The following is a 57,144-nucleotide window of genomic DNA, read 5'->3' on the forward strand; positions in this document are numbered from 1 at the left end:
CCCTGCTCAGCCAGCCTCGAACCGAGTCCGCATCACGAATGTCGCGAGACCGCTCCAGTGCGCGCAACATGAACGCCTGGAGTACCTCCTCCGCTTCCGCCTTCGCGCCAAAGCGCCGTTGCAGATAGCTGAGGAGGCGATCGTAGCTGCTGACGAGCGCAGCGCGAACGACGGCTTCCTGCGCTTCCGGGAGGCCGGCCGTCGGGACTGGCGGATCCTCGTTCGGCGATTTCATGACGTATCGTCCTTGGCATGACATTCGGCAAATCACTTCGTTGCAACGGGAACGCGCCGGCACGGCTGCCGTCATGAGGAGCGGCAGCCTCCGAACAGCACGCGCGACGCCGTGGCAGCGGCGCTCGTGTGGCGACGTCTTTTTCAGCAAACCGGTGATCGCAGCTTCGGCGTTTCTGCGCATAGCGCGCGAGCGACAGCTGACGCTGATGCTGTCGCACCAGCGCTAGTGAAGTGCTGGCGCGCGTCGTCGCCAACCGCATGGCAAATGCCCTGCAGATGAGCCGATTCCGCGCTCGCAGCTGGAGCGACGCAGTCCGGTTTTTCGGGAGCTATCTCAAGCGATCGGAGGCCGATAGTGGCGACGGAACGTGCTTTCGTCGCCGATCAATTCGGGTTGCGCCTCGCAACGCGAGCGTGGCACGATGAGCTCCGCAATCGCGGGAACTTGCGGCCACACGGCGCTGAAGCAGAGCACCGAGCCACAACAGATCGCATGCCGGTCGGCAAGCCGGTCAGGGTCGTCATCGCAATCTCCAGCCATCGCAGCGTCATGCGAAGACGCTGCCGATCCTGCAGCGGGATCGTGCTGATGATCATCACCGGGCTGATCGCAAAGCATCGCAGCGTCGAGGGAGATCGAGATCGCGAGAGAGGGCGACATCGACGCGAACAGGTAAGCGATGGCGACTAACCATCCCCACCATCTTCGCCCAGGCTTTCGCAAGCCAATCATCCCTGCACCTGCTGTCCGATCGGGAACATATAGCTCTGGTTGCGGTCCCGGCCAACAGAAAACGGCGCCCCCGCATCGACATTGCAAGAGCAACGACGATCATCTTGCGCCATGCCGGCGCGCCGTGCTCGGCAGGATTTTTTTCGTCGAGGCCCGTAATATATGGCACCCATCTCCGTCGCTCGATCGAGCCCGTCAATGATGCTTCATCCAGCCGACACCCTTGATGTCGTTGAACGAGTCGGTCCTGTGACAAAGCAAGCATTGTTCGACCGATGCGTGCTCCTGCCCCGCTATCGTCCGATCCATCATGATGAAGTGGCCCATGTAGTGGCTGGGCGGGGCCTGATGGCATTGAGCGCAGTCCCGCGACGTCGGTGAGGGATGCAGGAAGCCTGCGACTTTCCACGACGTGAGCCCGTGACAATCGGCGCAGTTTCGTCCGAATAACGCGCGGTGCGGTTCGCGGTTGCTGTGGCAGTTCGCGCAATCGAGCGCCGCCTGCTCCCGCTGCTCCGATTTTGGCAGACCAAGAAACTCCTTCAGGTCAGCTGTCATTTGATCGGCTGCGCTCTGGTCGAACACCATCGTACCGGAAGGAGGCATCGCGAGTTGAAGAAGCGATGCATGGTTCATCCTGATCGGCCGCAGTTCACCCGCGTGCTCACGATGGCAGCCTGAACATTGGCCGCCCGCCGCTGCATGAAACGCCGTCGATGGCTTGCCGAGATCCGCAGCGGCAGTGCCATGGCAGGAGATGCAGGCCGCCGCATCGACACCCCTGGTCGGCGTATGACAGCTCTCGCATGTCTCCGAGAGGAATGCATGCTTTCCGGACAACGGCCCGGGGTTCACGAGCCGCGTCCAGCCCGGAATCGTCCCGGAGCCGCCCTGATACAGAGCGATCGACGCGACGGCCGCACTTGCGACGGCCAGTGTCGCCGCCACGACATAGAGCACGCTCCTGATTGTCACGTGAGCCACCGCAGCCCGTAATAGATCTCGGCCGCCACGTGCACGGCGAGCAGCGCATACATGACGATCGCAGCCAGAACATGCAGCCCGATCCACTGCATGAAGATTTTTTTGACCGCCTCGTTCGATCCGATCGCGACTTCGAGCTCGGAAATGCCATCGACGAGTTGCAGCAGCGGCAACCTCGGCAAGGCCAATCCACGCTGCGCGGCTCCCTCGTGCTCCTCCCGATCGGCCGACGACATGACCGCTGCCGTATGCTCGTAGGCTGATCTCAAGGTCGCCAGCTGCGACTGCTGCTGGCGGAGCCCTGCTGCGGTTTGCGGCAGGTAATAGCGCCCGACAAATCCGGTGACGACAACGATCAGCATGCTGGTGACCAGGGCGATCCCGAGCGGGCTCTGAAATTTGTGCCCGGTATGCAGCAGCGCGAGAAACGCCGCGACAATTCCGGCGTAGGCGTGAAATGCCAGGAGCGCCGGCATCGCCACACGGCGCGTGACCAGGGCTTTCAGGCCCGCGCCGTATTTCCCCATCGGATAGACGAGAAGCAGAACCATCAGCACCGCCGCACCGGTCCCGAGGGCGAAGCCGGCCAGGCTGCCTGCGAACTGGCTGTCGGAATGCAGCAGGAAAGCGGGCACCAGCAGCAACAGGGCCGCCAGAACCATGTCGGCGATCAGGCGTTCTCTTGCGTCCATCATGTCAGGCCTCGACGACGAGATCTCCGACCGATCTCGCCTGGCAGGCCAGAATGAGGCCGTTCGCCTTGTCGTCGTCTGTCAGGGCGTCCTGGACCTCCATCGTGACGTTGCCTTGCAGAAGATGCGTCTTGCAGACGCCGCAGACGCCGACCCGACAGGAATAGTCGATCGACACGCCGGCATCCTCGGCGACCTCCAGGACGCTCTTGTCCGGAGGCAGCGCCGCCACCTTGCCCGATTTCGCAAAGCGGATCGTGGCCGTTGCCGGACCCACCGCCGGGGTCGCGCGAGCGCCCGCTTCGCTTCGCCGCGTTGGCGCTGCTGCAGCGTCCTTCCCCGGAGGCGGAACGGCGCCGCGTGCCGGCCCGAAAGCCTCCGTCTTGATCTGCTCGTCCGGCACGCCGAGACCGGCCAGCGTCTTCCGGAGCGCCGCCATCATTCCGGGCGGACCGCACAGATGGATGCGTCGTTTCGCAAGATCCGGCACGGCCTCGGTGAGGAACTCGGCCGTGATCTGACCTTCGCGTCCCATCCAGGATGTGCCCGCGGCCCGCATCATCGTGGCCGCGACGTGCAAATTGTTCATCCGGCGCTGGAGATATTCCAGCTCGTCCCGGAAGATGAATTGCTCGGTCGTCTGCGCGCCATAGACGAGGTAGATCTGGCCGGGCCAGGCGATGTCCGAGAGATACCGGATCGCCGCCATCAGGGGCGTGCTGCCGACCCCACCACCGATCAGGACGACGCTGTCAGCCTCCGCGCCGGTGAACGTAAAGGCGCCGGAAGGGCCCGCGACCTCGACGAGGTCTCCTTCCTTCAGGTGGCCATGCATGTAATCGGACAGAAGCCCGCCATCCTCGCGCTTGATCGTGGTCTCGACATAGGCGGTCTGGGCGGCCGACGATGCGATCGTGTAGGAACGCCTGACGATCTTCCCGTCGATCTCGATGGCATAGGTCAGGAACTGTCCCGGCAGGAACGCGAACGGAATTGCGCCGCCGCCGGGCGCCTGCAACCGGAAGGTCTTCACGTTTGGCGTTTCCGGATAGATTGCGCAGATCCTCAGCTTGCCTTTCCAAGAGCGCCCCGCCACGACCCGCGCGGTATCAGGACCTGCAGGTTGTGCGGGTGTGATCGCGGCCTTCTCCTCCGGCGAGCGAACGGCCGTCCCGGATGGAACGGGCGCGACGGCGACCGGAGCTGCCGCCACACGCGTCAGCCGGTCGACCAGCGCATTCGCCCGGCGCATGCGCGCGACGTAGATGGCAAGCAGCGCGAGCGAGAACAGCACCAGCAACGCCATTGTCGAGACGTGAAACCAGGAGATTTCCTGCCCGCCGTCATCCGCATTGATCGCGCTTCGCTGAGGCAGGAGGTTCATCTGCGACTTCAACCAGGCTTGCGCGATCTGCTGCGGTGGCTCGCCCGCATGCAGCGAATGCAACGCGACCACGCCGCTTTGGACCTGGTTCAGGGACTCGCGAAGCCGCCGCGAGGCCTGACCCGCCGCGACGATATCGTCAACCGCGAGGGCGTGCCGCAGATCCATTTCGGCACTCGCCAGGCGATCGGCCTCTGCAGAGATCCGCTCGCGCGCCTGGGCCTCGAGCTTGCTCCGCTGCTCGGCCGACAGCGTCGGCATGTCCATCAATGCCGGATAGAACTCCTTGCGGGGCCGGCCCATCATGCCGTCCATTCCGCTCATCATTCCGGGCGCGGGGCGGCCGGACGCCATGCCCGCCGCATCGCCGCTGGAAGCGGCCGCTGCAGGATGATGCGCAGCATGCTCATCCTCGGCCTGCGCCAGCTCCCAACGTTGAGCGAACGGCCCTGTCCGATGCACGCTGCCGGGACCCGAGGCGGGCGCGGCACTGGCCGCGAGCTGGCCCGTCAGGATGACGAGCGCAGCCAGGCCGGACCGATGTCGACAGGGCAGACCTATCATGATCTTGCTCTCGTCCCGGCGATCAGAACGAGGCAATCAGAGGCAGCAGGATCATGTCTGCAGTCTGCTTCTGGCTCTCGTTCAGCGACGCGTAGAGCCGCGTGAAGGCTCGGCGAGCTGATTTGATCGCCTCCAGACGCTCGGACAGGTGTCGCTCGTAGTGCTCCAGACGGTCGGCGCTCGCCAGCCTGTCATCCGTAGCGAGCATCTTGCGCGCTTCCAACAGGTGCTGCCGGCTCGAACGCAGAGCGTCTGCCACACTGTTCCAGTCGGCGGCCTGCTTGTCGCTGATCTGCAGCTCGGCCTTCAGAAAGGCGATCCGCCCCTCGATGCGCTCGGTCACGTCCGCCGGGCCGCTCGTCGCGTCGCTGTTGCCGGACGAGCCCATCTGGCCGCGCATCATCTTCTGCATCATTTGCATCATCTGCATCATGCCGGCATTGTCCTGACTGCCGGTGTCCTGGCGGTCTCGCATCTGGCCCTGCTGCGGCATCTTCATCTTGTCATCGTCCATCCGGCCGCCGCCCATGTTCTGCGGCTGGCCCATGTTCGTCTTGTCACTGGACTCCGGCGGGGTCGGCATCTTCGACATCTTGTCGTCGTCCATCATCGCGGTCCGGGTGAGACCGGCGGCGATTGCGGACGACAGCCCGACGGGCCCCAGCGCGAGGACGGAAAGTGCGGCTGCGCTCACGAGGAATTTTCTCGAACGGTTCATGGTCATTCTCCAGGGTTTGATTGGGATGGATGTCTGCTCATCGAGATTGGCGATGAGAAACGACGTCGGGCGGGTCAGGCCATATAGACGCGAAACGCCGGCAACTCTTACGCATGGACGTGTCAAAGGCTGCTGCGCTCTGCATCGCCCGCCTCCATGTCATGCCTTCGCCACGGCCACCGCCCCTCGATTTCGATCTGCAGCGTGAAGCTCAGGAAGCTGCGGATCACGTCCCCGGTGAAGATCAACTCGGACGTTATCATTCGGCCGCCTCTCCGCTCCGCTCGGACGATCGGTTTCTGTCCACGCCCTTCGACCAGGTCCGGTAATAGGCGACGCCCGTCATGATCCAGAGGCCTGCGGCTCCGACCAGGAGCTGGGCCGGGATGGCCTCCGATCCGAAATCGAGCAGGAAATGCGCGATGAACGACAGAAAGAGACCGACGCAGAACACCGGCAGGGATTGCTGGCCGCACCGGATCAACGGCTGCAGCAAAGGCGATTTCAGTCCCGGCCAGTCGATCGGAATCAGCCAGACGACGATGAGCACCAGGCTCGCCAGATGGATGACCCGATAGGGGCCGAGATTGGTCTTGTCATTCGGCATGAAGACGCCGGCGAGCGCTTCGGGAACGTAGTCCCCGAGCCCGGGAATTCGCTCGGCCAGCGTCATCACCAGCGCGAACAGCAGAAAGCCGCCACTGAGGACGAGGAGCGTGCGGGACGACAACAGCCAGCGGCTTGCCGCCGCCCCACCCAATGCGAGCCAGGCTCCGAACACAAAGAGCAGTTGCCAGGCGACCGGATTGAAGTACCAGACTCCGGCCGGATAAGCGGGCAGATTCCAGCCGTAATGGCGGGCGGCCAGGTAGAGACCGACCGAACCGATCATCACCGCGTTGCGCCAGCGCAGCATGAGCCAGAGCACGACGGGAAACGCCGCCATCAGCACGATGTAGAGCGGCAGGACGTCAAGATTGAGCGGCTTGAACTTGAGGATCAGGCCTTGCGAGAGGGTCTCGACGGGAAAGTCCATCAGCGGCGCGACGTTGAACTGATCCATCAGGTGAGGATCGTCAAACTTGTGCGCGAGGTCATGCACGGCGGTGAGATAGACGAAGAACAGCAGCAGGTGGGCGACATAGAGCTGCCATACCCGTCGCAGCAACCGCGTTGCCCCGATGACGAAGCCGCGCTCCATCATTATGGCGCCGAACACGAACGTCGCGGTGTAGCCGGAGATCAACACGAACAGATCGGCGCCGTCGCTGAAGCCGTAATTGCGCGTGGTGAACCAGGTCAGCACCGAATCCGGAATGTGACCAAGGAAGATCAGCCAGTTCGCCAGGCCGCGAAACAGATCCAACCGGACATCGCGTCGAGGCTCGGCCAGCACCGATCTGATCGTGATCGTCTCCCAGAGCCGGCGACGTAAAAGAAACGCAACGTGCAGGGGCCGACCGGATGGCTGGATCGTCTCGTCAATCAACAGCGTGCTTCCCATTCTTGCGCGACGTTGCGGCCCGTCATCGCTGCGCGACGTTGTTGCCGATCGTTCGCGTGGGCACGCTAGGTTGCGTGGTTGATGCTCTTTTGACGGACATCAAACTCGCGCGACGCACGAGCAAAATCTTTTTGTCACCTGGCGCTGTAATGAATTGCAGCGATCCTCGTCCTCGCATCATTTCGATCGAGGCCGTCATCTGGCGATGACGGCGCTCTGCAACGCAACTGGCCATCGAGAGCGTGACGTGCAGCCATCGAATTCGCGCGATCGATGCAAATTTTTTTCTGTAAGAAGATCGATGTCTTCCGTCGTCTGCGGCAACTCGAAGATCCGCGCATCGACGCACGCAGGCGCGCGCGTCGGCACTTGATTTTGCTCAACCTGGGCATTCGCGCTCCAGGTTTGGTTGCCATTCAGTCAAGCCACCGGACTTGATGGACACCAAACCGACAGACTCAAACAGGAGAAACGAAAATGAATCACCGCAAGCTGATCGCCGCCGCCGCGATCATGTCGTTCATCGCGTTGCCCGCCATGGCGCAGACGAGCACGACGAGCAGCGACGAGAAGAACGGCCACCATTATTCGGGTGGGCCCAAGACCGAGGTCCCGCACCACATGGGCAAGAAGGAGAGCGACGGCGGAATGACCAGCGGGTCTGGTGGCAGCCACCATTACGGCGGTGGACCGAAGACGGAAGTCCCACATCACATGGGTCCGAAGAAGGATCAATGACGACCAGACCGAGGTCTCGCAGCTGAGCTCTCGCTCCGATCAGCCCCGTCGCCTGATACGACGGGCCTCCAGAAACGAATTCGCCCGGGAGCGGACATCCGCTCCCGGGCGATCGACGTCTGGAGGTCACAGGACCGATAGATCTAGTTCGGCACAGCCGCCTTCGGCGCCGGCTTTGCGGCGGCTGCATTCACGGTGACGCCGTGCAGGAAATCATAGGCCGCGTGCAGCGCCTTGTCGTCTTTCTCCTCCGGCGGGACGTAGGATTGCGATCCCGTCTGCTCGGTGCCGTCGGCGGCCTGCAGATGTCCGCGCATCTGCGACTCCGCCATGGTGTCGACGCGGCCCTTCAACTCGGCCGGGCCGTCCTGGAGGATCTCGATGTCGGGCGCAATGCCCTGGGCCTGGATCGAACGGCCCGACGGCGTGTAGTAGCGCGCCGTGGTCAGCGCGAGCGCGCCGTTGCCGGTACCGAGCGGAATGATGGTCTGCACCGAGCCCTTGCCGAACGAGCGCGTGCCGATCAGCGTCGCGCGCTTGGGGTCATGCAGCGCGCCGGACCCGATCTCCGAGGCCGAGGCCGAACCGCCGTTGATCAGAACGACCAGCGGCTTGCCCTTGATGAGGTCGCCGCCATGCGCGGTGAAGCGCTGGGTCTCTTCCGGATTGCGGCCGCGAGTCGAGACGACCTCGCCGCGCTGAAGGAACGCGCTCGACACCGACACCGCCTGGTCCAGCAGGCCGCCCGGATTGTTGCGCAGGTCCACGACATAGCCGACGAGCTTCTCCTGCGGAACGTCCTTGGAGATCGAGGCGATCGCCTTCTTCAGGCCATCGGTGGTCTGCTCGTTGAACGAGGTGATGCGGATATAGCCGATATCGCCGTTCTCGACGTGGAAGCGCACCGGACGCACATGGATGATCTCGCGCTTGATCGCGACATCGAGCGGGGCATCGGCGCCCTTGCGCACGATGGTGAGCTTGGTCTGGGTGTCGACCGGGCCCTTCATCTTGTTGACGGCCTGCTCGAGCGTCATGCCCTGCACGCCCTCGCCGTCGATCTTGCTGATGAGGTCGCCGGACATGATGCCGGCCTTGGAGGCCGGCGTGTCGTCGATCGGCGAGACGACCTTGACCAGGCCCTCCTCCATCGTGACCTCGATGCCGAGACCGCCGAATTCGCCGGAGGTCGTCTCCTGCATCTCGGTCCAGGCCTTGTCGTTCATGTAACGGGAATGCGGATCGAGCGAGGTCACCATCCCCGTGATCGCACCTTCGATCAGCTTGGAATTGTCGGGCTTCTCGACATAGCTCGCCTTCACCCGCTCGAACACCTCCCCGAACAGATTGAGCTGGGAATAGGCATCATCCGCGCCCGCCGCCGCCCGTGCCGCCCAGAGTCCGCCCTGCGGACCAGATACGAGAAGGGTCAGGCATGCTCCTGTGAGCGCGCCCAGGGGGAACAGCAGGGTTTTCCGCATGGAATGGGTGGCCTTTTCGCTTAGCGGTTCTTTGGAGGGCTTGGCAGCCGCCATGCAAATGGCGATCCAGCCCGGTTCTCACAACATCATTCCGGTTTCTTCAAGGCTGGCCCGCCATTTCGGCGAGCATACCGCAGAAACCCCTTCGTCTCGACCTAAACATTTGGCAACGTTCGCAAGACCGGCTCCCGCGGATCAGCGAGAATCGGCCTCCCGGCGACGCCTCGCAGCTATGCGATTTTAGGATGGTTTTGGAGGGCCGAACCGGATAGGCGATGGCACAAGGCTTCAAATTCTCGGGAGGACCACAATGAACGAAGCACTCCGGCCGGAACGGAACGTCGAGCTTGGCGCCAGCAACGAGCCGTTCCAGAACCTGCACGAATTCGTCCGGAAGGCCCGTTCCAACCTCAACCAGAACGCCTGGGACTACATCGTGGGCGCCGCCGAGACCGAGACCACCATGCGCCGCAACCGCATGGCGCTGGACGAAATCGCTTTCCGCCCGCGTGTGCTGCGCGACGTGCGCAAGGTCGACGGCTCCGTCACGCAGTTCGGCCGCAAGATGCGCCTGCCGGTGGTGCTCGCCCCGGTCGGCGCGCTCGAAATCTTCGATCCCCTTGGCGCCGCCAGCGTGGCGCGTGCCGCCGGCACCTTCGGCGCCTCGCACATGCTGAGCTCGGTCTCCGAGCCCGGCCTTGAAAAGACGGCCGAGGCTGCTCCCGATGCGCTGCGCATGTACCAGCTCTATGTCCGCGGCGATGATGCGTTCGTTGCCGACGTCGTCAGCCGCGCTGAGAAGGCCAACTATGCCGCCTTCTGCCTGACCGTCGACACCGCCCATTACAGCCGTCGCGAGCGTGACATCGCCAAGCGTTACGTCCGCGAAAGCCGCCTGCGCGCCACCGGGGGCGATTTCCAGAAGGGCTTGGAGTGGCGGACCGTGAAGATGATCAAGGACAAGTTCAGGATACCGCTGATCCTCAAGGGCATCGCGACGGCCGAGGATGCGCAGATCGCGATCGATCACGGCGTCGAGTGGATCTACGTCTCCAACCATGGCGGCCGCCAGCTCGACCACGGCCGCGGCGCCATGCACGTGCTGCCCGAGATCGTCGAGGCTGTGAAGGGCCGCGCCAAGATCCTGGTCGATGGCGGCTTTTGCCGCGGCACCGACATCGTCAAGGCGGTCGCGGCGGGCGCCGATCTGGTCGGCATCGGCCGCCTGCAATGCTGGGCGCTCGCTGCGGCCGGCGAGACCGGCGTGGCACGGATGCTGGAACTGCTCGAGGACGAGGTGCTGCGCTGCCTCGGCCTGCTGGGCGCCACCTCGTTCGCCGAGGTCAACAAATCATGCCTGCATCCGGCCACCGCAACCAATGCGCCGAGCGTATTCAGTGCGTTCCCGCTGTTCGACCACGAGCCTTATCGGTACTGACGCGAAAGGACGCCATGACATCGCTCTCTCCCGGCAGCGCGGACGCGCTGCTGTTCGATCTTGGGCGCGTCGTGCTCGACATCGATTTCTCCAAGGCGATCGCCTGCTGGGCGGGACATGCCGGCTGCACGCCTGAGACCATCGTTGCACGCTATGTCCGCGACAGCGAGGCCTACCGGCTGCACGAGGTCGGCAAGATCAGCGACGAGGACTATTTCGCCTCGCTGCGCACTTCGCTCGGCATCGGGATTTCCGATGCGCAGTTCCTCGAGGGCTGGAACGCAATCTTCGCCGGCGAGATGCCCGACATCGCGCAGCTGCTGCCGCGCGCGGCCAAGCGGATGCCGCTCTACGCGTTCTCAAATACCAACCGCCCGCATGTAGACCACTTTTCGAAGGAATATGCCGATCTGCTCGGCCATTTCCGCGAGATGTATCTGTCCTCCAGCATCGGCCTGCGCAAACCGGATGCGGAAGCCTTCGACCATGTCGTTGCCGCGATGGGCGTGCCGGCCGGCCGCATCGTGTTCTTCGATGATCTCGCCGAGAACGTCGATGGCGCGCGTGCCCGCGGGCTCACCGCAGTGCATGTGACCTCGCCGGCCGACGTCGGGAACGCGCTGAGGGCGCTCGGAATCTGAGTGGACCGCTGTGGGTAGCCGAACCGGCCGCGTGGCCGATGGTTTTCCGTCGGGACCCAGGAACCAAAACCTTGTGTGTACTTTTATACGAAGTTCCGGGAACGAATGCTCTCTTCCGGACTCTTGAGTCCGTTGGGGGATTTTACATCGGACGTGTCGACGTGTTGGGCAAAACCTACCTCACCAAGCAGGCCTCCCTGCTGATGAAATTCGCCAGATCCACCTCGGATTCTGAACTCTCCGCAAAGCTGATCAGCAAAGCCGCCGATCTGAAGGCGCAGGCCGAGCCGCTGCCCGACAAGGACCAGGGACCACGGGCGCCCGACGTCGCGGCAGATGGCAAGTCGAGGGGCAGTTCCATAACGCGGTCTTAATACCCACCGTAGGCCTCGCAAAGCCGGGCCCCGCGAGCATTTTGGCGGTTTCTGAATACCGCACTATCCCGACCGCCAGTGCCCGCGACCTGCAGCATCGCGGCGGCAGGATGCGAACTGCCGCTTTTCCGTCCTTGTTCGCCTGCCGAAACTGCGTTCAGATGCCGCATTGCAACTGCGGGGGTTGGAATGCGGACCGGCGGGCTTTCGGACGACGCCGTATTGGACCTCGTGGGAGCCATCTACGACGCAGCGCTTGAACAGGGACGCTGGTCGAGCGTGCTGGAGCGCGTCGATGACGCCATCGGTGGCCGTGTGCTGTTTGGCGTCTACGATCCGGCCAACGGCCTATCTAGTCTGCTCTCCCCGCGCATCGACCCGGCCCGTGTGCAGGACCTGCTCGGCTGGGCGCCGCGCAATCCGCTGTTGCCGCTCGGCATCGGCAGGACGCCCGGCGAGGTCTTCACCATCGGCGACTTCATCAGCCGCGAGCAGTTCACCAGCAGCGATTTCTACAATGAATGGTGGCAGCCGGCCGGATTCGACACCGAGCCGCTGACGACCAATCTGCTGGTCGATCACAATGCCACCGGCATCTTGACCAGCCACCGGCCCTCGCATTTGTCACCCTTTGACGACAGGCAGCGGCGACTGTTTGCGACGCTAGCGCAGCATCTCGTCCGCGCGGTTGCGATCCAGCGGCGCACCCACCAGCTCGACATCACCGGCCGCGCCGCCCTGGCGGGCCTGGACGGGCTCGATCAAGGCTTTGTTCTCGTCGACGCACTGGCGCGTCCGGTCTTCACCAATCGCCGCGCCCGCGAGCTTATCGAGATTGGCGAGAGCATCGTTGTCGAAGACGGCGCGCTGAGCGCCGTCGGCGCGGAGGATGGCCGCTGTCTGCAAGCACTGATCGGGTCCTGCAGTCTCAACAATCCGGACCGCATCGGCGGCGAGATGAGCTTGCAACGGCCGTCGGGCCGCTTGCCGCTGCACGTGCAGGTAACACCGGTCGGCAGCGAATGGTCGGAGAATGCAGTGCCGCTCGCCTCCGGCTGGCGATCGAGCGCGATGGTGCTGATCACCGACCCCGAGCCCGCCGCCAGGGCCGAGCTTGACGCCTTGCGCGAACGTTACGGCCTCACCCGCGCCGAAGCCGCGTTTGCGCTGGAGATCGTCAAGGGCGGTGGCCGCAAAGCCACCGCCGAGCGCCTCGGCATCGCCGACGGAACCGCACGCAGCCATCTGTCGAAGATTTTCGACAAGACCGGCGTCAGCCGGCAGGCCGAGCTGGTGCGGCTGTTGCTGCAGAAATAGCGCGGCTGCTGCGACGACTGATCCATTTTGCCTCAGCACGCGCTCTCGGCTAGAACGCTTGCCGCAACCCGATCATGGCGTTGCCCAAGCCGGAGCTTTTACCTGTGGCCCTGATGCCGGTTTCCGATGCGCTTGCTGCCGTGCTCGCGGATGCGGAGCCGTTGGCTGAGGAAACAATCGCCCTCGATCAGGCCTTTCATCGCGTGCTCGCGCGCGACGTCGCGGCGCGGCGGACGCAGCCGCCGCAAGCGATGTCGGCGATGGATGGGTATGCCGTGCGCGCCGTGGATGCGGCGAAGCTCGATGCGCAGCTCACCGTGATCGGCGAAGTCGCAGCCGGGCGGCCCTTTGCAGGAACCGTCGGCGCTGGCGAAGCGGTGCGGATCTTCACCGGCGGCGTCGTTCCTGATGGCGCGGATGCGGTCGTGATCCAGGAGGACACCCTCGCCGATGGCGCGCGCATCACGATCAAGGAAGCCGCCATCACCGGCAGGCACATCCGCCCTGCCGGCATCGACTTCCGCGAGGGTGACGTGCTCCTGCGCAAGGGCGCGCGACTGACCGAGCGCGACCTCGCCCTCGCCGCCGGCATGAACCACCCGCAGCTTGCCGTTCACCGCCGTCCGAAGGTCGCAATTCTTGCCACCGGCGACGAGCTGGTGAGGCCGGGCACCTCGCCCGGCCCTGGCCAGATCGTCTATTCCAACGGCTACGCCCTGCATGCGCTCGCCCGCAGCGAGGGGGCCGACACCATCGACCTCGGCATTGCCGCCGACACGCTGGCGGCCACCACCGCCGGTATCCACCGCGCACGCGAATCCGGCGCCGACATCCTGGTCACGACCGGCGGGGCCTCGGTCGGCGATCACGATCTGGTGCAGCGGGCGCTGAGGGACGAAGGTACCGCGATGGCCTTCTGGAAGATCGCGATGCGGCCGGGCAAGCCGATGATGAACGGGCAGCTCGGGGCGATGCGCGTGATCGGCCTGCCCGGCAATCCCGTATCATCCTATGTCTGCGGCTTCCTGTTCATGGTGCCGTTGATTCGCGCCCTCGCGGGCCGCCGGGCGATTCACCATCGCCGCGAACGCGCCGTGCTCGGCTGCGATATCGGGACCAATGACCAGCGCGAGGACTATCTGCGCGCGCGTCTCGATGTGCGTGACGACGGCACGCTCGTCGCCATTCCCGTCAACCACCAGGATTCCTCGCTGCTTGCGAATCTCGCTGCGGCACAGGCACTTCTCGTGCGCCCGCCGTTCGCGCCCAAGGCTGAGGCGGGCGCGCCTTGCGAGGTGTTGCGACTGCCCGCGTGATCGGTTCGTTCGCGTGCGTTCCGCGAACTTTGTCGCGTTCACGGTAAATTAAGCAGTTGCGGAACATGTATCGAACATATAGTGTCCGTTCATGATTTGTTTCGAGCATGCAGCGGCTTGTCGCTGAATCCATCGTCTCGGAATCGAACGACATCGTCAGGGGGATCTTGGTCGAGATGTTAACGCGCAAACAATACGAGCTCCTGCGGTTCATCAGCGAGCGGCTGAAGGAAAGCGGCGTGCCGCCCTCCTTCGACGAGATGAAGGACGCGCTCGATCTGCGCTCGAAGTCAGGCATCCATCGCCTGATCACGGCGCTCGAGGAGCGTGGCTTCATCCGCCGCCTGCCGAACCGCGCCCGCGCCATCGAAGTGATCAAGCTGCCCGAGCTGCAAGCCGCCGCCGGCAGCCGCCGCGGCTTCACGCCGAGCGTCATCGAGGGCAATCTCGGCAAGGTACGCACGACGTCGAGCCCGCCCGCCGACGAAGGCGAGCGTCCCGTCGCGGTGCCGGTCATGGGCCGGATCGCGGCCGGCACGCCGATCGAGGCCTTGCAGACGCGCAGCCACACCATCAGCGTCCCGCCCGACATGCTTGGCGCAGGTGAGCACTACGCGCTCGAAGTGCGCGGCGATTCCATGGTCGACGCCGGCATTCTCGACGGTGACATGGCGCTGATCCAGCGCAACGAGAGCTGCGACACCGGCGATATCGTGGTCGCCCTGATCGACGACGAGGAAGCGACGCTGAAGCGCTTCCGCCGCCGCGGCGCCTCGATCGCGCTGGAGCCGGCGAATGCCGCCTATGAGGTTCGCATTCTCCCGCCCAACCGGGTCAAGATCCAGGGCAAGCTGATCGGACTGTACCGGAAGTACTGAGTGCGATCGGTGATCGCCATCGCCTGATGGAGCGGACGATTGTCCGCTCCGGCTGGATAGTCTTTCTGGTTTTGCACAGATTATCCGGCCCCTTCTCCAGCGCTACATCCTCGGCACGCCGCAACGAAGCCGTCATCGCTTCGCAAGGCCATCCGAAGACCGAGGAGACAGTCATGCGCAAGATCATCTTGAACACCGTCACGATGATGCTGATCGCAACATCCGCATCACACGCCTTCGCCAAGCAGCCGCAGCATCACGCCCGCAAGGCGCCGCAGGCGACCAGCGAGCAATTCCGCGATGCCCGCAATGCCATGGATCAGCGGACGCAACCGGCTTGGCCTTATGCTGGCTGGTCGGCGCCCGCCGGACACTGACGGAAGTTTGCCGAATGCACCGCAGGAGGCTTTGTTCCTAGCAAAGTCGGGAAAGATATTGTGATTGCGGCGTGCGGATCCGAGCCGCAGATTTGCCTACAACCAAGCGGAGTCTTGCGGGCTTCCACTCTGATAGAGGCCCGCGCCTCCAGGACAGAGACGCGGGTTGCTATCCCCGAAGAGGAGCACCCGATGTGTGACTATAGCCTGCATGCCGTCGCGACGCGTCCCGCAGAAGTTGGCGAGACCATCGTCACGACAACGTTCCGTGGCACCTCGACGCGCGGCTTCGCCTCCGAAGCCGACATGACCGTTGCGGTCTGCCTGCTGCCGGGAACGGAGCTCGCCTTCGCCGACAACGTCCGCTACGACAACAGGTGGATCTGGACGCGCACCGTCAATTCCCGCGTCGGCAAGTTCGGCAAGATCGATCCGCACATTCCCGATCGCCATCACGATGCGATCGAATTCCCGGACGGCAAATACGTGCTGGTAACGCAGCTCGTCGAAGGCCAGCGTGCGACCGTGCTGCAACTGCCCGTGACCCAGCCGCATGGCGAGCGCGAGCAGAAGCCCGAGATCACGGCTGGCAGCCGCCCGCTCCCAACGCGCCGTCTGCCGATCGGCTGAGAAGGATCGACCTCAGTCCTCGGTCGCGAGATCGGCCTCCGACGGCGTTGCGTCCTTGGAGCGCTGAGCTGCCGATCGCGGCATGAGGGCCTGTTCGAAATCTCCCTCGCCGGCCGCCGCCGGCGACCAGGGGCGGTTTGCGCCTCGCGCTCTCACCGATTGAACCGCAAAGCCGTCGCCGTGCCGGGTCAGCGCGAGCGCGCCCTGATGCGCGAGCCGCGGCCGATCGACCACCATGGCGGCGCAATCCGGCGGCGCCGGCCTTGCCGTCACCACCAGCGCGGCGCGGCTGCAATCGTCCGCCAGCGCGTCGACGCGCAGCGCCAGCGCAACCATGCGGCCATCGGCAAGCGGCGTCACGCAGCCGGACTCGTCGCACGAGACGCCGTCGCCGAGCGAGGCAGTGCCGGCATCCCGCGGATCGGCATCCGCCGCGAGCCATTCCTTGAGCTGGAAATTGTCCTTGGCGGTCCTGATCAAGCGAAGCTGCCCGTCGCTGCCCCGGACCGCGACGCTCTGGCCGTCGCCGGCGATGAGAATGTCGGGCTGGCGAACCGACAGCCCCCAGAGGGTCGCCGCGACGAGCACGAACGCGCCCGACCAGCGCAGCGGCGTGCGGAGCAGACCCATCAGGATCAGGCCGAGGCTGGCGGCCATCAGCGGCGCGGTGCCGAAGGCGGCGACATGGCCGATCGCGCCCGGCAGCGCGGCCACCCAGCGCGACACCGCCACCATCCAGTCAATGCCGATCCCCATCAGCCACCAGAATATACCGTCGAGCCCGAAGGGTGCAGCGAGCAGTCCGAGCAGCCCCGCCGGCATCACCAGCGCCGAGACCACCGGCATCGCGCCGAGATTGGCGAGCACGCCGTAGGGCGTGACGCGGTGGAAATGGAACGCGGCATAGGGCGTGGTCGCCAGTCCCGCGATCATCGAGGCCATGAACAGCATCGCGATCTCGCGGCCGCCCCACAGCGCGATCCGCGCGGTCGTCGAATGATCGGGGGATGCGAACAGGTTCGGCATGCCGATCTGCACCAGCGCGACCAGCCCGAGCGTTGCCGCAAACGACATCTGGAAGCTCGGATGCACCAGCGCTTCCGGCGCGACTGCGAGCACGATCAGCGCGGCCACCGCCAGGGTGCGGAAGGTGATGGCGCGGCGATCGACCATCACCGCGATCAGCACGACGGCGGTCATGAAGAACGATCTCTGCGTTGCGCCTTCCGCGCCCGAGAGCAGCGGGTAGAACGCGGAGGCCACCAGCGGGGCGGCGGCCGACCATTTCTGGATGGGAAAGCCGACCGCCAATCCGGGGAGCAGCGCGAGCAGCGCGCGAACCGCGAAGAAGACGACGCCGGCGACGACCGCCATGTGGTAACCCGAGATCGAGAGCACATGGCCGAGGCCGGAAATGAACATCGCGTCGTTGACCGGCGTCGTGATCGCATCGCGCCGGCCGGTCAAAAGCGCGGTCGCGATCGCGCGGTTGTCACCGTCAAGCACGGCGCGGATGCGCCCATCGATGGCATCGCGCAGGCCCTGCATGAAGGCGACATAGCGCAGCTGCAAGCCGCCGGTGTCAGGGGGCGCGGACGCAGTGATCGCTCCCATTGCAAATCCGGAGGCGCCAATGCCCTGGAAGAACATGTCGCGCGAGAAATCGTAGCTGCCCGGCCGCAACGGCGCGAGCGGTGGCATCAGCCGCGCCTTCAGCTGGACGAAGCTGCCGACGTCAGGCGCCGTGCCCTTGCGCACCGAGAGGCGGACGCGCTCGAGCTTCACATCGCTGCGCTGGGCCTCCATCGCGGTGACGCGCAGCACGAAACGGTCGGTGCGTTCGCGGATGTCGCGGGTCTCGACGAAGCCCGACAGCGATACCGAATAGAGCGGCTTGGCGAGCACCGTGTGCGCGATACGCGCCGTCTTCCAGGTCGCCATGGCAAAACCGGCCGCGACCGCCGCGATCATGATCACAGGCGCAAACAGCCGGCTCCGCCGCACCAGGACCGCACCGAGCGCAAGCGCCATCGCCGTGGTCGCAACCACCCACAGCACCGGTTCGTGATCAGCGGCGAAATAGAGCGCGATGCCGCAGCCGAAGGCGATCGGCACCCACGGGAACAACCGCCCGGCGCCCGCCTCGGCCTTGGCCCATTCACGCAGCGTCCCGACGACCGCCGGCCAGACGCCAAAGCCTGCAGGCGCAAGACCGCCGGCCGAGGCGGATCGGCCCGTCGGCCAGGTTCCTGCAATCGGCCCCCCGGCAATGCCTTGCGAGGCGCCTCGTGGCCGGCCCGGCTCCGCCATTCCCTGCACTCTGCGATACGCGACGGGCGCAGAGGCTACCGGAACGTGCAGCGGTGCGAATAGCGGTACGGATCGGGAACGAAGCGGAAGAGCCCTACTTTTCCTCTTCCATCGTCACGGCAACATCCGCCTTGGCCGACAGCCGGACCTTGTTGCCCTCGACATCGGCGACCAGCCCCTTGTCGATGAAATGGTGATGCCCCTTGTGGCTGCCCTCACCGCTGTCCTTCCTGGTCAGCTTGATGCGGTTGCCCTCGACCTTGTCGACGGTACCGACATGGACGCCGTCGGCGCCGATGACTTCCATATGCTCTGCGATGTTCTGCATGGTGGGATCCCTGGTTGAATACACCTCAACGCGGCGGCGGCACCTTCGTTTCCACCGCCGGAATAACGATGCCGTGCGCTCAGATCAGCGGTGCCTTGGCCGAGGCGTGGTGATTGACGATCTTCCAGTCGCCGTCCTCGCGCATGATGACCCAGCTCATCTTGACGACGAGATCGGGCCGCTCGCCGGCAAGATCGAAATGGATGGTCGCGCCCATGTTGATGAGGTCAGGCCCCGCCTGCGCCGCCTGCACCTCGGAGAAAGCCGCGCTCGGCCTGCGCCAGCGCGGCAGGCCGTTGAAATAATCGGCAACGCCGTCCCTGCCCCGATAGAGCCTTGGATTTGAGCCGAAGAAGAACGCGTTCCTGGCATACAGCGATGACAACGCCGCCGCATCCAGCGTTGCGAAGCCGGCGCACCATTTCGCGATGATGGCGGAAACGATGGCGTCGGCTTCGCTGCTCATTGCTGCCCTTCAGCCCTTCGCCTCAGCCCTTGGCGACTTCCTTCGCGAACGTATCGCGCAGGCCGATGGTGCGCGAAAACACCGGCTTGCCCGGCGTCGAGTCCTTGTCGCGCACGAAATAGCCCTGGCGCTCAAACTGCATCGGCTCGGTCGAATTGCTCTCCGCAACCGCAGCCTCGATCCTCGCCTCGGAGAGGATCTCCAGCGAGTTCGGATTAAGATCGGCCGCGAAGTTGGATGCGTCCGGGCTCGGATTGGCAAACAGCTGGTTGTAGATGCGGATCTCAGCGGGCACCGAATTTGCCGCCGGCAGCCAGTGCATGGTCGCCTTGACCTTGCGGCCGTCGGGCGCGTTGCCGCCCTTGGTCGCGGGCTCGTAGGTGCAGCGCAGCTCCACCACCTCTCCCTTGTCATTCTTGATCACGCCGGGGCATTTGACGAAATAGGCATAGCGCAGCCGCACCTCGTTGCCCGGCGACAGGCGGAAGAACTTCTTGGGCGGGTTCTCCATGAAGTCGTCCTGCTCGATATAGAGCTCGCGGCCGAAGGTGATCTTGCGCGTACCGGCGCTGGGATCATCAGGATGGTTGATTGCCTCGAGCTCCTCGCTCTGTCCTTCTGGATAGTTCTCGATCACGACCTTCAGCGGCTTGAGCACCGCCATGCGCCGCTGCGAGGTGCGGTTCAGTTCCTCGCGGATGCAGAATTCGAGCATGCCGACGTCGACGACGCTGTTGGCCTTGGCAACGCCGATGCGCTTGACGAACTCGCGCAAGGCCGCCGGCGGCACGCCGCGGCGGCGCATGCCCGCCATGGTCGGCATGCGCGGATCGTCCCAGCCCGCGACATGGCCGTCGCGGACGAGCTGGGTCAGCACGCGCTTGGACAAGAGCGTGTAAGTCAAATTGAGCCGCGCCATTTCGTACTGATGCGGCTTGGACGGCACCGGCAGCTTCTCGATGAACCAGTCATAGAGCGGCCGGTGGTCCTCGAACTCAAGCGTGCAGATCGAGTGGGTGATGCCTTCGATGGCGTCCGACTGGCCGTGGGCATAGTCGTAGCTCGGATAGATGCTCCACTTGGTGCCGGTGCGCGGGTGGTGCGCGTGCAGGATGCGATACAGCACGGGATCGCGCAGATTGATGTTGCCGGAGGACATGTCGATCTTGGCCCGCAGCACGCGCGCGCCGTTGGGGAATTCGCCCGCCTTCATGCGACGGAACAGGTCGAGGTTCTCCTCCACACTGCGGTCGCGGAACGGCGAGTTCTTGCCGGGCTCGGTCAGCGTGCCGCGCGAGAGCCTGATTTCTTCCTGGGACTGGTCGTCGACATAGGCGAGACCGTCGCGGATCAGCTTCTCCGCCCATTCATACAGACGGTCGAAATAGTCAGAGGCGTAGAACAGGTTCTTGCCCCAGTCGTAGCCGAGCCAATGCACGTCGGCCTGGATGGAATCGATATATTCCTGCTCCTCCTTGACCGGATTGGTGTCGTCGAAGCGCAGGTGGCAGCGGCCCGGAAACTCCTGGGCGATGCCGAAATTGAGCGCGATCGACTTGGCGTGGCCGATATGCAGGTAGCCGTTCGGCTCCGGCGGGAACCGGGTCACGATCTCCTTGTACTTGGCCTGATCGAGGTCGGCCTGGATGATGTCACGAATGAAATCGCGCCCAACCTCAGGTGCCACCGGTTCTGTCATTACGAAAATCCTGTAGGGAAATCAGCGGTCCTTCTGCCAAATTCTCTTGGCTGAGCCAAGGGTTTAAGCAAGGCCTTAAGGCCTCCGCTGCCGGGCTTTAGTTATGCTCCGGTCCTGCTATATACCACCGCCTCCCATGCATAGGCCCTGCCAAGAATGACCGATTCCGTCGTCACCCGCTTCGCTCCCTCCCCGACCGGCTTTCTCCATATCGGCGGCGCCCGCACGGCGCTGTTCAACTGGCTCTATGCGAAGAAGCACGGCGGCAAGATGCTGCTGCGGATCGAGGACACCGACCGCGAGCGCTCCACCGAGGCCGCGATCGGCGCGATCCTGGACGGGCTGAAATGGTTGGAGCTCGGCTGGGATGGCGACGTCATCTACCAGTTCAGCCGCGCCGCCCGCCACCGCGAGGTCGCCGAGCAGCTGCTCGCCGACGGTAAGGCCTACCGCTGCTACGCCACCGCCGAGGAGCTCGCCGCGATGCGCGAGAAGGCGCGCGCGGAAGGGCGTACCCGCCTCTATGACGGCATGTGGCGCGACCGCGATCCGGCGACGGCGCCTTCCGACGTCAAACCGACCATCCGCCTGCGCGCGCCTCAGACCGGCGAGACCGTGATCGAGGACCAGGTCCAGGGCCGCGTGGTCTGGCAGAACGAGAACCTCGACGACCTCGTGCTGCTGCGCGGCGACGGCAACCCGACCTACATGCTCGCGGTGGTCGTGGACGACCACGACATGGGCGTCACCCACGTCATCCGTGGCGACGACCACCTCATCAACGCCGCCCGCCAGAAGCAGATCTACGATGCGATGGGCTGGGCGCTGCCGAGCATGTCCCACATTCCGCTGATCCACGGCCCGGACGGCTCAAAACTGTCCAAGCGCCATGGCGCTCTCGGCGTCGATGCCTACCGCGCCATGGGATACCTCCCGGCCGCACTGCGCAACTACCTCGTCCGTCTCGGCTGGAGCCATGGCGACCAGGAGATCTTCTCGACCGAGGAGATGATCGCCGCATTCGATCTCGCCAATGTCGGCCGCGCCGCCGCCCGCTTCGACTTCGCCAAGCTGGAAAACCTCAACGGCCATTACATCCGCCACGCCGACGATCAATCACTCGTGAAGATGTTCGAGGACGTGCTCGACCACGTCGTTCCCGCCCGCGACGAGATTAAGGCCAAGTTAAACGACACCACGCGCGCGCAGTTGCTCAAGGCCATGCCGGCCCTGAAGGAGCGCGCCAAGACGCTGATCGAGCTGATCGACGGCGCCTATTTCATCTTTGCCGACCGCCCGTTGCAGCTCGATCCCAAGGCCGCGGCCCTGCTGACGCCCGAAAACCGCAAGCTGATCGGTCAGCTTCATTCCGCGCTGGAGAATGTCGAGAGCTGGAGCGGGGCCACCACGGAAGCTGCGCTGCGCGCTTTCGCCGAGGAAAATAGTCTCAAACTCGGCGCGGTCGCCCAGCCGCTGCGGGCCGCACTGACCGGCCGCACCACCTCGCCTGGTATATTTGAGGTTTTGGACGTGCTGGGACGCCAGGAAAGCCTGGGGCGGCTTCAGGATCAGGCTACGACATAAGTCGGTCATGCGCGCGGTGATCTTGCAGCGCACACAGCAATAATATACCCATCTTCCCGTACATTCTGGAACATCCGGCCTGCCCCATTTTCTGCCTTGGGGGACTCCGGCTCCGGCCCGTTTCCCCCCACATCGGGGACCTGACGATGGACGCAAAACCAAGCAACAAGACCGCCACGCTGACGGTCGGAAACAAGAATTACGATCTTCCGATTCACAGCGGCAGCGTCGGACCTGATGTCATCGATATCGGCAAGCTGTACGGCCAGTCCGGCCTGTTCACTTACGATCCCGGCTTCACCTCGACCGCGAGCTGCCAGTCCAAGATCACCTATATCGACGGTGACGCGGGCGTGCTGGAATACCGCGGCTATCCGATCGAGCAGCTCGCCGAGAACGGCGACTTCCTCGAGACCTGCTACCGGCGGCTCTACGGGAACCTGCCGACCGCCGCGCAGAAGAAGGATTTCGACGACCGCGTGATCCATCACACGATGGTGCACGAGCAGATGGCCCGGTTCTTCCAGGGCTTCCGCCGCGACGCCCATCCGATGGCGGTCATGGTGGCCTCGGTCGGCGCGCTCGCCGCGTTCTATCACGACTCGACCGACATCAATGATCCGAAGCAGCGCATGATCGCTTCCATGCGCATGATCGCGAAGATCCCGACGCTGGCCGCGATGGCCTACAAGTACACGATCGGCCAGCCCTTCGTGTATCCGAAGAACTCGCTCGGCTTCGCCGAGAACTTCCTCAACATGTGCTTCGCGGTGCCGTGCGAGGAGTACAAGATCAATCCGGTGCTCGCCAACGCGCTGGACAAGATCTTCATCCTGCACGCCGACCACGAGCAGAACGCCTCGACCTCGACGGTGCGTATCGCCGGCTCCTCCGGCGCCAACCCGTTCGCCTGCATCGCCGCCGGCATCGCCTGCCTCTGGGGCCCGGCCCATGGCGGCGCCAACGAAGCCGCACTGGCGATGCTCGCCGAGATCGGTACCGTCGACAAGATCCCCGACTTCATCGCCAAGGTGAAGGACAAGAACTCCGAAGTCCGCCTGATGGGCTTCGGTCATCGCGTCTACAAGAACTACGATCCGCGCGCCAAGATCATGCAGAAGATGTGTCACGCCGTGCTCAAGGAGACCGGCCATGGCGACGATCCGATGCTGAAGGTTGCGCTGGAGCTCGAGAGGATCGCGCTCAGCGACCAGTACTTCATCGACCGCAAGCTCTACCCGAACGTCGACTTCTATTCGGGCATCACGCTGAAGGCGATGGGCTTCCCGGTCTCGATGTTCACCGTGCTGTTCGCGGTCGCGCGCACCGTCGGCTGGATCAGCCAGTGGAGCGAGATGATCGAGGACCCGCAGCAGAAGATCGGCCGTCCGCGCCAGCTCTACACCGGCGTGACGCGCCGCGACTACGTCGCGATCAAGGATCGCAAGTAAATCCTGGCCGATACGGTCTTCAAGACGGCGCCATCTCACGATGGCGCCGTTTTTGTTTGGCAAGACCGGGCGAACAGGCAAGCGGGGATGAGCGAATGCGGATCACGAACCCGGTGGATGGATGGTTGCAGGTCGTGGCCTGTTCGCCGTTCCCCGACGTGGCCGGAGAGACGGTGCTTGTTCCGCGATGTGTCATTGACGGCGTGATCACTGCAGAGCGTCTCGCCGCGACGGCCGTGCAGTATGGCGGTTACGACGTGCCCAAGCCGAAATGGCCGCGCCCGGGGATGATGCTTCCTGTCATCGTCGACCTCGCCGATCCCTCACGGTTCAGGATCGAATGGGATCTGGTGCCGACCTTGCAGGAGGCCGCCGAGCAGCTTGTGGAGCAATTGCGCGGCGATGCACAGCCCGGCACACCGCGCCGCCCGTTTCCCCGGGTCTGGCGCGAGGTGGAACATGCCGCGGCATCGCCTGCGATGGTCAACGGCCTCACACCGCAGCAGACGGAGATCGCGCTCGCCGGCGGCGCTGCGGCGCTCGGTCTGGTCCCGTCCATGGCGGCTGTCGTGAGCGCATGTGAAGCAGGGCCGAGCAGCGCGCCGGGCGGGACGTGGGACATCACCGTCCAGGTGCACGATCCCAATGGCGGCCCCGACTGGGAAGCGGTCACGCGCATGTCGTTCAGCAGTTCAAGCCGGCGCGACAGCCGCACGGCTCGGGGCGCCGCGCTGCCGGTTCTGGTCGACCCGGACAACCGCAAACGGATCGTCGTCGACGTCGCCCGTCTCGCCTAGGTCATCGACATTCTCGCGCGCGACCGGCTGCAAGCTGGCAAGCTCGAATGCAGATTGGATGCGTCACTTCTTGCTGCCGCGCACAACAACAAGTCCATGCATTGCGCCGGCAAGCGCTTGACAGGCGAAACGCTCCGCGCGCAAATTCTTACTCTAAGTAAGAATGACGACAGGGATGGAAATGCCGGAGCAGCCGAGAAGTCGGCGGCAGACGCGCGCTGCCATTTTGACTCATCTGCTTCAGTCGGGCGGCTCGTTCCGGCCGCCGCTGGCAAAGGCCGTGCGCCTGTCGGAAGCGAGCCTGTCGCGGATCCTGTTCGACCTGAAGGCCGAAGGCATGATCGAAGAGATCAGACGCCCTGCCCCCTATGTCGGCGGTCCGACCGGTCTCGTCTCGCTCGATGGTTCGGTGGCGCTCGGGGCCCTCGAGCTGACCGGACAGTCGCTCAGCGTCGGGGTCGGCAACTTCACGGGTGAGCTGCGCTACACCGAGCGCGTGCCGCTGCCGGCGAAACTGACGACCGAGTCGGTCGGCCGGGTGTTTCATCAAGCGCTGACATTGCTGCGCGACTGGACGCGGCGGCGGCGCATCAGGCTCGCGCAGATCGGCGTCACCATTCCGGGTCTCGGGCGGCTGAGCGTAGCAGGCAATCCGATCATTCCCTGTGACGTCGACCGCATCGGCGAGATGTTCCGCGACATGTTTGCGGATGTTCCGGTTGCCGTCACCAATTCGGTGGTGGCGCATGCCACCTTTCATCGTTGCCGCACGGACGACTATCCATTCAGCGAGGCGCATCTGTTCGTCTTCGTCGGCCAGGGCGTTGCGGGAACCTGGATGGACGATCCCAGCGAGGACGATGCGCTCGAGCCGGTCGAGCTCGGCCATATGGTGTTCGAGGCAGGCGGCCCTCGCTGTCGCTGCGGTCATCATGGCTGCGTCGAAGCCTATACGTCCCTGCCGGCGCTGGCCGAACTGCTGCGCCTCACCGAAACAGAATTGCTCCAGCTCGGCAGTGACTGGGTGACTGCGATCCCGCTGACGCCACGTGTGCGCCAAGAGTTGCGCCAGCGGCTGTTCAGGCTTGGCCTCGCCATCGGCAACACGTTGAACGTCAAGCCATGCCGCGGCGTTGTCGTCAGCGGCTGGCCATCGCTGCTCACCGAAGACGAGCGCAAGGCTGTCGTCGACGGGATCGATGCATGTCTCCTGGGCGGCCGGAAACAGGCCCAGGTGTCGCTCGCCTTCGTGCCGCCCTCGAACGGCAACGACCCGCGCGCAGCCCTCGCCTTCGCTGCCTTCTGCCTGGCGAGATCCGGCGGCATGCCGTCCGCATCGACGGAGGCCGCCTGACATGACCTGAGCCGCGTGCGGCTCGCGCACGCCAACGACAGCGCCAAGAATGGCGCAGACAACGTCACACCCGGGAGGAACCTGCCATGCCGATCACAACAACAAGGCGCCGTCTGCTCGCTGGATCTGCCGCCGCGCTTGCGCTGCCGGCCTTCGTCCGGGCGCAAGGCGCGGTCAAGCCGCGCCTCACCGCGATCTCACAATGGTCCGCGGGCAGCGACGGGGCGGCCATCACTGCGCTGGGCAAGAAATTCGAGGAGAAAGGCGGCGTCGGGCAGCACTCGCCCGTCCCCGGCTTCACCACCGAGATGATGAACAAGCTGCGCGCGCAGATCATCGCCGGCGACCCGCCCGCCTGCTCGCAACTCAAGGGCCCGGAGATTGCGGCCTGGTCGAAGATTGCCCCGACCGTCGATCTCGACGCCGTGGTCGCCGCCGCCGATTACGAAAAGGTCGTCGCGCCGGACCTCGCCAAATTGCACAAACCGACGGGCAAGTGGATCGCGCTGCCGCTGCAGATCTACAGCACCAACATGCTGTTCCTGTCCAAGCGCGCGCTCGACAAGGCCAAGGCCGACAAGCCGCCGGTCACCTGGGCTGATTTCAATGCTCTTGCCGAGAAGATGAAGACGAACGGAGTGACCTCTCCCGTCGGCACCGGCGGCACGCGCGCAGACGATGGACAAAAATTCGAGGCGTCCCTCGCCGGTATCAGTCCCGCCGTATACCGCTCGGCCATCATGAATCTCGACAAGAAGGCCCTGGAGGGTCCTGAGGTCAAGGCCGCGTTCGCACAGATGCGCAAGCTCACAGAGTGGATGGACCCCAATGTCGGCGCCCAGCCCTATGCCACCAATCTGAAGCGCTTTATCGATGGCGACATGGGCATGCTCATCATGGGCGGATGGGCGCAGGGCGTGTTGAAGAACGCCGGCTTCAGGCTCGACGATTTCATCATCGCGCCAGGCCCGAGCGATAATGGCAAGCCGGTATTTCTGCTGAATGCCGACGCCTTCATCTTCTGGCAGCGCAAGGAGGCTGATCTGCAGGCCGGCCAGATGTTGATGGCCCAGCTCGTGATGGATCCGGCGATCCAGACCATGTACTCGCAAATCACGGGATCGATCCCCGTGCGCACCGACGTCGATCTGTCCGGCGAGGGGTGGTCGGATGGTCAACGGACAACCGCGGCCGCACTGAAGAACGCCATGGGCAATAATCAGGCCGTCCTGAGCCTTGCGCACAATATGGCGCAGGAAAACGGCCTGACGGCTGCGATGATCGACGTGTTCACCGAATACGCGAAGAACAAGACGATCAAGCCGGAAGAGGCTGTCGCCCGCCTCGCCGACGCCGTCGAGGGCGCGCGTTGACGAGCGCCGCTTCGACAGCCACGGGCCGGCCGGCGACCTCCGCGATGGTGCGCCGGCTGCCCGAATACCTGATGATCTGGGTGCCGCTGCTGTTGTCCGCAGCGCACCTCATCTCGTTTTCGATCTGGACGATCTGGATTTCGTTTACGCCCTCGACCCTTGTGCCTGTTGCGGGCTGGGTGGGCTTGCGCAACTACAACGCCGTCCTGGCGTCACGAAACTGGCAGATCGCCTTCGACAATCTCCTGTTGTTCGGCATCGCTTTCGTGCTGCTCAGCCTGACGACCGGTCTGCTGCTCGCGATCCTGCTCGATCAGCGCATTCGCGGCGAGAACGTGCTGCGGACCATCTTCCTGTACCCGCTGGCGGTGTCGTTCGTCGTCACGGGCACGGTGTGGAGCTGGCTGCTCAATCCCGGCATCGGCATCGAGAAGCTCGTCCATGACCTCGGCTGGACCACATTCCACTTCGACTGGCTGGTCAACCGCGACATGGCGATCTGGACCATTGTCATCGCGGCGATCTGGCAGTCGTCGGGCTTTGCGATGGCCCTCTTCCTGGCCGGCCTGCGCTCCGTCGATTCCGATATCATCAAGGCGGCACAGATCGACGGTGCCGGGCCGATCCGAACCTATTGGCGCGTCATTCTGCCGACGCTCTGGCCGATCACCATCACGGTCGTCGTTGTCCAGCTGCAGTTCGCGATCTCGGCCTTCGACCTCGTCCGCGCGCTCACCAATGGCGGACCGGGGATAGCGACCCAGCTGCCGGCGCTTGTCGTCTACGATCTGATGTTCCAGCGCAGCCAGCTCGGCCGGGGCGCGGCGGCGGCCGTTCTCATGTTGCTCATCCTTCTCGCAGTGCTGCTGCCCTATGCGGCGTGGCGTTATGTCCGGGGACGGCAGGCTGCCCATGCGTGACCGAAGCTTCGCTCCAACCCGAATTCTGACCTATCTCGTCGCGACATTGTTCGCGGCCGCCTACCTCGCGCCGCTGCTCGTCGTCGTACTGAACTCGCTTCGGACCAATGAGGAAATCGCGCAGAGTTCAATGATCGGCTGGCCGCAACATATGGCGTGGGGCAATTACGCCCTGGCCTGGAGCGGCTTCTGCGTCGCCGAGACGTGCGCCGGGATCCGGCCGTATATGCTGAACTCGGCGCTGATCACGATCCCCGCCACGATCTTCTCGACCCTGCTCGGTGCGGTCGCCGGTTACGCCGTGTCGCTCTGGCGCTTTCGCGGCGATGTCTGGATCTACGGCATCGTGACGCTAGGCCTGTTCCTGCCGCAGCAGATGCGCCTCTTGCCCTGGACCATCGTGCTGCGGGACATCGGCCTCATCAACACGCTGTCGGGTCTCGTACTGATTCATACGATTCAGGGGCTCTCCTTCACGGTGCTGTTCTGCCGCAACTATTACGTCGCCATTCCACACGAGCTGATCCGAGCCGCGCGCATCGACGGCGCCGGCTTCTTCCGCATTTTCTGGCGCATCATCCTGCCGCTCTCGGGCCCCATCCTGCTCGTCACCGTGATCTGGCAGTTCACCCATATCTGGAACGAATTCCTCTATGGCGTGACCTTCACGCCCGGCCAGCAACAGCCCGTGACGGCGGCGCTGATCGCGCTGTCTGCCGCGGTCGCGGACATCCCGCAGCATGGGGTGCAGAGCGCGGCGGTGATCATCGCAGCCCTGCCCACGCTGCTGATCTATCTCTTTGGCGGCAAGTACTTCGTACGCGGCCTCACTGCCGGGGCCGTGAAATGATGGATGTGTCATGGCAGCCCTGAGCATTCGCAGCCTCTCCAAGCGCTACGCCAATCTCGAGGTGCTCAAGGGCATCGATCTCGACATCGAGAGCGGCGAATTCACCGTGCTGGTCGGGCCGTCCGGCTGCGGCAAGTCCACGCTGCTCAACATCGTCGCCGGCCTCGATCGCGCCAGCGACGGCACCATCGAGATCGGCGGGCGCAACGTCAACGACGTCCTGCCCAAGGACCGCGACATCGCCATGGTGTTCCAGTCCTACGCGCTCTATCCGTCGATGACGGTGCGTCAGAACATCACGTTCGGCATGGAATGCCGCCACGTGCCGAAGGCGGAGCAGGAGAAGGCGGTGGCGAATGTCGCAAAACTGCTCCAGATCGAACCGCTGCTCGGCCGCAAGCCGGCGCAATTGTCGGGCGGTCAGCGCCAGCGCGTGGCGATGGGGCGCGCCTTGGTGCGCGATCCCCTGCTCTTCCTGTTCGACGAGCCGCTCTCCAATCTCGACGCCAAGCTGCGGGTCGAGATGCGGATGGAGATCAAGCGGCTGCACCAGCGCATCGGCGCCACCATCGTCTATGTCACCCACGACCAGATCGAGGCGATGACGATGGCGACCCGGATCGCCGTCATGCATCAGGGCCGCGTGCAGCAATTCGCCGACCCCGACACCGTCTACCGCTATCCGGCCAATCTGTTCGTCGCCCGCTTCATGGGCTCGCCGCCGATGAACACGATGCCGGCAAGGCTCGAGGCAGATAGCAGTGGACCCGTGGTGGTGATCGGCGCAGGCCGGCCGGACGAGGTTCGTCTGCATCTGCAAGGCTACGACGCGGCCGCGTCCTATATCGGCCGCGAGGTGGTGCTGGGAATCAGGCCGGAATGTATTGCCGAGGGCGAGCGGGTGTTCTCCGCTGCGGCTGGACCGCCCGTCATCGTCACCGCGCCTGTCGAGCTGGTCGAACCCACCGGCGCGGAAACCATCGTCCTGCTGCGGCTTGGCGGCGAGCCGGCACAGGCGCGCATCTCGCCGGATATCCGGCCGACGCCCGGCACCTCCGCCGCCTTTGCACTCGATACCCGCCGCATTTGCCTGTTCGACCCCGAGACGGAGCGACTGATCGCATGACCAAGACGACCTATGCCGGCCTCGCGGACCGCGTGGTGCTGATCACCGGAGGCGCCAGCGGCATCGGCGCCGCCTTCGTGCGCGCCTTTGCCGCGCAGGGCTCCCGTGTCGCCTTTCTCGACATCGATGCAGAGGCGGGGCAAGCGTTGGCGCAGGAGGTGGCGAACAGCTCGGGCACCGCCCCGCTGTTCGTGCCCTGCGACCTCCTGGACATCGACGCGCTGCGCGCCGCACTGGCAAACGTCCACGCCGCGCTCGGCGATGCCGCGGTGCTGGTCAACAATGCCGCCAACGACCAGCGTCAGGTGCTGGCGGACGTCGCGCCGCCGGATTTCGACTGGATGATCGGCGTCAATTTCAAGCACGTCTTCTTTGCAGCCCAGGCCGTGGTGCCGCAGATGCAGGCGCGCGGCGGCGGCTCGATCCTCAACATGTCGTCGGTGGCCTGGATGCGCGGCGCGCCGGCGCTGCCGGTCTACGCTGCGGCGAAGGCGGCGATCGTCGGCTTCACCAACTCGCTCGGTCGCAAGTTCGGCGCCGACCGCCTCCGCGTCAACGCGATCGCGCCGGGGATGGTGATCACCGAGCGTCAGCGCAAGCTGTGGTATCCGGACGAACGACAGATCGCCGAGATGCGGACGCGCCAGGCCATTCCCGATGCGGTGACACCAGAGGATATCGCCGACATGGCGCTCTACCTCGCCTCCGACGCCAGCCGGCGCATCACCTGCCAGTGTTTCCGCGTCGATGGTGGCTTGGCCTAAAGCATGATCCGCGCGTCGAGGCTCATTTCTTGATGTCGGCTGCGACCAGCACGCGATGACCGGTCAAGAGATCCTGAAGGGCCTGCAACGCGGCGATGCCGCAATGCGTGTCCTGCTCGCCATTGCCGCCGCTCAGCCCGACACCGCCGACCACCTCGTCGTCGACCACGATCGGGAAGCCGCCGACAAACACGGCGAACCTGCCTTCAAAGCTCCACTGGATTCCGAACGCTTCGTTGCCGGGAAGCGCCGGTCCGTTCGGCATCTGGTTGAACAAGTGCGTCGAGCGCTTGTGCCCCGCCGCGGTAAAGGCCTTGTTCCAAGCGATCTGCGGGCCGGTGAGGCGCGCCCCGTCCATCCGTTCGAGCACGATCGGGTAGCCACCATCGTCCACGATGCAAACGGTCTCGGGCACACCGATGTCCGCGGCCTTCTTCAACGCCGCAGCCGCCATGTGCCTGGCTTCCGCCAATTCAAGCTTGATTGATGTTCTCATCTCGTCCCTTTGTCTGTCAGCCGCGACGCCGCGATTTCAGCATCGCTCGAATTCGCGCTTCAGCATCCGCGGTACACGGTCTTGATCTGGGTGTAGAACTCGAGCCCGGCACGGCCGGACTCGCGGAATGTCGATGTACTCGACCGCTTCAAGCCTCCGAACGGCGCATTGATCAGATTGCCGGTCGTGGTGCGGTTGATCTTGACGGTCCCCGACTGAATGTCATTGGCGAAATCGTGCATGATACGTGGGTTTTTCGTCGCGATCGCGGCGGACAATCCGTATTCGGTGTCATTGGCCTTGGCGATGGCATCCGCATAGGACTCGACCTCGATGATCGCAATGACGGGGCCGAAGATTTCCTCGCGGGCGATCGTCATCTGTTGCGTAACGTCGGTAAAGATCGCCGGCGAGACGTAGTAGCCGCCGTCATAGCCGGCGCCGGTGAGCCGCTCGCCGCCGCAAAGGTGCCTCGCCTCCCGCTTGCCGATCGCGACATAGCGCAGCACGGTCTCGAGCTGCCTGGCGGTTGCGAGCGGCCCGAGGTCCATTCCAGCCGTGAGACCGTCGCCGATCTTCAACGCCTTGACCCGGGCAACCAGCCGCTCCGTGAAGTCGGCCGCTACCTGTTTCATGACCAGGACGCGGCTGGTGCCGGTGCAAGCCTGGCCGGCGAGCGACAGGCCGCCTTTCACGGTCAGGTCGACCGCCTTGTCGAGATCGGCATCGTCCATCACGATCAGCGGATTCTTGCCGCCGAGCTCCATCTGCGTGCGCGTCGTGAAGCTGACCGAGCGGCAGATCTGCTCGCCCGCTGCGGTCGAGCCGGTAAAGGAGATGGCGCGGATCTCGGGCGCTACGGTGATGGCCGGTCCGATCTCGCCGGCCGAACCGGTGATGAAGTTCAGGACGCCCTTGGGCAGGCCGGCCGTCACCAGCGTCTCGGCAAGCCGGTAGCCGCTCAGCGGCGCATCCGACGACGGCTTGAACACCACCGTATTGCCGGTGATGAGCGCAGGCGCGATCTTGCGGGCCGGGATCGAGATGGGAAAATTCCACGGCGTGATGACCGAGACGACGCCGAGCGGCTCGCGCAGCGTGTAGACGGTCATGTCGGGATCGTCGTTCGGAAAGACCTCGCCCACCAGCGACTGGCCTTCGACGGCATAGAAGCGCAACGTCTGCGCCGAGCGCAGCACCTCGTCCCTGGCGAGGTTGAGCGCCTTGCCCATTTCGCGCGTCATCTCTTGTGCGATCTGCTCGGCCTGCGCCTCGAGACGATCGGCCGCACGATTGAGAATGGCCGCGCGCGCCGAGACCGGCGTTTTCCTCCAGCGCTCGCAGGCGGCCACAGCCGCGTTGACCGCGAGCTTGGCCTCGGCGGCCGTCGAGGCCTGAAAGCGACCGACGATATCGGAGGTGTCGGCAGGATTGGTGTTGTCGAAGGGCTTTGCAACGCCCCGCAACTGCTCGCCATTGATGAGGTTCGGGAATTCCTCGACCTGCGGCCGGCCAGTCTCCGAACCGTGAGTACGCGTCGTCGCGACATCGCTCATGATGACAGAACCTTCTTCAATGCCAGATCAGGACCGCGCAGATGGTCGAGGTCACCAGCCCCGCCAGCACCGGCACCATCACCGTCTGGACGATCTGGAAAACCGGCACGCGCGCGAACCCCGCCACCGCGATCAGAGACGACCACGCCACCAGCGTGCCCCCACCTGTCCAGACCGCCCCCATCTGGCCGACGGCCGCAAGCGTTGCTGGATCGAGCCCGACCGTCGGCGCCAACGCGCCCGACAACGACCCGGTGAGCGGCAGGCCGGCGAAGCCCGACCCGTCGATACCGGTGATCATGCCGGCGATCAGGACCCCGAACGCGACAAAGACCTGATTGCCCGGAATCCAGTGCTGCGCAGCCTGAACCAGTTCGAACAGAAGATTGGGCGCCTGAGCCGCGGGGACGCCAAGAATCGGAGCCGACAGCCCCTGCTCGGCGCCGAGAAAAAAGAATCCGGCAATCGGCAGCACGGATCCCATGGCCTTGAATGCGAAGATGAAGCCTTCGGTGACATGGTCGGCGCTGGTATCGAGGAATTCGCGCAAGGGGTCGGTGACGAACGAGGCCCAGATCATCAGCACGGCGGCAACGCCGCCCACCAGTGCCGCGGCATCGCCACCCTTGAGGTCATGGCCGATCCCGAGCTTGGAGAGCACCATCACGACGATGACGCCAAGGAAGGCGAGCGGCGTCACCACTGCGAAGATCTTCGACCATTTTTCGCGCGCATCGGGAATCGCAGCGAGCGCTTTGTCGATCTGCCCCTGATTTGCCAGCGGCGTCTGGTCGCCGGCGGTGCCCCGGGCGAGCTCGACCTTGTCGAACGTCCCCTCCTGCGCGATGCGCGCCAGCTCGCCGTTGCTCGACTTCGCCTGCCAACGTTCGAGCAGCCCGTCATCCGGCTTGGTGATGAACTTGCGGATCGCGAAGTAACCCAGCAGCAGCGCGACGCTTCCGGTGATCAGTGACAGCACCAACGCCCGGTCCGCGACCGCGGCAGCGCTCACCGCAACACCTGCGGCCTTCGCGCTGATGCCCGGAGCAACACCAATGACATAATCCGACGACAGCGCCATGCCCTGGCCGGCGATCGCAATCGCCAGCGCGCCGCCGAGCGGCGGCAATCCCGCCGCGATCGCCGCGGGCAGCAGCACCGCCGAGACCAGCGGCACCGCCGGTGTCGGCCAGAAGAAGAGCGAGATCACGTAAGTGATGCCGGCCAGAACGAAATAGGCCGTGTGCCCGTCCTTCATCACGGTGCGGAACGGCTCCACCATGCGGATGTCGGACCGCAGCACCTTCAGCGCGTTGAGCAGCGCAGTCATCAGCGCGATCACCAGGAAGATGTTGAACAGCTCCTTCGCGGCCGTGAAACTGGCATTGAAGATGCTTCCGAGCGCAGCAATCGGACTGTGCGTCCAGGCGAGCGCGACCAGAAAGGTCGCAAGGACCGACGGCACCACCACGTTGGCGCGCCAGATCATGGTCAGGACGATGAGGGCCACCCCGAGCAGGTAGACCCAGTGCGCGGCGACGATCGGAACTTGCGGCATTGTCATGCGATGCGCTCCCCCAGGCAGCACCTAATTTTGTATACTGTATTCGAAAAATGCAACAACTAAGTGTGAATTATCTTGCAGAGGCGTCTTGGAATCAAAATTCTCACAAATATATCATATTGATTTGTATAGATAAAAATATGATACCCACAGTCAAAGCGAGCCTCCCCCTTAGCTCCGCGCGTTGACGCGAGATCAAAATTGTATACTGTATACTTTTATTGCATGGGCCTGACAGCCGCGACCAATCCGGCCCCCCTTTCGGCGACACAGGAGCGCGACGATGCAAAAGCTGATGAACCATGTGGAATTCCGCACGGCCCTCGAGAATGCGATCAAAGGCAAGAGCGCCAACAAGGCACCCTTCAGCATCGCTTGGGCGAGCGGCAAGCTGAGCCGGGCGCATCTCGCCTCGTGGGCGGAAAACCACTACCACTATGTCGGCCCGTTCGCGGACTACCTCGGCTACATCTATGCGCGCATGCCGGAGCAGTATCAGGAGGCCAAGGATTTCCTGCTTGCCAACATGTACGAAGAGGAGATCGGTGGCGACCGCCATACCGATCTGCTGATCCGCTTCGCCGAGGCGTGCGGCACGACCGCCGAACGCGTCAAGAATCCCGACAACATGACCGCGACGACGCGCGGGCTGCAAAGCTGGTGCTATGCAGTGGCAATGCGCGAGGACCCGATCGTCGCGGTCGCAGGCCTCGTGGTCGGCCTGGAATCACAGGTTCCGTCGATCTACCGCAAGCAGACGCCGACCTTGCGCGAGAAGTACAAGTTCACCGACGAGGAAGTCGAGTTCTTCGACCTTCACATCGTATCGGACGAAGTCCACGGCGAGCGCGGCTACCAGATCGTGCTCGAGCACGCCAACACGGTCGAGCTGCAGCAGCGCTGCCTCAAGATCTGCGAGATCGGCGCGCAGATGCGCCTGCTCTACACCACCGCGCTCTATCACGATTATGTCGCCAAGGATATTCCGCTCTCCGAGCTCGACATGACCGAAACCAAGGTCCCGGCGGACGAACGCGCGTTGCTGCAAGCCTGAGCCGCACGGCATGCCCAACGTCGTCTTTCACCGGAACGGCCAGACCTTTCACGGCGAGATCAAGGAAAACACCAATCTCGTCGTGAGGGCGGGCATCCGGCAATTTCCCCATCCGAACTTCCTCTACGGCTGCGGCATGGGGAAATGCGGAAAATGCGCGGCCCTGATCATCAAGGGTGCCGAGCACCTGCCCGAGCCGAACTGGAAGGAAAAGAAGCGGCTCGGCGCGCGAATCGAGGCCGGCTATCGGCTGGCCTGCCAGCTCTGGCTCACCCACGATCTCGAGCTGTCGCAGGAGGCAACGCCGCTTGCCGACGTGGTTGCAGCCGGCAAGGTCGGCTGACGTCTCGAGGGCCAGATGAAACGAGTGCCCAGATATCTTCAATGCCCGGGCCCGCGCCGGCCTTGCGGCAATTCTCGGCCAACACGGGAGATTTGAGCCATGTATGTGATCCTGACCAGCAAGGATGGACTGTTCCGGACCGAGATCGTCGACGGGCTGCGGCCCCTCGCCTCTTACGACTATCTGTTCTACGGCACCAAGAAGGCGACCTTCGTGATCGCCGAGCTGCTCAAGGACACCAAGATCAAGGTGATCGACGAAGCCTGGTCGCCGCCGATCGTCAATCAGGTGCCGTCCAAATTCCTGGAGAAATTCGCAACACCGGAGCTGGCCTATCGCGAGCTCGAGCACCTGACGACGTTCGGCCACATGGACACGAAGCTGCGCAAATCGTGACGTCCGACAGCGCAAATCCGGCCGCAGGGACCGGCACGATCCAGGTCACCTTCGTGACCAATAACGGAAAGTCCGTCACGGCACCCGTCGACAGCAACCTGTTGCGGGTTTCCTTGCGCGAACAGGGCGGCATCCCCTTCAAATGCGGTGGCGGGATTTGCGGAACATGCAAATGCCTCATCGAGAAGGGATTGGAGAACACCGACGCGATCAAGCCGAAGGAGCGCAAGCACCTCACCGACGAGCAATTCGCCGCCGGCTACCGAATGGCGTGCCAGACATTTCTCACCGGCGACGTCAGCGTATCCTGGACGCCGAAACCGGCGGCCGCAGCAGGCCGCCCGGCCGCAACGCCTCCCGCCCCCGATTCGCCCGACTGATCCGGTTGCGCGATGCCCATTCTCCCGGCGACTACGGCTTGCCGCTGTGCAATGGGCAGTCTAAGTACGTTCGTGCCGTCCCGCCGGTCAGTCCGCTCGGCCGGTGGCGGATCGAATCTCTCCGCGCGGTTCGGAAATATCAAACCGGTGCGGTTGAGAAGGTCATCTCATGGCTGGCAGGCTGGGAAATTCGAAACGACGCCTCGGCGACGACTACCTCTCCCTCCACGACAGGGTCATCGAGGAGCTGCGCCAGGCCATCTTGAGCCGACGCCTCAAGCCAGGTGAGCGGCTGGTCGAAGGGCGCCTCGCGGAAGAGCTTGGCGTGTCCCGCAATCCGGTGCGGGAAGCGATCCGCGTGCTGACGACCGAGGGCCTGGTCGAGGTGACCGCACGACGCGGCGCATCCGTGCTTGCCATGACCGACGAGGAGGCGCGTGAGACGATCGAGGTGCGTGCGCTGCTCGAGGGACAGAACGCACGGCTGGCCGCGCGTCGTCGCGATCAGGATATTTTGGCCCGCATTGCCGCCGTGCTGAACGAGGGAACGGTGGCGGTTGCGGCCAAGCGCTTTGAGCTATTGTCGGGCCTCAATCAGCAATTCCACAACGAGCTTGCCGCGGCCGGCCGCAATCGCGTCCTCTCCGATCTGCTCAAACGGCTGCGCGAGAGAACCGCGATGTTGTTCGCGCCGACCGATCCGGAGCGCCAGGCGCGGACCTGGGACGAGCATGCCGGAATCCTGCGCGCGATCATCGCAGGCGACGAGCGCGCTGCTGCCACGCTGGCCGCAGAGCATGTGATGCGCGCCGGCGCCGATTTTCTGGCGACCCTCCACGTTCCCGAGGATGGCCCGTCGCTGGACACCATGCCCGCGCGGCCGGACCCAGCGGCCGCAAAACCGCGCCCGCGCCGCGCCGCGGTCGGACGCACGAAGAAGTAGCGAAAGGCTCGAGGCCTAACGCCGCCCCTTGCGCATCGTCGCAAGCACGATGTCGGCGGCGAGCACGCTCGGCGACTTGTTGCCGGTCGACATGATGGAGTCGAGCTGGGCAAAAGCCTCGACCTGCTGCCTGCGCATCGGCGTCTCCTTCAGCACCTCGGACAGGGCGCCGGCGAGCTTCTCCGGCGTGCAATCCTCTTGCAGGAATTCGGGGATCACATCCTTGCCGATCACGAGATTGGCGAGGATCACCGAAGATACCTGGATCGCGCGGCGCAGGATGAAGGCCTCCATCGCGCCGACCCGATAGGCTGTCACCATCGGGATCCCCGACAGCGCGAGCTCCAGCGTCACCGTGCCGGATTTTGCCAATGCTGCGCGCGCGATCCGGAACGCCGCGCGCTTCTCGGTTTCGCCGACCACGATCTCAGGCTTGACCGGCCAGCGCGCCACGCCCGCGCGGACGGTCGCTTCGAGATGCGACATCGTCGGCAGTATCAATTTGAACGCGACGCCCGCAGCCTGCAACTGGCCGAGTGCGGCGCCGAAAAGGTCCAGATGATGGCGGATCTCGCTGCGACGGCTGCCCGGCAGCACCAGCAGAACCGGCGGATCGCCATCGCGGCGCTTCTGCTCGGTCGCGTCTGGCCGGAGCGACGACAATTGCTCGATCAGGGGATGGCCGACATAGCTGCAGGGCGGGCCTTTCAGCTTGCGATATTCCTCCGGTTCGAAGGGCAACAGGCCGAGCACGTGATCGACATAGCCGAGCATGGCGCGCGCCCGGCCCGGCCGCCAGGCCCAGACCGAGGGCGAGACGTAGTCGATCACGGGGATGTCCGGATTCTTCGCCCGCACACGGCGGGCGACGCGATGGGTGAAATCGGGGCTGTCGATGATGACGAGCGCGTCGGGCGCGGCTTCGGTCACGGCATCCGCGGTCTCGCGGATCAAGCGCAGGATCTTCGGCAGTTGCTGCAGCACTGCGGCAAAGCCGACGATCGACAGCTCCTCGATCGGAAACAGCGTCTCCAGCCCCTCGCGCGCCATGGTGCGGCCGCCGACGCCCTCGAACTGCACGCCGTCACCAAGACGCTGGCGCAGCACCTTCATCAGCGCCGAGCCGAGCCGATCGCCGGATTCCTCCGTCGCGATCAGGAAAATCCTCCTGATGGGCTCACGTGCCTGCATCACGCCGACAAACCGACGACGAAGAGATATTTGGCGTCGGCAAGCGCGATCATCGCCTGGGGCTCGGCAGCGATGGTGTTGCCGGCGATCACGGCGATGCCGGCAAGGCCGGCCTTGGCGACGCCCTCGATCGTGCGCGGGCCGATCGTCGGCAGGTCGAAGCGCAGATCCTGGCCGGTCTTCGGCGCCTTGACCAGCACGCCGCGTCCCGTGGCCGCGCGGATGCGGCCCTCCTCCCGCAGCCGTGCCACGCGCGCCAGCAGCGCGTCGGTGCCCTCGATGTCCTCGATCGCCACCACATGGCCGTCGATCACCACCGCGGCCTGACCGATATCAAACGGCCCGAGCGCGGCGAGCACCGCGCGCCCGCGCTCGATATCGCCCTTGGCATTGTCGGCCGGCCAGGCGCGGCTGATGCAGCCCTCGGGCATCAAAAGGTCGGGCGCGACGTCCTTGATGCCGACCATGCGAAAGCCGTCCTGCTCGAGGATCCGCCCGACGCCTGACAACAGATGGTCGTCGCCGCCCCGGAAGGCCCGGATGACATTGCCGAGCAGCCGCAGCGTCTTGATGTCGAAGCGGATCTCCGTGAGCGAGGGCCGCACCAAGGTGCCGATGAAGATCAGGTCGCGGCAGCCCTCCTCGCGGAACAGCCGCATGGCGCGGCCGAGCTGGCCGACCGAAATCCAGCGGTGGCGGAATTTCTCCACCTGCACCGGATCGCAGGCCCCCCTGAGCGGGAATAGCACCGGCGTGATGCCGCGCGCCGCGAGCGACTCGGCGACGGCGAACGGCATCGCGCCGCCGCCCGCGACCACGCCGACCGGCGATGCAATCCCTGATGCCGCCGATGTCATGTCCGCGGCCATCGCTGCATCACTTCTCGACAGCGGGAAGGCAAAGCGGGCGCTTGCCCTTGCCGATGAAGCCGAGGATCTCGTCGATCGCAGGATCTTCGCTTGCGAGCGGCCGCACGGACTCCAGCCGTTCGGCGAACGTGCCGGGGCCGTGAAAGAGCTTCTGGTAGAACGCGCGCACGGTCGCAAGCCGCTGTTTGGTGAACTTGCGCCGCTTCATACCGATCAGGTTGAGGCTCTCCAGCACCGCATATTGACCGTTGGCGAGCCCATACGGGATGATGTCGTCACGCACGCCCGAGAGGCCGCCGACCATTACGTAAGACCCGATGCGGGTGAACTGGTGCACCGCCGACAGCCCGCCGATATAGACGGCATCGCCGATCTCGCAATGGCCGCCGAGCGTCGCCGAGGTCGCGAAGATCGCGTTGTTGCCAACCACGCAGTCATGGCCGACATGGCTGTTGTTCATGAAATAGCCGTCGTTGCCGACGCGCGTCTTGCCGCCGCCCTTGACGGTGCCGACGTTCATCGTCGTGCCTTCGCGAATGACGTTGCCGGAGCCGATCTCGAGCGTGGTCGGCTCGCCCTTGTAGCTGAGGTCCTGCGGCGCGCCGCCGAGCACCGCGAATGGCGAGATCACGCAGCCGTCGCCGACCGACGTATGGCCGATCACGGTGACCTGTCCGATCAGCTTGCAGTTCGCGCCGATCCGGGCGTTGCGACCGATCATGCAAAAGGGCCCGATCTCGGTGCCCTCGCCGATCACGGCGCCGTCTTCCACCCGCGCGGTGGGGTCGATCTTACTCATCAAGCGATCTTACTTATCAACAAGGTCTGGCTATGTGTTGAACTTGCTCGGCTTTCCGCCTGTTAGCGCGACAGCGCCCGATCTGTCCAGTGACGTATGATCTCGGCATGTTTCAGACGCCGGCTGAACAAAGCGCGCGGCTGCATCAACGACTTCATCCAACACTTGAGCTGCGGGCGCGTCGAGCGGTCTCAATCCGTCAGCATCGCCCCGACATCGGCTTCGGCGACGACCTGGCCGTTGACCTTGGCGTCACCGTGAAACCACCACATGGCCTTGCGGCGGCCGAGCGAGCGCATGTGATACTCGATGGTATCGCCGGGCAGCACGGGCTTGCGGAATTTGCACTTGTCGATGGTGAGGAAATACACCGCCCGCGGCTTCTCGGTGCCCTCGACCGACTTGATGCCGATCACGCCCGCGGTCTGCGCCATCGCCTCGATCATCATGACGCCGGGATAGACCGGACGTTCGGGGAAATGCCCCTGGAAGGCCGGCTCGTTGAAGGTGACGTTCTTGATGCCGATACCGCTGTAATCGGCGCGGATGTTGATCACCCGGTCGATCAGCAACATCGGAAAACGATGCGGCAAGGTCTGGAGGATGGCATTGATGTCCACCAGCTCGAACTTAACAGGAGATTCCTCGGTCATTCCGGTCCCTCATCCTTCGGATCGGTCTTGCTGTCGCGCACCAGACGCTCCACCGCGATGATCTCCTTGAACCATTGTTTGGTCGGCTTGGCGAAATGCCCGCCCCAGCGTCCCCCCGGCGGGATGTCGTCCTTGACCGCGCTCATCGCGGTCACCTGGGCCCCATCGCCGATCTTGAGGTGATTGTTGATACCAACCTTTGCTCCCAGCGCCACGTTGTCGCCGATGGTCAGGCTGCCCGCGAGCCCGATCTGGGCTGCCAGCAGGCAATGTCGGCCGATCGTCACATTGTGGCCGATCTGGACCTGATTGTCGATTTTAGTGCCCTCGCCGATCACGGTGTCGCGCAGCGAGCCGCGGTCGATGGTCGTGCCGGCGCCGACCTCGACATCGTTCTGGATCAGCACCCGCCCCGTCTGCGGTACCTTCAAATGGCCCTCAGGGCCGAAGAAGATGAAGCCGTAGCCGTCCTGGCCGATCGAGCCGCCGGGATGGATCAGCACGTTGTTCCCGATCAGCGCACACTGGATCACCGTGCGCGCGCCCACATTGCAGTCCCGGCCGATCTTGACGCTCGGGCCGATCACCGCGCCGACGCCGACCACCGTGCCGCTGCCGATCTCGGCATCCGGGCCGATCACCGCGAGCGGATCGACGATGACGCCGTCCTCCAGCCGGGCCGAGGGATCGATGATGGCCGACGGGGCGATGCCGTCATTGCCGACTGAGGATTGCGGCCGCAGCGCATCGCCGTGCCATTCCCGGGCGATCCGGACAAAGGCGCGGAACGGCTGCGTCGCCCGCAGCACCGCCACATGCGCGGGCACCTCCGCCTCGAAACGCGGGCTAACCAGGCAGGCCCCGGCGCGGGTGGCCTTGAGCTCGTCCTTGTATTTGAGGTTGTCGAAGAAGGCCAAATGCATCGGGCCGGCTTCGTCGAGCGAAGCCAGAGCCGTGATGACATGGCCGCCCCTGGCCGGGTCGACCAGTTGCGCCTTGGTCAGCGCGGCAATGTCGGCCAGCGTTGTTTCAGGCGGTTTTGTGAAGAAGGTCGGCTGCGCCATTCCACCCCGTCGCGGTCCGGCTTCGGCATGAAGCGGCCCGGCCGCATCATGCCCTATCTCACGGATTGAGCACGGTCTTTTTGATAACCGGCCGCAAGGAATTCCGCAAAGGAACGCCTGGGCGGCCGGATCATGCCCTGCTGATCGAATTAGAACGTCGTGCCGCCGCCGAACCGGAATTCCTGCGTACGGTCATACTTGCCCTTGGTGAGCGGCACCGCGTAGTCGAAGCGCAGCGGTCCGAACGGCGAGGCCCAGATCAGGCCGACACCGACCGACGACCGGATGACCTTGCTATCGTCGTAGATCAGGCCGGTACAGGTTCCAGCGCTGCTCGGGTTGACCGTCGACGGCGTACAGTTCGAGTTGGCCGGCGTGGTGGTTTCACCGGTCAGCGCCCACGTGGTCGGCCCCTTATAGTCATACAGGCCACCAGCGTCGGCATAGACCGCGCCCTTCAGGCCCACTTCCTTGGGCAGGAACCAGAACGGCATCTGCAATTCGAGCGAAGCGCCCCAATATTTGGTGCCACCAAGCGCGTCCTGCGTGTCGAAGGGGTTGATGTCGCGCGGGCCGATGCCGTTCGGCGCGAAGCCGCGGACGAGGTTCGGACCCATCTGGAAGTGATCCAGCATGCGCAGGTCGCTGTTGCCGACCTTGTTCAGGATACCGCCCTGGAGGTGGACGAGGCCGACGAGGTCGGACACCAGCGACTGGTAATACTTCGCGTCCGCGACGGTCTTCAGATAGGAGACGTCGCCACCGACGCCGGCGATGTCCTGCTTGAAGTCGATCAGCAGGCCGTCGGTCGGGTTCTTGTTGTTGTCCAGTGTGTTGTAGGTCAGCGAGTAGCCGAGCGCCGAGGTCAGCGTCTTGCCGCCCGCCAACTCCTTGCGGACCGGCAGCGAGGCTTCACCGTCGCTGTAGCAGCCGAGACCGGTGGTCGAGGGATCCAGCGTCACACCACTGGCATTGGCGAAGGCCGGGCTCGGGTTGAAGCTTGGGCCAGCGATGTTGTTACAGTTCGCCAGATAGCTCGGCAGCGAGATTTCCTGCTGATAGATCGAATAGCGCAGCTGCAGCGACAGATCTTCGCGCAAGGAGAAGCCGAGACGCGGCGAGAAGCCGAGCGTCTTGGTGCCGTAGGAGATGTAGCTGTTGGACAGCTGCTGGCGCTGATAGAGGTCGAGGCCGAGCGCGACGCGGTAGTCGAGCAGATACGGCTCGACGAACGACAGCGAGTAGCCGCGGGCGTACTGACCGTAGGTCACCGACGCCTTGGCGAACAGGCCGCGGCCGAGCAGGTTGCGCTCGGAGACCGAGACTTCGGCCAGCGCACCGTCGGTGGTGGAGTAACCGCCCGAGATCGAGAAGTCGCCGGTCGACTTCTCCTCGAGATCGACGATCAGGACCACGCGGTCGCTGGAAGAGCCCGGCTCGGTCGTGATCTTCACGGTCTTGAAGTAGTCGAGGTTCTTCAGGCGCCGCTCGGCGCGGTCGACCAGCGCACGGTTGTAGGCATCGCCTTCCGAGATGTCGAACTCGCGGCGGATCACGTAGTCACGCGTACGCGTGTTGCCGCGGATGTTGATGCGCTCGATATAGGTGCGCGGGCCTTCATCGATGTTGAAGACGACGGAGACGGTGTGGGCATCGAAATTGCGGTCGCCGCCCGGGCGCACCACCGCGAAGGCGTAGCCGCGGCGCGATGCCTCGATCTGCATGTCCTCGACCGACTTCTCGACCGATTCGACGTTGTAGAGCGAGCCGACATTGACGCGCGAGAAGCTGCGCAGCGAGCTCGCATCGAAGTTCGGGATGCTGGTGCGGAAATCGACGGTCCCGACGCGGTACTGCGAGCCTTCCTCGATTTTGAAGGTGACGTTGAAGCCCTTCTTCTCAGGATCGTATTCGGTGAGCGCGGCCACCACCTGAACGTCGGCAAAGCCGTTCTTCAGGTAGAAGCGGCGAATCAGGTCGCGGTCGGCCTCGACGCGATCCGGGTCGTAGATGTCGCCGCTCGAGAGGAAGCTCAGCAGGTTGGATTCGTGCGTCTTGATGACGTCCCGGAGACGATAGGACGAGAACGCGCTGTTGCCGATGAACTCGATCGACTTGACCGAGGTCTTGGCGCCTTCGTTGATCGTGAAGACGAGATCGACGCGGTTGTTCGGCTGCTCGATGATCTCGGGCGTCACGGTCACGTCATAGCGACCGGAGCGACGATAGATTTCGGCGATTCGCAGCGTGTCCGACTGCACCATGGCGCGGGAAAACGTGCCGCGTGCCTTGGACTGGACTTCGGCGGTGAGCTGCTCGTCCTTGATCTTCTTGTTGCCCTCGAAGGCGATGCGACCGATCACCGGGTTTTCCACCACGGAGACGATGACCTGGCCGCCGGCGCCGCGGTTGATCTTCACATCCTGGAACAGGCCGGTCTCGATCAGCGCCTTGAGGCCGTCATCGATGGCGCCCTGGTCGAGGCGACCACCGGGGCCGGGCTTGAAATAGGAACGGATCGTCTCCACCTCGACGCGGCGATTCCCTTCGACGGAAATCGACTGCACGGTCTGAGCGAGAGCAGACGAAGACACCAAAACAGCCCCAACCGGGGCAACCACCGGCGCGCCGAACATGATCAGGGTTGCGAGCAAGCCCCCCCGGAGTCGCAGTCCAAACTTCATGCGCAACGCGCCCTTATCCACGTACCAGACCCAACCCCAAAGCCGGTCTGGGAGATTCCCCAAGTTCATGCCGCTTGTAGCCAATTTCCCCGACATCGCAAACGGCAGCTGACACGGTAATTTCAATTTCATTCCAAGACGTTGCTCAACAGCAACGCCACAAAAAAGCCCGGATCAGGACGCCGCCATTCGCAAGATGTCGTTGTAGGTCGCGAACACCATCAGCATCAGCACGAGGCCGAGCCCGATTCGGAATCCCATTTCCTGGGTCCGCTCGGACAGCGGACGGCCACGGACCACTTCGGCCGAATAGAACAGAAGGTGACCGCCATCGAGCAGCGGGATCGGGAACAGGTTCAAGAGGCCGATCGACACCGACAGCACGGCACATAGATTGATCACGAACTGAAACCCGGCGCTGGCCGCCTGCCCCGACATCTTGGCAATGCCGAGGACGCCGCTGACCTCGTTCGGATTGCCCTGCCCGATGAACAGCGAGCCCAGGAACTTGAAGGTGCTGGTGATGATGAACCAGACCTGTTCGCCCCCAATCTTGAGCGCCTCACCAATCCCAACCGGCGTGGTCGAGGCCTCGCCGACCTGAGACTTGTGCTCGACGCCAAGCACGCCGACCTTGTGGCTGTTGCCGAACGGATCCTTGCGCTCGAGCAGCGCCGGCGTCGCCGTCAGCGACACCACGGCGCCATCGCGCTTCACCTGGAAAACCAGCGCGGAACCGGCGCTCGTCGCGACGATCCGCTGCATGTCGGCAAAGCTCTCGATCGGCTTGCCGTCGATCTCGACGACGACGTCGCCGATCTTGAAGCCCGCGGCGGCCGCGGCGCCATCGGCGACGACGCCGTCCACGCGCGCGATCGTGCTCGGCTTGCCGTAATACAAGGCCATGCCTGCGAAAATCAGCGCGCCAAGGATGAAATTGGCGATCGGACCGGCGGCGACGATGGCGGCGCGGGGGCCGACCTTCTTGTGGTGGAAGCTGCCGGCGCGCTCCTCGGCCGTCATGGCTGCAAGCTTCTCGGCCGACGGGGTGGAGGCTTCGCTCTCGTCGCCGAAGAACTTGACGTAGCCGCCGAGCGGGATCGCCGAGATCTTCCAGCGGGTGCCGTGGCGGTCATTGAAACCGACCAGCTCGGGCCCGAAGCCGAGCGAGAAGGTTAACACCCGAACGCCGGCCCAGCGCGCGACCAGGAAGTGGCCGAGCTCGTGGAAGAACACGACGATGGTCAGGACAAACAGGAAGGGAACTGCGTAGCCGAGGAGCCCATGGCTCAACGTATTGAAACTATGGACGAAAAAGTCAGACATCGATTTCCCTCACCCAGCGCCGCTGGGCCCTGGCCCCGAATTAACTAGGATGCCTTTAAGGCAATTTGAGGCAATAGGGCGGCAGCTTTATTTCGCGAAACATGGTCAACGTTTATTGCATCATCGGCTGATGTCATGGGGCCATGGTTCCCGCCCCGGACCCAATCCTCCAGCGTCGCCTCGACCAGCCGGGCAATCGCGCCGAACCGGATCTTGCCGGCGATGAAGGCCGCGACCGCGACCTCGTTGGCGGCATTGTAGACGGTGGTCGCCCCCTTCCCGTGCCGGAGCGAATCGAAGGCCAGGCGAAGGCCAGGGAATCGCTCGAAGTCGGGCGCCTCGAAGGTCAGCTGGCCGATCTTGGCGAGATCGAGCTTGGCCGCCGGTCCCTTGATCCGGTCGGGCCAGCCCAGGCAATGGGCGATCGGCGTGCGCATGTCAGGCGAGCCGAGCTGGGCCACCACCGAGCGGTCGGAGAACTCCACCATGCCGTGGATGATCGATTGCGGATGCACCAGCACGTCGATCTCGTCGGGCGAAAGCGCGAACAGATAGGATGCCTCGATCACCTCGAGCCCCTTGTTCATCATCGACGCGGAATCGATCGTGATCTTCTGGCCCATGCTCCAGTTCGGATGCTTCAGGGCCTGCGCGAGGGTCGCCTGTTCGATGTCGGCGCTCTTCCAGGTCCGGAACGGACCGCCCGAGGCGGTGATGATGACGCGGACCAGCTCGTCGCGATTGCCCGAGGCCAGCGCCTGAAACAGCGCGTTGTGCTCGGAATCAGCCGGCAGAATGCAGGCGCCCGCCTTGGCCGCGCGCTGCATGAAGAAATCTCCGGCGCAAACCAGGCATTCCTTGTTGGCGAGCGCGACATGCGCGCCGCGATCGACCGCGGCGAGAGCCGGCTTCAGCCCGGCTGCGCCGCTCACCGCCGCCATCACCCAATCGGCCGGACGCGCGCCCGCCTCGATCACAGCGCTTTCGCCGGCGCCGCATTCGGTGCTCGTGCCCGCAAGCGCGGCCTTGAGCTCGGCGAGCTTGGTGCTGTCTGCGATCGCGACGAAGCGCGCGGAGAATTCCTTCGCGAGCTTGGCCAGCGCCTCGACATTGCTGTTCGCCGTCAGGGCTTCGACGCGATAGCGGTCGGGCGAGGCGCGCAGCAGATCCATCGTGCTGTCGCCGATCGAGCCGGTGGCGCCGAGGACGGTGACGCTGCGAATGTCGGACGCAGCAGGCTTGTTGTTACGCAAAGGGACTGCGCTCATATCCTCACCAAACCATAAGACCGCTTCCGGCGCTATGCACACCATGGCGAAGGAAGCCGATAATCCATGCCGCCAGGATGGCGGCGACAAAGCCGTCCAGGCGGTCCAAGAGCCCGCCATGGCCGGGTATTAAGTGACTGGAATCCTTGACGCCGAAGCGCCTCTTCACCGCGGATTCGAACAGATCGCCACCTTGCGAGACCATCGACAGGATGGCGCTGACGGCAAGCAATGGAACCGCCTTTCCGATGCCGAATGCCGCAAATCCCGACGCGACCGCAAGGCTTGCTGCAAACCCGCCGAATGCGCCGGCCCAGGTCTTCTTGGGGCTGACGCGCGGCCACAGCTTCGGTCCGCCGATGCCGCGGCCGGCGAAATAACCGCCGATGTCGGTCGCCCACACCACGAGCAGCACGAACATCAGCGCGGAAAAACCGTGCGCGAGATCCTTGCGTACCAGGATCGAGGCCAGCAGCGCCGCGGATGCATAGGCAAAACCGGTCGCAGCCCAGATGAACTTGCCGCCCGCGATCAGCGCCACGATCACCCCGCCGACACAGCCGACGACGATGGCAGTCTTGAGCGCGCCGGCGGCAACGCAAAGGCCCATCATGGCGATGACGACTGTCCCTGCTCCGGTCAGCGCGGTGGATCCCGCACCCACCACCATCAGCCATTCAGTGAAGAGACCGATCGACACCAGGGTGACGCAAAGCGCCCACAGCCAGCCGCCGGCATAGGCCAGCGCGATCGCAACCGGCGCAAGCACCAGCGCTGCGAGGACTCGCATCACGAGATTGCTTGGAGCGGGCGCAGAGCCCGCCGGTGCGGCGTCGGGTTCGCTCACGAGGCTGATTTCGCGACCAGGCCGCCGAAACGGCGCTCGCGCTTGGCGAATTCGGCGACCGCGCTTTCGAGCGCCGCCTTGTCGAAATCGGGCCAGTGCACCGGCACGAACACGAGCTCGCTATAGGCGGCCTGCCACATCAGGAAGTTGGACAGGCGCTGCTCGCCGCTGGTGCGGATGATGAGATCGGGATCGGGAATGTCGGGCGCATCGAGATGGGCGCCGAGCGTATCGGCGTCGATCGTTTCAGGGGCGCGCTTGCCATCCGCGACTTCGCGCGCGAGCTTCTGTGCCGCTTTCGCAATCTCCTGCCGCGAGCCATAATTGAAGGCGACGACGAGCGTGAGGCGGGTGTTGTCGCGCGTCAACTCCTCGGCCTCGTTGAGCAGCGCGCAGATGTCGCCCTCGAGCCCTTCGCGCTCGCCGATGATGCGCACCTTGACGCCGTCGCGATGCAGGCTCGCGAGGTCGTTGCGGATGAAACGCCTGAGCAGGCCGAAGAGATCGCCGATCTCACTCGCCGGGCGCGACCAGTTCTCGGAACTGAACGAGAAGATGGTGAGATAGCGGATACCGAGCTCGTGCGAAGCGCGCACCACGCGGCGCAAGGCTTCCACGCCGCGGCGATGCCCCTCCGCGCGCGGCAATCCGCGCGCGGCCGCCCAGCGCCCATTGCCATCCATGATGATGGCGACGTGCGCAGGCGCGTCGGACCGGTCGGGTCCTTCCGTTGCAGGCGCGGCGGCGTTGGACATGGAAAAGAAGCCTTAAACGGTGAGGATTTCTTTTTCCTTGGCGGCCAGCAGCTGGTCGATCTCGGTGATGGTGCCGTCGGTCGCCTTCTGCACCTCGTCGGCGTGACGCTTCTGATCGTCTTCCGACATTTCGTGATTCTTCTCGAGCTTCTTCAGGACGTCGAGACCGTCGCGGCGGACGTGACGCGCGGCGACCTTGGCGGCTTCGGCATATTTGTGCGCGACCTTGACCAGCTCCTTGCGGCGCTCCTCGTTGAGCTCGGGGATGCGCAGGCGCAGCACCTGACCTTCGGTCGCCGGCGACAGGCCGAGATTGGAATCGACGATCGCCTTCTCCACCGCCTTGACCATCGACTTGTCCCAGACCTGCACGGAGATCAGGCGCGGCTCGGGCACGCTGACGGTGGCGAGCTGATTGAGCGGCATGTGGCTGCCATAAGCATCGACCTGCACCGGATCGAGCATCGAGGCCGATGCGCGGCCCGTGCGCAGGCCGCCCAGCTCGTGCTTGAGCGAGGCGACCGCGCCCTGCATGCGGCGCTTCACTTCGTTGAGGTCGAAATTACCCGTGGCCATCACGTTTCTCCTTCAATATCCCGGCGACCTCACCCAAGCCCCTGCTGCGGGGCGCACCAGATGAGCCGTCAGCCGGCGACAACAGTCCCGTGGCCGGCGCCGCGTAGAATCGCGCCGATCGACCCCGGCTCCGCGATCGAAAATACGATGATAGGCAGCGACGTCTCGCGGGCAAGTGCGAAGGCGGTCGCATCCATCACCTTGTAGCCGCCCGCGATCGCCTGCGAATGGGTCAGCCGGTCGAACCGTGTGGCGGACGGATCCTTCTTCGGATCGGCCGAGTAGACGCCGTCGACATTGGTCGCCTTGAGCACCGCCTCGGCGCCGATCTCGGCGGCGCGCAGCACCGCCGTCGTATCCGTGGTGAAGAACGGATTGCCGGTTCCACCGCCGAGCAGCAGGATCCGGCCTTCGGCGAGGTATTTGTGCGCCGCGGTGCGGGTGAACAGCTCGGAGACCTCGGGCATGACGAAAGCCGAGAGCGCCCTCGCCGGCGCACCTTTGCGCTCGATCGTGGCTTCGAGCGCGAGGCAGTTCATCATGGTGGCAAGCATACCCATGGTGTCGCCGGTCGGACGCGACACCCCGCGCGAGGACACCTCGACGCCGCGGAAGATGTTGCCGCCGCCGATCACGACCGCCACCTCGCATCCGAGCTGGCGGGCCGCGATCAGATCGTCCGCAACCCGGTCCATGGTCGGCTGATCGATGCCGAAACCCTGCTGTCCCGCGAGGAATTCGCCGGACAGCTTGATCACGACGCGACGATAGACAGGATCAGTCATGAGCACTTTCCTTGTCCGGGCGTCGCTTCCGGCGGCACGCCGGAAGGAGGTGTTCCGGCGCTTACTTCTTGCCGCTGGCCGCCGCGACCTCGGCTGCGAAGTCGGATTCCTGCTTCTCGATGCCCTCGCCGAGCGCATAGCGGACGAAGCCCGAGATCTTCACGGGACCGCCGACCTTGCCTTCGGCCTCCTTCACCGCCTGCGCCACCGACTTGCCGGTGTCGTGGATGAAGGCCTGCTCGAGCAGGCAGACTTCCTTGTAGTAGGTCTTCAGCCCGGACTCGACGATCTTCTCGATCACGTTCTCCGGCTTGCCCTGCTGGCGATATTTGTCGGCGAGCACGTCCTTCTCACGCTTCACGACGGCCGGATCGAGGCCGGTCGGATCGAGCGCAAGCGGGTTGGCGGCCGCGACATGCATCGCAAGCTGGCGGCCGAGGCTTGCAAGCTCGTCGGCCTTGCCGGACGATTCCAGCGCCACGAGCACGCCCATCTTGCCGGCGCCCTCGACGACCGCACCGTGGACATAGCTCGACACCACGCCCTGGCTCACTTCCAGGGACGCTGCGCGGCGCAGCGTCATGTTCTCGCCGATGGTGGCGATCGCATCGTTGATAGCGGCTTCCACCGTGACGTCGCCGACCTTGGCGGCCTTGATCTTCTCGACATCGGCGCCGGCGTCGAAAGCGACCTGGGCCACCATCTTGACCAGCCCCTGGAACTGGCCGTTGCGCGCGACGAAGTCGGTCTCGGAGTTGACCTCGACCACCACGCCCTTGCCACCCTTGGTGAGCGCGCCGATCAGGCCCTCGGCCGCGACGCGGCCCGACTTCTTGGCGGCCTTCGACAGGCCCTTCTTGCGCAGCCAGTCCTGCGCCGCTTCCATGTTGCCGTCGTTTTCGGTCAGCGCGGCCTTGCAGTCCATCATGCCTGCGCCGGTGGATTCGCGCAGATCCTTGACCATCGCAGCTGTGATCGTTGCCATTTGAAAATCCTTCTTGCCTGCCGGTTTGCCGCGGCGCGGCTTCCGATCGCCCCGCCGCGGTCCATCTCAGGAATTCGCGTCAACTGAATGAAATGGTGGCCGGATCCTATCCGGCCAACGCATCGCTCGCTTTGACTATTCCGCTTCCGCGGTCAGCGCCTTGGCCTTGGCCACCCAGGCATCCGCGCGGCTCGGCAGACCGACTTCTTCGCCGATCGTGTGCGCGGTGTCGTGGTCGAGCTCGGCGAGCTGCCAATAGTGGAAGATGCCGAGGTCGTTGAACTTCTTCTCGATCGCACCCGACACGCCCGGGAGCTTCTTGAGGTCGTCGGCGGTGCCACGGGGACCGGCAAGGCCCTGGAAGCCGCTCGAGGACGCAGCCGGCAGCTCTTCGGCGACCGGACGGACCGAAGCGCCGACGTCGACGCCCGACTCGCCCTGAGCGCGCGAGATGCCGTCGATCGCGGCACGTGCGATCAGGTCGCAATACAGCGAGATCGCGCGACCGGCGTCATCATTGCCCGGCACCACATAGGTGATGCCCTTCGGATCGGAATTGGTATCGACGATCGCGGCGACTGGGATGTTGAGCCGCTGGGCTTCCTGGATCGCGATGTCTTCCTTGTTGGTGTCGATCACGAAGATCATGTCGGGCAGACCGCCCATGTCCTTGATGCCACCGAGCGAGCGATCGAGCTTGTCGCGCTCGCGCTGGAGCGTCAGACGCTCCTTCTTGGTGTAGGAATTGGCTTCGCCGCCGGCCAGCACTTCGTCGAGGTGACGCAGACGCTTGATCGAGGCCGAGATCGTCTTCCAGTTGGTCAGCGTGCCGCCGAGCCAGCGCGAATTGACGAAATACTGCGCGCAGCGCTTGGCCGCGTCCGCAACACCGTCCTGCGCCTGGCGTTTGGTGCCGACGAACAGGATGCGGCCGCCCTTGGCAACCGTGTCGCTGACGGCCTGGAGGGCCTGGTGCAGCATCGGCACGGTCTGGGCGAGGTCGACGATGTGAATGTTGTTACGGGTGCCGAAAATGAACGGAGCCATTTTCGGATTCCAGCGGTGAGACTGGTGGCCAAAGTGCACGCCGGCTTCGAGCAGCTGACGCATAGTGAAATCGGGTAGTGCCATCGTTTTGATTCTCCGGTTGGTTCCTCCGGAAGCGTGTGAGCAAAACGGAGCGTTGTCGCCCCGGCTGCCACCGGACGGCCTTGTGAGCCATGCTTCCGTGTGAGATGGCGCGCTATATAGCGCCATTTCGGCCAGAAGCAAGGAAATAAGGGCCTTCCGGGGCCTTACCGCCCGCGAAAGGCCCTTTCAGGCATTTCCGCCCTGCCCGCTAGCACCTCGGCTGGTTGGGCGGGCATTTTTTCGCCGCTGGCGGCGGCGCCGGCGGCCGCGGTGGCGGCGCGACCGGACGCGGCGGCGGAGCAGCAACGATCCGAGGCGGTGGCGGCGGCGCCGGCCTTGCCACTGGCGGTGGGGCCGGCCGGGCGACGGCAACCGGCGGCGGCGGCCGTACGGCGGCGACGGGCGGGCGCGGTGGCGGCGCGGCCACCCGCGGCGCCGGAGGCGGCGTCGGCCGTGCCAGCGCCTGCGGGTGCGGCGCTACCGGCGGCGGCCTTGTCACCTGCGCGGGCGATGGCGTCGCAGTCCGCAGGCCCTGCGGCTTGATCTGCTCCCGGCTCGTGATCGGCGGCGAAGGCTGCGTCGGCTTGCCATTGGTGATGGTTGTCGTGGTCAGGGGCGGTTTACCCGCCGGGGTCGTGGTTGGTGGCGTGACGGCCGGCTCATGCGCCAGGGATTTCGCGTGCGGATCCGTCCCGCCGCTCGCCGGCGCCTGCCCGACGGGTGGCTTGGCGACTGGTGTCGTCGTGGCGGTGGCCGGAGCCGTCGTGGTGGGCGGCGCTGGCACTGCATTGGGATGGACCTGTGGCGGACCGCCGGCGGGCGCCGTTGCCGTGTTGGGATGCGCCGGCGAGGTGCCGCCAGCCGGTGCCGTCGCGGTCGAAGCGCCCCCACCTTTCGGCGCCTGGAGTCCTGGCTGCGATCCCGTCCCGGCCGACGCGGGCCCCGTCTTCGAGTCCGGAAGCGGCAGCGCATGGCCCTGCAGCGGCGTTGAGGTCGAAGCGTTGTTCGGTGCGAAATTGGCCTTGGCGGGGACGATCGTTCCCGGCTTTGCCGTCGGGTTGTTGACGAAAGCCTGCTGGCTCTGGTTGAGCTGCGTCGGGTTCTTCTGAACCTCCAGCGCCTTGTTCTGAACGATCGGAGGGACGTGGGTTGTGGCGCCCGCCGTGGTGGTGCCTGCGGCGACGGATACGGCGGCCGTCACGTTACCCGGCGGCGGCGGCGGCACCGGCCGGTTGATCACGGTGTTGATGACCGTGGTGTTGTGAATGTTGTTGACGATGATGTTGTTCGGCGGCGGCGCAACATAGACCGGCGGATTGTAAAACGCCGGGATCGGCACGAACACCGGCTGCGGCAGCACGAACAGGCCGACCACCGGCAACGGCGGCGGCAGCACCACGAAGTCAGGCGGCGGCGGCGGGCAGAAATAGACCGGCGGCGGCGGTGGCGGCGCAAAGCCGAAATCCGGGTCGCTGAAATACAGCACGGGCCGGTCGACATAGACCACCTCGGCGGGCGGCGGCGGCGGCACGTCGTAGTCCATCATCGCAAAAGTCGGCGGCGGCTCGAGCGGCGCTGTCAGGATCGCGAGCCTGCGCCTTGCATCGCCCGCATGGGGGCCGCGCGGATAGCGGCGCAGATACGACCAATAGGCGTCCGGCGTGTCGGCGCGATAGGTGCGCCGCCAGGTGATCGCCTCGCGGCGCGCGGCCACGATCGCCATCACGCGCTTGGCAAGGGGATCGCCGGGATAGGCGGCGAGAAATTCCTCATAGGCCGGCAGCGTGTCGCGCTCGAGTGCGGCCGCATAGGCATCCTGTACGCCCAGATCGCGGATCGGCTTGCTGCGGATCGCAGCGACCTGGTCGGGCGCGGCCGCCGGTGGCGGCGCGTCGGGCGCGCGCTCGAAGAAGGTGAATTGCGCGCTGACCTTCTGATCATCCCAAGGCACCTGCGCGCCCTTGGAGTTCTCATTGACGCGCAGGCGAACGCGGTCGAACACCTCCGGCAGAGACAGCCCGCCGGTGCGGATCATTTCGGCGAGCGACTGCGCGTAGATGCCGTAGGGTCCCGGCTCCTCCGGCGCCACCGTGCCCGGCGCCGCATTGAACGCGATCAGCATGTTCGGATCCGGCTCGACCAACGCGAGCCCGCTGGCGATCGGCTGCTGGCCGCCCTCGACGAAGGGCTGCGCGCGCGCGGCGTCGAGCACGATGATGTTGGCCTTGAGCGGAATGGCGGCGAGCTGGCGGGCATAGTCGCTGATGCGCAGCGCTTCCGTCGGGATGTCGGTGTCACGGCTGATGTTGGAATCGACCGGAATGAAATAGTTCTCGCCGGCAAGCTGCACGCCGTAGCCGGCAAGATAGATCATCGCGACCGTGCCGGGTCCGGAGGCCTGCGCCTTCTGGATGAAATCGCGAAGGCTCTTGCGCAGCGTGTCGCCGTCGAGATCGCGCGCGCCGACCACGTCGAAGCCTGCCGCCTGCAGCGTCTGGGCGATCAGGCCGGCGTCGTTGGCGGCGGTCGCCAGCGGCGACTTCGAATAGGCGCCGTTGCCGACCACGAGTGCGATGCGCTTTTCCTGCTGCTGCGCTTGCGCCGGAGCAATCGCGCCTGCAACGAGCAGGATCGGTAGAAGGAAGCAGAGGAAGGCCTTGGTTGTCCCGCGCATGGCTTGCTTGCCCGTTATTGTTGTTGAGTGTCCACCACGCATGAGACGCGCGGCCGGCTGAACGGCAGTTGAACGAAAGGCTCGGATTGAGGCGGCGGCATGGCACCTGCCCCGGCTCGGCGGCTTGCGTCAGCTCCGCGTCAGCTTCCGCTTATGCGTCAGCCTTAGCCTTGCGCCGGCGGTTCCGGCGACGAGCCAGTCGATGCCGTTGGCGCGCCGGCGGACCCGAGGCGCAAGCACGGCTAGATCTGCTGCACGTCCACGACGCCCGCGACAGCCTTGATGGCGCCGGCGATCTGCGGCGAGACCTTGAAGCGGCCGGGCAGCTTCATCTCGACCTCGGTCTCGAGGTCGAGCATCATCACCAGCGAGACCTCGCCGTCGCCATTGGAGCGCGGCGCGATGGCGGGACTGCCGATCTTTGGCGCGCCGCCGCTTGCGCCCGCGCCCTCCGGGCCGGCCAGACGTTTGGCGATCGAGTCGAGCGGCTTGGTGTCGCGCACGAAGATGCGCAGGCCCTTCTGCGTCTTGGCGGCGGCATCATCCAGCGGCTCGGCATGCAGCACGCGGGCGCGGACATCCTCGCCCTGGAGTTCCGCACCGAGCTGGAGCAGCACGGCCGCGCCAGGCTCCAGCACGTCGCGATATTGCGCAAGCCCTTCCGAGAACAGCACCGCCTCGAAATGGCCCGTGGGATCGGACAGTCCCATGATGCCCATCTTGTTGCCGGTCTTGGTGCGCCGCTCCATGCGCGACACCACCGTGGCTGCGACCTTGCCGGCGGTGGCGCCGGTCTTCACCGCGCGCGAGAATTCCGCCCATGACTGCACCCGCAGCCGCTTCAGCACGGTGGCGTAATCGTCGAGCGGATGGCCCGAGAGGAAGAAGCCGACCGCATCGTATTCGCGCCGGAGTTTCTCGGCCGGCAGCCACGGCTCGATCTGCGGCAGCATGATGGTCGGCGCGTCGGGCGCCATGCCGAACATGTCGTTCTGGCCGCTGGTCTCGGCCTGATGCGCGCGCTGGCAGGCGGCCAGGATCGAGTCCGCACCGGCGAACACGCGGGCGCGGTTCGGCTCCAGCGTGTCGAACGCGCCGGCGGCGGCGAGACTCTCGATGATGCGCTTGTTGATCGCGCGCGGATTGACGCGCGCGGCGAAATCGGCGAGCGAGGTGAACAGGCCCCGCTTGGTCCGCTCCTCGATGATCTGGTCGATGGCCTGGATGCCGACGCCCTTCAGCGCAGCGAGCGCGTAGTAGATGACCTTGTCGCCGACCTCGAAGGTCGCCCCGGAGCGGTTGATGTTCGGCGGCTCGACCTTGATGCCGAGGCGCTGCGCCTCGGACCGGAATTCGGAGAGCTTGTCCGTGTTGTTCAGATCGAGCGTCATCGACGCCGCGATGAACTCCACCGGATAATGCGCCTTCATGTAGGCGGTGTGATAGGACACCAGCGCATAGGCCGCCGCGTGGCTCTTGTTGAAGCCGTAGTCGGCGAACTTGGCGAGCAGTTCGAAGATGGTCTCGGCCTGTGCCTTCGGCACGCCGTTCTTGACCGCGCCCGCGACGAAGATGTCGCGCTGCTTGTCCATCTCGGCGCGGATCTTCTTGCCCATGGCGCGGCGCAAGAGGTCGGCGTCGCCGAGCGAATAGCCCGACATCACCTGCGCGATCTGCATCACCTGTTCCTGGTAGATGATGACGCCGAAGGTCTCCTTCAGGATCGGCTCCAGCACCGGATGCAGATATTCCGGCTCCTCGTCGCCATGCTTGCGCG

At 64.8% G+C, this 57,144-nt stretch carries 54 protein-coding genes (1 of these 54 only partly in view); 23 read left to right on the forward strand and 31 right to left on the reverse strand.

What is annotated here, in order from left to right:
• From G8O24_RS28240 to G8O24_RS28270, 7 genes are all read right to left on the reverse strand, one after another.
• The coding region (locus G8O24_RS28240) for an RNA polymerase sigma factor (protein ID WP_283815590.1) at window positions 1-235 on the reverse strand (235 nt) is incomplete at its 3' end.
• A gap of 930 nt (window positions 236-1,165) precedes the next feature.
• The gene (locus tag G8O24_RS28245) at window positions 1,166-1,918 is read right to left on the reverse strand and encodes a cytochrome c3 family protein (RefSeq protein ID WP_368736619.1); all 753 of its coding nucleotides are present in this window, start codon (window positions 1,916-1,918) and stop codon (window positions 1,166-1,168) included.
• A 23-nt stretch (window positions 1,919-1,941) separates the two neighbouring features.
• On the reverse strand, window positions 1,942-2,649 hold the full coding sequence (locus G8O24_RS28250) for an iron reductase (RefSeq protein WP_188105075.1): 708 nt from the start codon (window positions 2,647-2,649) through the stop codon (window positions 1,942-1,944).
• A gap of 1 nt (window position 2,650) precedes the next feature.
• Window positions 2,651-4,594: a 2Fe-2S iron-sulfur cluster-binding protein gene (locus G8O24_RS28255; protein ID WP_188105077.1), complete on the reverse strand. Its 1,944-nt coding sequence runs from the start codon at window positions 4,592-4,594 to the stop codon at window positions 2,651-2,653.
• A gap of 22 nt (window positions 4,595-4,616) precedes the next feature.
• Window positions 4,617-5,312: a Spy/CpxP family protein refolding chaperone gene (locus G8O24_RS28260; protein ID WP_188105086.1), complete on the reverse strand. Its 696-nt coding sequence runs from the start codon at window positions 5,310-5,312 to the stop codon at window positions 4,617-4,619.
• A gap of 122 nt (window positions 5,313-5,434) precedes the next feature.
• Window positions 5,435-5,575, reverse strand: a complete 141-nt coding sequence (locus G8O24_RS28265; RefSeq protein WP_244646029.1) for a hypothetical protein — start codon at window positions 5,573-5,575, stop codon at window positions 5,435-5,437.
• Complete coding sequence (locus G8O24_RS28270) at window positions 5,572-6,801, reverse strand: OpgC domain-containing protein (protein WP_244646030.1); 1,230 nt, start codon at window positions 6,799-6,801, stop codon at window positions 5,572-5,574. The genes G8O24_RS28265 and G8O24_RS28270 overlap by 4 nt, the downstream gene beginning before the upstream one ends.
• A 492-nt stretch (window positions 6,802-7,293) precedes the next feature.
• On the opposite strand from G8O24_RS28270, the gene G8O24_RS28275 reads away from it, so the two are divergent.
• A complete protein-coding gene (locus G8O24_RS28275) occupies window positions 7,294-7,554 on the forward strand; it encodes a hypothetical protein (protein ID WP_188105089.1) in 261 nt (86 codons plus the stop codon).
• A 143-nt stretch (window positions 7,555-7,697) separates the two neighbouring features.
• Here G8O24_RS28275 and G8O24_RS28280 read toward each other — a convergent pair whose 3' ends face one another.
• Entirely contained in the window at window positions 7,698-9,035 is a 1,338-nt protein-coding gene (locus tag G8O24_RS28280) for a S41 family peptidase (RefSeq protein WP_188105091.1), read from the reverse strand.
• 310 nt (window positions 9,036-9,345) lie between these two features.
• Here G8O24_RS28280 and G8O24_RS28285 point away from each other — a divergent pair, with 310 nt between their 5' ends.
• The 8 genes from G8O24_RS28285 (at window position 9,346) to G8O24_RS28320 (ending at window position 16,006) form a co-directional block, all read left to right on the forward strand.
• Complete coding sequence (locus G8O24_RS28285; protein ID WP_188105093.1) at window positions 9,346-10,473, forward strand: alpha-hydroxy acid oxidase; 1,128 nt, start codon at window positions 9,346-9,348, stop codon at window positions 10,471-10,473.
• 14 nt (window positions 10,474-10,487) lie between these two features.
• Window positions 10,488-11,114, forward strand: a complete 627-nt coding sequence (locus G8O24_RS28290) for an HAD family hydrolase (RefSeq protein WP_188105095.1) — start codon at window positions 10,488-10,490, stop codon at window positions 11,112-11,114.
• A gap of 161 nt (window positions 11,115-11,275) precedes the next feature.
• Window positions 11,276-11,488, forward strand: a complete 213-nt coding sequence (locus G8O24_RS28295) for a hypothetical protein (protein ID WP_188105097.1) — start codon at window positions 11,276-11,278, stop codon at window positions 11,486-11,488.
• A 189-nt stretch (window positions 11,489-11,677) separates the two neighbouring features.
• Window positions 11,678-12,805: a helix-turn-helix transcriptional regulator gene (locus tag G8O24_RS28300; protein WP_188105099.1), complete on the forward strand. Its 1,128-nt coding sequence runs from the start codon at window positions 11,678-11,680 to the stop codon at window positions 12,803-12,805.
• 104 nt (window positions 12,806-12,909) lie between these two features.
• On the forward strand, window positions 12,910-14,121 hold the full coding sequence (locus tag G8O24_RS28305) for a molybdopterin molybdotransferase MoeA (protein WP_188105101.1): 1,212 nt from the start codon (window positions 12,910-12,912) through the stop codon (window positions 14,119-14,121).
• Window positions 14,122-14,297: 176 nt separating this feature from the next.
• Window positions 14,298-14,999: a transcriptional repressor LexA gene (gene lexA / locus G8O24_RS28310; RefSeq protein WP_128951590.1), complete on the forward strand. Its 702-nt coding sequence runs from the start codon at window positions 14,298-14,300 to the stop codon at window positions 14,997-14,999.
• Window positions 15,000-15,172: 173 nt separating this feature from the next.
• On the forward strand, window positions 15,173-15,376 hold the full coding sequence (locus G8O24_RS28315; RefSeq protein WP_188105104.1) for a hypothetical protein: 204 nt from the start codon (window positions 15,173-15,175) through the stop codon (window positions 15,374-15,376).
• 192 nt (window positions 15,377-15,568) lie between these two features.
• Complete coding sequence (locus G8O24_RS28320) at window positions 15,569-16,006, forward strand: hypothetical protein (protein WP_188105106.1); 438 nt, start codon at window positions 15,569-15,571, stop codon at window positions 16,004-16,006.
• A 12-nt stretch (window positions 16,007-16,018) separates the two neighbouring features.
• On the opposite strand, the gene G8O24_RS28325 is transcribed toward G8O24_RS28320, so the two are convergent.
• The 4 genes from G8O24_RS28325 to G8O24_RS28340 form a co-directional block, all read right to left on the reverse strand.
• Complete coding sequence (locus G8O24_RS28325) at window positions 16,019-18,316, reverse strand: ComEC/Rec2 family competence protein (RefSeq protein WP_188105108.1); 2,298 nt, start codon at window positions 18,314-18,316, stop codon at window positions 16,019-16,021.
• Between the two features lie 94 nt (window positions 18,317-18,410).
• Window positions 18,411-18,644, reverse strand: coding sequence for a DUF2171 domain-containing protein (locus G8O24_RS28330; protein WP_188105110.1), 234 nt, complete (start codon window positions 18,642-18,644; stop codon window positions 18,411-18,413).
• Between the two features lie 79 nt (window positions 18,645-18,723).
• A complete protein-coding gene (locus tag G8O24_RS28335; RefSeq protein WP_188105111.1) occupies window positions 18,724-19,110 on the reverse strand; it encodes a nuclear transport factor 2 family protein in 387 nt (128 codons plus the stop codon).
• Window positions 19,111-19,132: 22 nt separating this feature from the next.
• Entirely contained in the window at window positions 19,133-20,809 is a 1,677-nt protein-coding gene (locus G8O24_RS28340) for a glutamine--tRNA ligase/YqeY domain fusion protein (RefSeq protein ID WP_188105113.1), read from the reverse strand.
• Between the two features lie 156 nt (window positions 20,810-20,965).
• On the opposite strand from G8O24_RS28340, the gene gltX reads away from it, so the two are divergent.
• From gltX to G8O24_RS28385, 9 genes are all read left to right on the forward strand, one after another.
• Window positions 20,966-22,393 (forward strand): glutamate--tRNA ligase, encoded by a 1,428-nt coding sequence (gene gltX / locus G8O24_RS28345; RefSeq protein WP_188105115.1) that lies wholly within the window; start codon window positions 20,966-20,968, stop codon window positions 22,391-22,393.
• A 146-nt stretch (window positions 22,394-22,539) separates the two neighbouring features.
• On the forward strand, window positions 22,540-23,844 hold the full coding sequence (gene gltA, locus G8O24_RS28350; protein ID WP_188105117.1) for a citrate synthase: 1,305 nt from the start codon (window positions 22,540-22,542) through the stop codon (window positions 23,842-23,844).
• Between the two features lie 95 nt (window positions 23,845-23,939).
• Window positions 23,940-24,641 (forward strand): hypothetical protein, encoded by a 702-nt coding sequence (locus G8O24_RS28355; RefSeq protein ID WP_191093345.1) that lies wholly within the window; start codon window positions 23,940-23,942, stop codon window positions 24,639-24,641.
• A 175-nt stretch (window positions 24,642-24,816) separates the two neighbouring features.
• A complete protein-coding gene (locus G8O24_RS28360; RefSeq protein WP_188105191.1) occupies window positions 24,817-25,995 on the forward strand; it encodes an ROK family transcriptional regulator in 1,179 nt (392 codons plus the stop codon).
• An 86-nt stretch (window positions 25,996-26,081) separates the two neighbouring features.
• On the forward strand, window positions 26,082-27,368 hold the full coding sequence (locus G8O24_RS28365; RefSeq protein ID WP_188105119.1) for an ABC transporter substrate-binding protein: 1,287 nt from the start codon (window positions 26,082-26,084) through the stop codon (window positions 27,366-27,368).
• The gene (locus G8O24_RS28370; protein ID WP_188105121.1) at window positions 27,365-28,288 is read left to right on the forward strand and encodes a carbohydrate ABC transporter permease; all 924 of its coding nucleotides are present in this window, start codon (window positions 27,365-27,367) and stop codon (window positions 28,286-28,288) included. Before G8O24_RS28365 ends, G8O24_RS28370 begins: the two co-directional genes overlap by 4 nt.
• A complete protein-coding gene (locus tag G8O24_RS28375; protein ID WP_188105123.1) occupies window positions 28,281-29,138 on the forward strand; it encodes a carbohydrate ABC transporter permease in 858 nt (285 codons plus the stop codon). Before G8O24_RS28370 ends, G8O24_RS28375 begins: the two co-directional genes overlap by 8 nt.
• A 10-nt stretch (window positions 29,139-29,148) precedes the next feature.
• Window positions 29,149-30,264, forward strand: coding sequence for an ABC transporter ATP-binding protein (locus G8O24_RS28380; protein WP_188105125.1), 1,116 nt, complete (start codon window positions 29,149-29,151; stop codon window positions 30,262-30,264).
• Entirely contained in the window at window positions 30,261-31,028 is a 768-nt protein-coding gene (locus G8O24_RS28385) for an SDR family NAD(P)-dependent oxidoreductase (RefSeq protein ID WP_188105127.1), read from the forward strand. The genes G8O24_RS28380 and G8O24_RS28385 overlap by 4 nt, the downstream gene beginning before the upstream one ends.
• A 22-nt stretch (window positions 31,029-31,050) precedes the next feature.
• Here G8O24_RS28385 and G8O24_RS28390 read toward each other — a convergent pair whose 3' ends face one another.
• From G8O24_RS28390 to G8O24_RS28400, 3 genes are read right to left on the reverse strand one after another with little or no spacing between them, the layout of a single operon-like run.
• The gene (locus G8O24_RS28390) at window positions 31,051-31,524 is read right to left on the reverse strand and encodes a GlcG/HbpS family heme-binding protein (protein WP_188105129.1); all 474 of its coding nucleotides are present in this window, start codon (window positions 31,522-31,524) and stop codon (window positions 31,051-31,053) included.
• Between the two features lie 59 nt (window positions 31,525-31,583).
• Complete coding sequence (locus tag G8O24_RS28395; RefSeq protein WP_188105131.1) at window positions 31,584-33,080, reverse strand: aldehyde dehydrogenase family protein; 1,497 nt, start codon at window positions 33,078-33,080, stop codon at window positions 31,584-31,586.
• 16 nt (window positions 33,081-33,096) lie between these two features.
• Window positions 33,097-34,644, reverse strand: coding sequence for a hypothetical protein (locus tag G8O24_RS28400; RefSeq protein ID WP_202988778.1), 1,548 nt, complete (start codon window positions 34,642-34,644; stop codon window positions 33,097-33,099).
• A gap of 283 nt (window positions 34,645-34,927) precedes the next feature.
• Between G8O24_RS28400 and G8O24_RS28405 the strand changes: the two genes are divergently transcribed.
• The 5 genes from G8O24_RS28405 (at window position 34,928) to G8O24_RS28425 (ending at window position 37,760) form a co-directional block, all read left to right on the forward strand.
• Window positions 34,928-35,698 carry an iron-containing redox enzyme family protein gene (locus tag G8O24_RS28405; RefSeq protein WP_188105133.1) on the forward strand — a complete coding sequence of 257 codons (771 nt, stop codon included), beginning with the start codon at window positions 34,928-34,930 and terminating at the stop codon, window positions 35,696-35,698.
• A 10-nt stretch (window positions 35,699-35,708) separates the two neighbouring features.
• Window positions 35,709-36,041 carry a 2Fe-2S iron-sulfur cluster-binding protein gene (locus G8O24_RS28410; RefSeq protein WP_188105135.1) on the forward strand — a complete coding sequence of 111 codons (333 nt, stop codon included), beginning with the start codon at window positions 35,709-35,711 and terminating at the stop codon, window positions 36,039-36,041.
• A gap of 99 nt (window positions 36,042-36,140) precedes the next feature.
• Window positions 36,141-36,437: a ferredoxin gene (locus tag G8O24_RS44470; RefSeq protein WP_188105137.1), complete on the forward strand. Its 297-nt coding sequence runs from the start codon at window positions 36,141-36,143 to the stop codon at window positions 36,435-36,437.
• Window positions 36,434-36,817, forward strand: coding sequence for a 2Fe-2S iron-sulfur cluster-binding protein (locus tag G8O24_RS44475; protein ID WP_311972267.1), 384 nt, complete (start codon window positions 36,434-36,436; stop codon window positions 36,815-36,817). Before G8O24_RS44470 ends, G8O24_RS44475 begins: the two co-directional genes overlap by 4 nt.
• Window positions 36,818-36,986: 169 nt before the next feature.
• Window positions 36,987-37,760 (forward strand): GntR family transcriptional regulator, encoded by a 774-nt coding sequence (locus G8O24_RS28425; protein WP_188105139.1) that lies wholly within the window; start codon window positions 36,987-36,989, stop codon window positions 37,758-37,760.
• Window positions 37,761-37,775: 15 nt separating this feature from the next.
• Here G8O24_RS28425 and lpxB read toward each other — a convergent pair whose 3' ends face one another.
• The 16 genes from lpxB to dnaE form a co-directional block, all read right to left on the reverse strand.
• A complete protein-coding gene (gene lpxB, locus G8O24_RS28430) occupies window positions 37,776-38,954 on the reverse strand; it encodes a lipid-A-disaccharide synthase (RefSeq protein WP_188105141.1) in 1,179 nt (392 codons plus the stop codon).
• Entirely contained in the window at window positions 38,951-39,808 is an 858-nt protein-coding gene (locus tag G8O24_RS28435) for an LpxI family protein (protein WP_188105196.1), read from the reverse strand. The genes lpxB and G8O24_RS28435 overlap by 4 nt, the downstream gene beginning before the upstream one ends.
• Window positions 39,809-39,827: 19 nt before the next feature.
• Complete coding sequence (lpxA, locus tag G8O24_RS28440; RefSeq protein WP_188105143.1) at window positions 39,828-40,619, reverse strand: acyl-ACP--UDP-N-acetylglucosamine O-acyltransferase; 792 nt, start codon at window positions 40,617-40,619, stop codon at window positions 39,828-39,830.
• A gap of 191 nt (window positions 40,620-40,810) precedes the next feature.
• Window positions 40,811-41,272 (reverse strand): 3-hydroxyacyl-ACP dehydratase FabZ, encoded by a 462-nt coding sequence (gene fabZ / locus G8O24_RS28445; protein WP_035702330.1) that lies wholly within the window; start codon window positions 41,270-41,272, stop codon window positions 40,811-40,813.
• Window positions 41,269-42,336 (reverse strand): UDP-3-O-(3-hydroxymyristoyl)glucosamine N-acyltransferase, encoded by a 1,068-nt coding sequence (lpxD, locus tag G8O24_RS28450; RefSeq protein WP_188105145.1) that lies wholly within the window; start codon window positions 42,334-42,336, stop codon window positions 41,269-41,271. Before lpxD ends, fabZ begins: the two co-directional genes overlap by 4 nt.
• Before the next feature lie 149 nt (window positions 42,337-42,485).
• On the reverse strand, window positions 42,486-45,020 hold the full coding sequence (gene bamA, locus G8O24_RS28455; RefSeq protein ID WP_188105147.1) for an outer membrane protein assembly factor BamA: 2,535 nt from the start codon (window positions 45,018-45,020) through the stop codon (window positions 42,486-42,488).
• A gap of 174 nt (window positions 45,021-45,194) precedes the next feature.
• Window positions 45,195-46,346, reverse strand: coding sequence for an RIP metalloprotease RseP (gene rseP / locus G8O24_RS28460; RefSeq protein WP_188105149.1), 1,152 nt, complete (start codon window positions 46,344-46,346; stop codon window positions 45,195-45,197).
• Window positions 46,347-46,390: 44 nt separating this feature from the next.
• Window positions 46,391-47,614, reverse strand: a complete 1,224-nt coding sequence (gene dxr, locus G8O24_RS28465) for a 1-deoxy-D-xylulose-5-phosphate reductoisomerase (protein WP_188105151.1) — start codon at window positions 47,612-47,614, stop codon at window positions 46,391-46,393.
• A gap of 4 nt (window positions 47,615-47,618) precedes the next feature.
• The gene (locus G8O24_RS28470; RefSeq protein ID WP_188105153.1) at window positions 47,619-48,461 is read right to left on the reverse strand and encodes a phosphatidate cytidylyltransferase; all 843 of its coding nucleotides are present in this window, start codon (window positions 48,459-48,461) and stop codon (window positions 47,619-47,621) included.
• The gene (locus G8O24_RS28475) at window positions 48,458-49,216 is read right to left on the reverse strand and encodes an isoprenyl transferase (protein WP_188105155.1); all 759 of its coding nucleotides are present in this window, start codon (window positions 49,214-49,216) and stop codon (window positions 48,458-48,460) included. The genes G8O24_RS28470 and G8O24_RS28475 overlap by 4 nt, the downstream gene beginning before the upstream one ends.
• Window positions 49,217-49,228: 12 nt before the next feature.
• Window positions 49,229-49,792 carry a ribosome recycling factor gene (gene frr, locus G8O24_RS28480; protein ID WP_128951567.1) on the reverse strand — a complete coding sequence of 188 codons (564 nt, stop codon included), beginning with the start codon at window positions 49,790-49,792 and terminating at the stop codon, window positions 49,229-49,231.
• A gap of 68 nt (window positions 49,793-49,860) precedes the next feature.
• Complete coding sequence (pyrH, locus tag G8O24_RS28485) at window positions 49,861-50,577, reverse strand: UMP kinase (RefSeq protein WP_188105157.1); 717 nt, start codon at window positions 50,575-50,577, stop codon at window positions 49,861-49,863.
• Between the two features lie 61 nt (window positions 50,578-50,638).
• Entirely contained in the window at window positions 50,639-51,562 is a 924-nt protein-coding gene (gene tsf, locus G8O24_RS28490; RefSeq protein ID WP_188105159.1) for a translation elongation factor Ts, read from the reverse strand.
• A 135-nt stretch (window positions 51,563-51,697) separates the two neighbouring features.
• Window positions 51,698-52,693 carry a 30S ribosomal protein S2 gene (locus tag G8O24_RS28495; RefSeq protein WP_188105161.1) on the reverse strand — a complete coding sequence of 332 codons (996 nt, stop codon included), beginning with the start codon at window positions 52,691-52,693 and terminating at the stop codon, window positions 51,698-51,700.
• Window positions 52,694-52,901: 208 nt separating this feature from the next.
• Entirely contained in the window at window positions 52,902-55,367 is a 2,466-nt protein-coding gene (locus tag G8O24_RS28500) for a caspase family protein (RefSeq protein WP_188105163.1), read from the reverse strand.
• A 242-nt stretch (window positions 55,368-55,609) separates the two neighbouring features.
• Window positions 55,610-57,144: the 3' portion of a DNA polymerase III subunit alpha gene (dnaE, locus tag G8O24_RS28505; RefSeq protein ID WP_188105197.1), read on the reverse strand. The gene runs 1,969 nt beyond the window's last position; the window shows 1,535 of its 3,504 coding nt (coding positions 1,970-3,504); the start codon falls outside the window, past its right edge; its stop codon occupies window positions 55,610-55,612.

Origin of the sequence: Bradyrhizobium campsiandrae, assembly GCF_014529705.1 — a bacterium.
Taxonomy (GTDB): domain Bacteria; phylum Pseudomonadota; class Alphaproteobacteria; order Rhizobiales; family Xanthobacteraceae; genus Bradyrhizobium; species Bradyrhizobium campsiandrae.

What these genes read in the sequence shown, in the direction of transcription:
- G8O24_RS28250 (WP_188105075.1), bottom strand. Translation starts at nt 2,649, where the DNA reads ATGATGGACGCAAGAGAACGCCTGATCGCCGACATGGTTCTGGCGGCC.
- G8O24_RS28255 (WP_188105077.1), bottom strand. Translation starts at nt 4,594, where the DNA reads ATGATAGGTCTGCCCTGTCGACATCGGTCCGGCCTGGCTGCGCTCGTC.
- G8O24_RS28260 (WP_188105086.1), bottom strand. Translation starts at nt 5,312, where the DNA reads ATGAACCGTTCGAGAAAATTCCTCGTGAGCGCAGCCGCACTTTCCGTC.
- G8O24_RS28265 (WP_244646029.1), bottom strand. Translation starts at nt 5,575, where the DNA reads ATGATAACGTCCGAGTTGATCTTCACCGGGGACGTGATCCGCAGCTTC.
- G8O24_RS28275 (WP_188105089.1), top strand. Translation starts at nt 7,294, where the DNA reads ATGAATCACCGCAAGCTGATCGCCGCCGCCGCGATCATGTCGTTCATC.
- G8O24_RS28280 (WP_188105091.1), bottom strand. Translation starts at nt 9,035, where the DNA reads ATGCGGAAAACCCTGCTGTTCCCCCTGGGCGCGCTCACAGGAGCATGC.
- G8O24_RS28285 (WP_188105093.1), top strand. Translation starts at nt 9,346, where the DNA reads ATGAACGAAGCACTCCGGCCGGAACGGAACGTCGAGCTTGGCGCCAGC.
- G8O24_RS28290 (WP_188105095.1), top strand. Translation starts at nt 10,488, where the DNA reads ATGACATCGCTCTCTCCCGGCAGCGCGGACGCGCTGCTGTTCGATCTT.
- G8O24_RS28300 (WP_188105099.1), top strand. Translation starts at nt 11,678, where the DNA reads ATGCGGACCGGCGGGCTTTCGGACGACGCCGTATTGGACCTCGTGGGA.
- lexA (WP_128951590.1), top strand. Translation starts at nt 14,298, where the DNA reads ATGTTAACGCGCAAACAATACGAGCTCCTGCGGTTCATCAGCGAGCGG.
- G8O24_RS28315 (WP_188105104.1), top strand. Translation starts at nt 15,173, where the DNA reads ATGCGCAAGATCATCTTGAACACCGTCACGATGATGCTGATCGCAACA.
- G8O24_RS28320 (WP_188105106.1), top strand. Translation starts at nt 15,569, where the DNA reads ATGTGTGACTATAGCCTGCATGCCGTCGCGACGCGTCCCGCAGAAGTT.
- G8O24_RS28325 (WP_188105108.1), bottom strand. Translation starts at nt 18,316, where the DNA reads ATGGCGGAGCCGGGCCGGCCACGAGGCGCCTCGCAAGGCATTGCCGGG.
- G8O24_RS28330 (WP_188105110.1), bottom strand. Translation starts at nt 18,644, where the DNA reads ATGCAGAACATCGCAGAGCATATGGAAGTCATCGGCGCCGACGGCGTC.
- G8O24_RS28335 (WP_188105111.1), bottom strand. Translation starts at nt 19,110, where the DNA reads ATGAGCAGCGAAGCCGACGCCATCGTTTCCGCCATCATCGCGAAATGG.
- G8O24_RS28340 (WP_188105113.1), bottom strand. Translation starts at nt 20,809, where the DNA reads ATGACAGAACCGGTGGCACCTGAGGTTGGGCGCGATTTCATTCGTGAC.
- gltX (WP_188105115.1), top strand. Translation starts at nt 20,966, where the DNA reads ATGACCGATTCCGTCGTCACCCGCTTCGCTCCCTCCCCGACCGGCTTT.
- gltA (WP_188105117.1), top strand. Translation starts at nt 22,540, where the DNA reads ATGGACGCAAAACCAAGCAACAAGACCGCCACGCTGACGGTCGGAAAC.
- G8O24_RS28355 (WP_191093345.1), top strand. Translation starts at nt 23,940, where the DNA reads ATGCGGATCACGAACCCGGTGGATGGATGGTTGCAGGTCGTGGCCTGT.
- G8O24_RS28360 (WP_188105191.1), top strand. Translation starts at nt 24,817, where the DNA reads ATGGAAATGCCGGAGCAGCCGAGAAGTCGGCGGCAGACGCGCGCTGCC.
- G8O24_RS28365 (WP_188105119.1), top strand. Translation starts at nt 26,082, where the DNA reads ATGCCGATCACAACAACAAGGCGCCGTCTGCTCGCTGGATCTGCCGCC.
- G8O24_RS28375 (WP_188105123.1), top strand. Translation starts at nt 28,281, where the DNA reads ATGCGTGACCGAAGCTTCGCTCCAACCCGAATTCTGACCTATCTCGTC.
- G8O24_RS28380 (WP_188105125.1), top strand. Translation starts at nt 29,149, where the DNA reads ATGGCAGCCCTGAGCATTCGCAGCCTCTCCAAGCGCTACGCCAATCTC.
- G8O24_RS28385 (WP_188105127.1), top strand. Translation starts at nt 30,261, where the DNA reads ATGACCAAGACGACCTATGCCGGCCTCGCGGACCGCGTGGTGCTGATC.
- G8O24_RS28390 (WP_188105129.1), bottom strand. Translation starts at nt 31,524, where the DNA reads ATGAGAACATCAATCAAGCTTGAATTGGCGGAAGCCAGGCACATGGCG.
- G8O24_RS28395 (WP_188105131.1), bottom strand. Translation starts at nt 33,080, where the DNA reads ATGAGCGATGTCGCGACGACGCGTACTCACGGTTCGGAGACTGGCCGG.
- G8O24_RS28400 (WP_202988778.1), bottom strand. Translation starts at nt 34,644, where the DNA reads ATGACAATGCCGCAAGTTCCGATCGTCGCCGCGCACTGGGTCTACCTG.
- G8O24_RS28405 (WP_188105133.1), top strand. Translation starts at nt 34,928, where the DNA reads ATGCAAAAGCTGATGAACCATGTGGAATTCCGCACGGCCCTCGAGAAT.
- G8O24_RS28410 (WP_188105135.1), top strand. Translation starts at nt 35,709, where the DNA reads ATGCCCAACGTCGTCTTTCACCGGAACGGCCAGACCTTTCACGGCGAG.
- G8O24_RS44470 (WP_188105137.1), top strand. Translation starts at nt 36,141, where the DNA reads ATGTATGTGATCCTGACCAGCAAGGATGGACTGTTCCGGACCGAGATC.
- G8O24_RS28425 (WP_188105139.1), top strand. Translation starts at nt 36,987, where the DNA reads ATGGCTGGCAGGCTGGGAAATTCGAAACGACGCCTCGGCGACGACTAC.
- G8O24_RS28435 (WP_188105196.1), bottom strand. Translation starts at nt 39,808, where the DNA reads ATGACATCGGCGGCATCAGGGATTGCATCGCCGGTCGGCGTGGTCGCG.
- lpxA (WP_188105143.1), bottom strand. Translation starts at nt 40,619, where the DNA reads ATGAGTAAGATCGACCCCACCGCGCGGGTGGAAGACGGCGCCGTGATC.
- fabZ (WP_035702330.1), bottom strand. Translation starts at nt 41,272, where the DNA reads ATGACCGAGGAATCTCCTGTTAAGTTCGAGCTGGTGGACATCAATGCC.
- lpxD (WP_188105145.1), bottom strand. Translation starts at nt 42,336, where the DNA reads ATGGCGCAGCCGACCTTCTTCACAAAACCGCCTGAAACAACGCTGGCC.
- bamA (WP_188105147.1), bottom strand. Translation starts at nt 45,020, where the DNA reads ATGAAGTTTGGACTGCGACTCCGGGGGGGCTTGCTCGCAACCCTGATC.
- rseP (WP_188105149.1), bottom strand. Translation starts at nt 46,346, where the DNA reads ATGTCTGACTTTTTCGTCCATAGTTTCAATACGTTGAGCCATGGGCTC.
- dxr (WP_188105151.1), bottom strand. Translation starts at nt 47,614, where the DNA reads ATGAGCGCAGTCCCTTTGCGTAACAACAAGCCTGCTGCGTCCGACATT.
- G8O24_RS28475 (WP_188105155.1), bottom strand. Translation starts at nt 49,216, where the DNA reads ATGTCCAACGCCGCCGCGCCTGCAACGGAAGGACCCGACCGGTCCGAC.
- frr (WP_128951567.1), bottom strand. Translation starts at nt 49,792, where the DNA reads ATGGCCACGGGTAATTTCGACCTCAACGAAGTGAAGCGCCGCATGCAG.
- pyrH (WP_188105157.1), bottom strand. Translation starts at nt 50,577, where the DNA reads ATGACTGATCCTGTCTATCGTCGCGTCGTGATCAAGCTGTCCGGCGAA.
- tsf (WP_188105159.1), bottom strand. Translation starts at nt 51,562, where the DNA reads ATGGCAACGATCACAGCTGCGATGGTCAAGGATCTGCGCGAATCCACC.
- G8O24_RS28495 (WP_188105161.1), bottom strand. Translation starts at nt 52,693, where the DNA reads ATGGCACTACCCGATTTCACTATGCGTCAGCTGCTCGAAGCCGGCGTG.
- G8O24_RS28500 (WP_188105163.1), bottom strand. Translation starts at nt 55,367, where the DNA reads ATGCGCGGGACAACCAAGGCCTTCCTCTGCTTCCTTCTACCGATCCTG.